The sequence below is a fragment of the Variovorax paradoxus genome, from assembly GCF_022009635.1.
GTDB lineage: Bacteria > Pseudomonadota > Gammaproteobacteria > Burkholderiales > Burkholderiaceae_C > Variovorax.
In genome coordinates, this window is sequence record NZ_CP091716.1 from 220,276 (window position 1) to 275,651 (window position 55,376).

The 55,376-nt window shown below is 68.5% G+C and carries 56 protein-coding genes and 1 tRNA gene (2 of these 57 only partly in view); 24 read left to right on the forward strand and 33 right to left on the reverse strand.

The window, feature by feature from the left end; translation table 11 throughout:
• The 10 genes from L3V85_RS01155 to L3V85_RS01200 all read right to left on the reverse strand — a co-directional run.
• Window positions 1-410 carry the start of a helix-turn-helix domain-containing protein gene (locus L3V85_RS01155; RefSeq protein WP_237677609.1) on the reverse strand. The gene continues 469 nt to the left of window position 1, outside the view, so only the first 410 of its 879 coding nucleotides appear in the window; the start codon lies at window positions 408-410; the stop codon falls past the left edge of the window.
• Window positions 411-441: 31 nt separating this feature from the next.
• Window positions 442-1,143, reverse strand: a complete 702-nt coding sequence (locus tag L3V85_RS01160; protein WP_237677610.1) for an ABC transporter ATP-binding protein — start codon at window positions 1,141-1,143, stop codon at window positions 442-444.
• Window positions 1,143-1,892, reverse strand: a complete 750-nt coding sequence (locus L3V85_RS01165) for an ABC transporter ATP-binding protein (RefSeq protein ID WP_237677611.1) — start codon at window positions 1,890-1,892, stop codon at window positions 1,143-1,145. The genes L3V85_RS01160 and L3V85_RS01165 overlap by 1 nt, the downstream gene beginning before the upstream one ends.
• Window positions 1,893-2,019: 127 nt before the next feature.
• Window positions 2,020-2,970, reverse strand: coding sequence for a branched-chain amino acid ABC transporter permease (locus tag L3V85_RS01170; protein ID WP_237677612.1), 951 nt, complete (start codon window positions 2,968-2,970; stop codon window positions 2,020-2,022).
• Complete coding sequence (locus L3V85_RS01175) at window positions 2,967-3,839, reverse strand: branched-chain amino acid ABC transporter permease (protein WP_126020622.1); 873 nt, start codon at window positions 3,837-3,839, stop codon at window positions 2,967-2,969. Before L3V85_RS01175 ends, L3V85_RS01170 begins: the two co-directional genes overlap by 4 nt.
• Before the next feature lie 150 nt (window positions 3,840-3,989).
• Window positions 3,990-5,162 (reverse strand): ABC transporter substrate-binding protein, encoded by a 1,173-nt coding sequence (locus tag L3V85_RS01180; protein ID WP_237677613.1) that lies wholly within the window; start codon window positions 5,160-5,162, stop codon window positions 3,990-3,992.
• Window positions 5,159-5,968: an alpha/beta fold hydrolase gene (locus tag L3V85_RS01185; protein WP_237677614.1), complete on the reverse strand. Its 810-nt coding sequence runs from the start codon at window positions 5,966-5,968 to the stop codon at window positions 5,159-5,161. Before L3V85_RS01185 ends, L3V85_RS01180 begins: the two co-directional genes overlap by 4 nt.
• A 142-nt stretch (window positions 5,969-6,110) precedes the next feature.
• A complete protein-coding gene (locus L3V85_RS01190) occupies window positions 6,111-7,658 on the reverse strand; it encodes a benzoate-CoA ligase family protein (protein WP_237677615.1) in 1,548 nt (515 codons plus the stop codon).
• Between the two features lie 30 nt (window positions 7,659-7,688).
• Window positions 7,689-9,239: a 3,4-dehydroadipyl-CoA semialdehyde dehydrogenase gene (locus L3V85_RS01195; protein ID WP_237677616.1), complete on the reverse strand. Its 1,551-nt coding sequence runs from the start codon at window positions 9,237-9,239 to the stop codon at window positions 7,689-7,691.
• A 124-nt stretch (window positions 9,240-9,363) separates the two neighbouring features.
• The gene (locus L3V85_RS01200) at window positions 9,364-9,855 is read right to left on the reverse strand and encodes a DUF4863 family protein (RefSeq protein WP_237677617.1); all 492 of its coding nucleotides are present in this window, start codon (window positions 9,853-9,855) and stop codon (window positions 9,364-9,366) included.
• A 163-nt stretch (window positions 9,856-10,018) separates the two neighbouring features.
• Here L3V85_RS01200 and L3V85_RS01205 point away from each other — a divergent pair, with 163 nt between their 5' ends.
• From L3V85_RS01205 to L3V85_RS01225, 5 genes are all read left to right on the forward strand, one after another.
• Window positions 10,019-10,963 carry a helix-turn-helix transcriptional regulator gene (locus L3V85_RS01205; protein WP_237677618.1) on the forward strand — a complete coding sequence of 315 codons (945 nt, stop codon included), beginning with the start codon at window positions 10,019-10,021 and terminating at the stop codon, window positions 10,961-10,963.
• Window positions 10,964-11,114: 151 nt separating this feature from the next.
• Window positions 11,115-12,791, forward strand: coding sequence for a 2,3-epoxybenzoyl-CoA dihydrolase (gene boxC / locus L3V85_RS01210; RefSeq protein WP_237677619.1), 1,677 nt, complete (start codon window positions 11,115-11,117; stop codon window positions 12,789-12,791).
• Between the two features lie 33 nt (window positions 12,792-12,824).
• Window positions 12,825-14,252 (forward strand): benzoyl-CoA 2,3-epoxidase subunit BoxB, encoded by a 1,428-nt coding sequence (gene boxB / locus L3V85_RS01215; RefSeq protein ID WP_237677620.1) that lies wholly within the window; start codon window positions 12,825-12,827, stop codon window positions 14,250-14,252.
• A 132-nt stretch (window positions 14,253-14,384) separates the two neighbouring features.
• Window positions 14,385-15,671, forward strand: coding sequence for a benzoyl-CoA 2,3-epoxidase subunit BoxA (gene boxA / locus L3V85_RS01220; RefSeq protein ID WP_237677621.1), 1,287 nt, complete (start codon window positions 14,385-14,387; stop codon window positions 15,669-15,671).
• Between the two features lie 10 nt (window positions 15,672-15,681).
• The gene (locus L3V85_RS01225; RefSeq protein WP_237677622.1) at window positions 15,682-16,125 is read left to right on the forward strand and encodes a MaoC family dehydratase; all 444 of its coding nucleotides are present in this window, start codon (window positions 15,682-15,684) and stop codon (window positions 16,123-16,125) included.
• Between the two features lie 72 nt (window positions 16,126-16,197).
• On the opposite strand, the gene L3V85_RS01230 is transcribed toward L3V85_RS01225, so the two are convergent.
• From L3V85_RS01230 to L3V85_RS01245, 4 genes are all read right to left on the reverse strand, one after another.
• Complete coding sequence (locus tag L3V85_RS01230) at window positions 16,198-16,629, reverse strand: adhesin (protein WP_237677623.1); 432 nt, start codon at window positions 16,627-16,629, stop codon at window positions 16,198-16,200.
• Window positions 16,630-16,813: 184 nt separating this feature from the next.
• Window positions 16,814-17,848, reverse strand: coding sequence for an alpha/beta hydrolase family protein (locus L3V85_RS01235; protein WP_237677624.1), 1,035 nt, complete (start codon window positions 17,846-17,848; stop codon window positions 16,814-16,816).
• Between the two features lie 113 nt (window positions 17,849-17,961).
• Window positions 17,962-19,089: a helix-turn-helix domain-containing protein gene (locus L3V85_RS01240; RefSeq protein WP_237677625.1), complete on the reverse strand. Its 1,128-nt coding sequence runs from the start codon at window positions 19,087-19,089 to the stop codon at window positions 17,962-17,964.
• Window positions 19,090-19,140: 51 nt separating this feature from the next.
• The gene (locus L3V85_RS01245) at window positions 19,141-20,094 is read right to left on the reverse strand and encodes a reverse transcriptase family protein (protein ID WP_237677626.1); all 954 of its coding nucleotides are present in this window, start codon (window positions 20,092-20,094) and stop codon (window positions 19,141-19,143) included.
• Window positions 20,095-20,741: 647 nt separating this feature from the next.
• Between L3V85_RS01245 and L3V85_RS01250 the strand changes: the two genes are divergently transcribed.
• The 3 genes from L3V85_RS01250 (at window position 20,742) to L3V85_RS01260 (ending at window position 22,234) form a co-directional block, all read left to right on the forward strand.
• Window positions 20,742-21,203, forward strand: coding sequence for an RrF2 family transcriptional regulator (locus L3V85_RS01250; protein ID WP_237677627.1), 462 nt, complete (start codon window positions 20,742-20,744; stop codon window positions 21,201-21,203).
• Window positions 21,193-22,095 carry an NAD(P)/FAD-dependent oxidoreductase gene (locus tag L3V85_RS01255; protein ID WP_237677628.1) on the forward strand — a complete coding sequence of 301 codons (903 nt, stop codon included), beginning with the start codon at window positions 21,193-21,195 and terminating at the stop codon, window positions 22,093-22,095. The genes L3V85_RS01250 and L3V85_RS01255 overlap by 11 nt, the downstream gene beginning before the upstream one ends.
• A gap of 63 nt (window positions 22,096-22,158) precedes the next feature.
• Window positions 22,159-22,234, forward strand: a tRNA-Gly gene (locus L3V85_RS01260).
• 73 nt (window positions 22,235-22,307) lie between these two features.
• Here L3V85_RS01260 and fahA read toward each other — a convergent pair.
• From fahA to L3V85_RS01295, 7 genes are read right to left on the reverse strand one after another with little or no spacing between them, the layout of a single operon-like run.
• Window positions 22,308-23,633 carry a fumarylacetoacetase gene (gene fahA / locus L3V85_RS01265; RefSeq protein ID WP_237677629.1) on the reverse strand — a complete coding sequence of 442 codons (1,326 nt, stop codon included), beginning with the start codon at window positions 23,631-23,633 and terminating at the stop codon, window positions 22,308-22,310.
• A 10-nt stretch (window positions 23,634-23,643) separates the two neighbouring features.
• The gene (locus L3V85_RS01270) at window positions 23,644-24,450 is read right to left on the reverse strand and encodes a cyclase family protein (RefSeq protein WP_237677630.1); all 807 of its coding nucleotides are present in this window, start codon (window positions 24,448-24,450) and stop codon (window positions 23,644-23,646) included.
• Between the two features lie 41 nt (window positions 24,451-24,491).
• Window positions 24,492-25,271 carry an ABC transporter permease gene (locus L3V85_RS01275; protein WP_237677631.1) on the reverse strand — a complete coding sequence of 260 codons (780 nt, stop codon included), beginning with the start codon at window positions 25,269-25,271 and terminating at the stop codon, window positions 24,492-24,494.
• Window positions 25,268-26,038: an ABC transporter permease gene (locus L3V85_RS01280; RefSeq protein WP_237677632.1), complete on the reverse strand. Its 771-nt coding sequence runs from the start codon at window positions 26,036-26,038 to the stop codon at window positions 25,268-25,270. The genes L3V85_RS01275 and L3V85_RS01280 overlap by 4 nt, the downstream gene beginning before the upstream one ends.
• Window positions 26,031-26,888 carry an ABC transporter ATP-binding protein gene (locus L3V85_RS01285; RefSeq protein ID WP_414080178.1) on the reverse strand — a complete coding sequence of 286 codons (858 nt, stop codon included), beginning with the start codon at window positions 26,886-26,888 and terminating at the stop codon, window positions 26,031-26,033. Before L3V85_RS01285 ends, L3V85_RS01280 begins: the two co-directional genes overlap by 8 nt.
• Complete coding sequence (locus L3V85_RS01290; protein WP_237677634.1) at window positions 26,885-27,844, reverse strand: ABC transporter substrate-binding protein; 960 nt, start codon at window positions 27,842-27,844, stop codon at window positions 26,885-26,887. The genes L3V85_RS01285 and L3V85_RS01290 overlap by 4 nt, the downstream gene beginning before the upstream one ends.
• The gene (locus tag L3V85_RS01295) at window positions 27,841-28,593 is read right to left on the reverse strand and encodes a TetR/AcrR family transcriptional regulator (RefSeq protein WP_237677635.1); all 753 of its coding nucleotides are present in this window, start codon (window positions 28,591-28,593) and stop codon (window positions 27,841-27,843) included. The genes L3V85_RS01290 and L3V85_RS01295 overlap by 4 nt, the downstream gene beginning before the upstream one ends.
• A gap of 100 nt (window positions 28,594-28,693) precedes the next feature.
• Between L3V85_RS01295 and L3V85_RS01300 the strand changes: the two genes are divergently transcribed.
• Complete coding sequence (locus L3V85_RS01300) at window positions 28,694-30,697, forward strand: acetoacetate--CoA ligase (protein WP_237677636.1); 2,004 nt, start codon at window positions 28,694-28,696, stop codon at window positions 30,695-30,697.
• 121 nt (window positions 30,698-30,818) lie between these two features.
• A complete protein-coding gene (locus tag L3V85_RS01305; RefSeq protein ID WP_237677637.1) occupies window positions 30,819-31,151 on the forward strand; it encodes a YbaY family lipoprotein in 333 nt (110 codons plus the stop codon).
• Window positions 31,152-31,159: 8 nt separating this feature from the next.
• Here the strand turns inward: L3V85_RS01305 and L3V85_RS01310 are convergent, their stop codons facing one another.
• Window positions 31,160-33,094 (reverse strand): adenylate/guanylate cyclase domain-containing protein, encoded by a 1,935-nt coding sequence (locus L3V85_RS01310; RefSeq protein ID WP_237677638.1) that lies wholly within the window; start codon window positions 33,092-33,094, stop codon window positions 31,160-31,162.
• A 213-nt stretch (window positions 33,095-33,307) separates the two neighbouring features.
• Window positions 33,308-34,018: a 2OG-Fe(II) oxygenase gene (locus L3V85_RS01315; protein WP_237677639.1), complete on the reverse strand. Its 711-nt coding sequence runs from the start codon at window positions 34,016-34,018 to the stop codon at window positions 33,308-33,310.
• 104 nt (window positions 34,019-34,122) lie between these two features.
• On the opposite strand from L3V85_RS01315, the gene L3V85_RS01320 reads away from it, so the two are divergent.
• The 4 genes from L3V85_RS01320 to L3V85_RS01335 are packed head-to-tail and all read left to right on the forward strand — an operon-like array spanning window position 34,123 to window position 36,605.
• Window positions 34,123-34,470, forward strand: coding sequence for a hypothetical protein (locus L3V85_RS01320; RefSeq protein WP_237677640.1), 348 nt, complete (start codon window positions 34,123-34,125; stop codon window positions 34,468-34,470).
• On the forward strand, window positions 34,467-35,282 hold the full coding sequence (locus L3V85_RS01325; RefSeq protein WP_237677641.1) for a zeta toxin family protein: 816 nt from the start codon (window positions 34,467-34,469) through the stop codon (window positions 35,280-35,282). The genes L3V85_RS01320 and L3V85_RS01325 overlap by 4 nt, the downstream gene beginning before the upstream one ends.
• Window positions 35,279-35,788: a GFA family protein gene (locus L3V85_RS01330; protein WP_237677642.1), complete on the forward strand. Its 510-nt coding sequence runs from the start codon at window positions 35,279-35,281 to the stop codon at window positions 35,786-35,788. Before L3V85_RS01325 ends, L3V85_RS01330 begins: the two co-directional genes overlap by 4 nt.
• 4 nt (window positions 35,789-35,792) lie before the next feature.
• A complete protein-coding gene (locus L3V85_RS01335; RefSeq protein ID WP_237677643.1) occupies window positions 35,793-36,605 on the forward strand; it encodes a 2-keto-4-pentenoate hydratase in 813 nt (270 codons plus the stop codon).
• A 16-nt stretch (window positions 36,606-36,621) separates the two neighbouring features.
• On the opposite strand, the gene L3V85_RS01340 is transcribed toward L3V85_RS01335, so the two are convergent.
• Window positions 36,622-37,542 (reverse strand): AraC family transcriptional regulator, encoded by a 921-nt coding sequence (locus L3V85_RS01340; protein ID WP_237677644.1) that lies wholly within the window; start codon window positions 37,540-37,542, stop codon window positions 36,622-36,624.
• A 7-nt stretch (window positions 37,543-37,549) separates the two neighbouring features.
• Window positions 37,550-38,452: a LysR substrate-binding domain-containing protein gene (locus L3V85_RS01345; RefSeq protein ID WP_081267332.1), complete on the reverse strand. Its 903-nt coding sequence runs from the start codon at window positions 38,450-38,452 to the stop codon at window positions 37,550-37,552.
• A gap of 186 nt (window positions 38,453-38,638) precedes the next feature.
• Here L3V85_RS01345 and L3V85_RS01350 point away from each other — a divergent pair, with 186 nt between their 5' ends.
• The 4 genes from L3V85_RS01350 to L3V85_RS01365 all read left to right on the forward strand — a co-directional run bounded on the left by L3V85_RS01350 (window position 38,639) and on the right by L3V85_RS01365 (window position 42,245).
• Window positions 38,639-39,838 carry an acyl-CoA dehydrogenase gene (locus L3V85_RS01350; protein WP_237677645.1) on the forward strand — a complete coding sequence of 400 codons (1,200 nt, stop codon included), beginning with the start codon at window positions 38,639-38,641 and terminating at the stop codon, window positions 39,836-39,838.
• A 115-nt stretch (window positions 39,839-39,953) separates the two neighbouring features.
• Complete coding sequence (locus L3V85_RS01355) at window positions 39,954-41,198, forward strand: CaiB/BaiF CoA transferase family protein (protein ID WP_237677646.1); 1,245 nt, start codon at window positions 39,954-39,956, stop codon at window positions 41,196-41,198.
• A 13-nt stretch (window positions 41,199-41,211) separates the two neighbouring features.
• Window positions 41,212-41,643 (forward strand): VOC family protein, encoded by a 432-nt coding sequence (locus tag L3V85_RS01360; RefSeq protein WP_237677647.1) that lies wholly within the window; start codon window positions 41,212-41,214, stop codon window positions 41,641-41,643.
• A 188-nt stretch (window positions 41,644-41,831) separates the two neighbouring features.
• A complete protein-coding gene (locus tag L3V85_RS01365; RefSeq protein WP_237677648.1) occupies window positions 41,832-42,245 on the forward strand; it encodes an organic hydroperoxide resistance protein in 414 nt (137 codons plus the stop codon).
• Between the two features lies 1 nt (window position 42,246).
• On the opposite strand, the gene L3V85_RS01370 is transcribed toward L3V85_RS01365, so the two are convergent.
• Window positions 42,247-42,705 carry a CopD family protein gene (locus L3V85_RS01370; RefSeq protein ID WP_237677649.1) on the reverse strand — a complete coding sequence of 153 codons (459 nt, stop codon included), beginning with the start codon at window positions 42,703-42,705 and terminating at the stop codon, window positions 42,247-42,249.
• A 67-nt stretch (window positions 42,706-42,772) separates the two neighbouring features.
• Entirely contained in the window at window positions 42,773-43,741 is a 969-nt protein-coding gene (locus tag L3V85_RS01375) for a LysR family transcriptional regulator (protein WP_237677650.1), read from the reverse strand.
• 127 nt (window positions 43,742-43,868) lie between these two features.
• On the opposite strand from L3V85_RS01375, the gene L3V85_RS01380 reads away from it, so the two are divergent.
• The 6 genes from L3V85_RS01380 (at window position 43,869) to L3V85_RS01405 (ending at window position 49,887) form a co-directional block, all read left to right on the forward strand.
• Window positions 43,869-45,212, forward strand: coding sequence for a DUF3100 domain-containing protein (locus tag L3V85_RS01380; protein WP_237677651.1), 1,344 nt, complete (start codon window positions 43,869-43,871; stop codon window positions 45,210-45,212).
• 149 nt (window positions 45,213-45,361) lie between these two features.
• Window positions 45,362-46,531, forward strand: coding sequence for a M20 aminoacylase family protein (locus L3V85_RS01385; RefSeq protein ID WP_237677652.1), 1,170 nt, complete (start codon window positions 45,362-45,364; stop codon window positions 46,529-46,531).
• Window positions 46,532-46,535: 4 nt separating this feature from the next.
• A complete protein-coding gene (locus L3V85_RS01390) occupies window positions 46,536-47,921 on the forward strand; it encodes an L-serine ammonia-lyase (protein ID WP_237680472.1) in 1,386 nt (461 codons plus the stop codon).
• A 60-nt stretch (window positions 47,922-47,981) separates the two neighbouring features.
• Entirely contained in the window at window positions 47,982-48,812 is an 831-nt protein-coding gene (locus L3V85_RS01395; RefSeq protein ID WP_237677653.1) for an isocitrate lyase/PEP mutase family protein, read from the forward strand.
• 5 nt (window positions 48,813-48,817) lie between these two features.
• On the forward strand, window positions 48,818-49,396 hold the full coding sequence (locus L3V85_RS01400) for a uracil-DNA glycosylase family protein (protein ID WP_237677654.1): 579 nt from the start codon (window positions 48,818-48,820) through the stop codon (window positions 49,394-49,396).
• Between the two features lie 86 nt (window positions 49,397-49,482).
• Entirely contained in the window at window positions 49,483-49,887 is a 405-nt protein-coding gene (locus L3V85_RS01405; protein ID WP_237677655.1) for a RidA family protein, read from the forward strand.
• Window positions 49,888-49,893: 6 nt separating this feature from the next.
• Here the strand turns inward: L3V85_RS01405 and L3V85_RS01410 are convergent, their stop codons facing one another.
• From L3V85_RS01410 to L3V85_RS01435, 6 genes are all read right to left on the reverse strand, one after another.
• A complete protein-coding gene (locus tag L3V85_RS01410; RefSeq protein ID WP_237677656.1) occupies window positions 49,894-51,543 on the reverse strand; it encodes an amidohydrolase in 1,650 nt (549 codons plus the stop codon).
• A gap of 113 nt (window positions 51,544-51,656) precedes the next feature.
• A complete protein-coding gene (locus tag L3V85_RS01415) occupies window positions 51,657-52,646 on the reverse strand; it encodes a Bug family tripartite tricarboxylate transporter substrate binding protein (protein ID WP_237677657.1) in 990 nt (329 codons plus the stop codon).
• Between the two features lie 64 nt (window positions 52,647-52,710).
• Window positions 52,711-53,070, reverse strand: coding sequence for a cupin domain-containing protein (locus L3V85_RS01420; RefSeq protein ID WP_237677658.1), 360 nt, complete (start codon window positions 53,068-53,070; stop codon window positions 52,711-52,713).
• Between the two features lie 24 nt (window positions 53,071-53,094).
• Window positions 53,095-54,102, reverse strand: a complete 1,008-nt coding sequence (locus tag L3V85_RS01425; RefSeq protein WP_237677659.1) for a quinone oxidoreductase family protein — start codon at window positions 54,100-54,102, stop codon at window positions 53,095-53,097.
• 48 nt (window positions 54,103-54,150) lie between these two features.
• Window positions 54,151-55,041 (reverse strand): 3-keto-5-aminohexanoate cleavage protein, encoded by an 891-nt coding sequence (locus L3V85_RS01430; protein WP_237677660.1) that lies wholly within the window; start codon window positions 55,039-55,041, stop codon window positions 54,151-54,153.
• Window positions 55,038-55,376: the 3' portion of an SDR family NAD(P)-dependent oxidoreductase gene (locus L3V85_RS01435; protein ID WP_237677661.1), read on the reverse strand. It continues 426 nt past the right edge of the window; 339 of the gene's 765 nt are visible here — the last part of the coding sequence; its start codon lies off the right edge, out of view; its stop codon occupies window positions 55,038-55,040. The genes L3V85_RS01430 and L3V85_RS01435 overlap by 4 nt, the downstream gene beginning before the upstream one ends.

The window sequence follows — 55,376 nt, forward strand, 5'->3', positions numbered from 1 at the left end:
GCGTCGGTGGTCGACAGGTGGGTCTGCAGGTGCAGCGCGCCGTCGCTCTCGGGCATGAGGCTGCGCAGTGCCTCGGGGCGGATCTCCACCGCGATCATTTCCTCGACGTGGCCGCTCCAGCAGGCGCGATCTACCTCGTAGCCCTGCTCGAAGATGAACATGCCACCCGCATGCGCCTCGAAGGGCAGCACGCGCCGGCCGCGCGTCATCGCGCCCTTCACATGGCCGCGCACGCACAGGCCGATCAGCGGGTGCGGGTTGTAGCAGGGCGGGTTCTCGCCGTCGCCCGTCATCGCGCGCACCTCGAGCGCGAAGCCCTGCCACGGCGTGGCCTGTGCGTCGATCAGCATCCGGGCCTCGTTGCGCAGGGGCCTGCCCGCGGCGTCGATGAGGCTGATCTCGCGGGGCACGGCGCTTGCGCCTTCGTGGGATGCGGCGTGCCTAGACGCCCAGCAGTTCTTCCAGCGCCTGCGGCTCGCCCAGCAGGTCGGCCGACGCTCCGTGCCGCACGATCTGCCCCTTCTCCATCACCACCGCCAGGTCGGTGTGCGCAAGCACCTTGCGGTAGTCGCGGTCGACGATCAGCGTGGCGATGCCGGTCGCGCGGATCTCGCCGATCACGCGCCAGATCTCGGCCACGATCAGCGGCGCCAGGCCTTCGGTGGCCTCGTCGAGGATCAGCAGGCGCGGGTTGGTCATGAGCGCGCGGCCGATGGACAGCATCTGCTGCTCGCCGCCCGACAGCTGCTGGCCGCCGTGCGACAGCCGCTCGGACAGGCGCGGAAACGTCGCCATGACGCGGTCGAAGGTCCATTCGCGCCGGCCGTCGATGCCGGCGCGCTCGCTCATCACGAGGTTCTCGCGCACCGACAGGTTGGGGAAGATGCCGCGCCCTTCGGGCACGTAGCCGATGCCCAGGCGTGCCATCTTCTCGGGCGGCAGGCCGGTGACGGTGCGGCCGTCGACCTGCACTTCGCCGGAGGCGGGGCGCACGTAGCCCATCATCGTGCGGATCAGCGTGGTCTTGCCCATGCCGTTGCGCCCGAGCAGGCCGACCGAAGTGGCCGCCGGAATGCCGGCATGCACGCCGCGCAGGATGTGGCTGTTGCCGTAGTAGGTGTTGAGGTCGCGGACGATCAGCATCAGTGTTGTTCCTCGCCCAGGTAGGCGGTGCGCACTTCGGGGTTCTCGCGGATCTCCTTGGGGTTGCCCGTGGCGATGACCGTGCCGTTCACCATCACCGTGATGCGGTCGGCAATGCGGAACACCGCGTCCATGTCGTGCTCCACCAGCAGGATGGCGTGCGTGGCCTTCAGCCGCGCGAGCAGGGTGAGCATGCGGTCGGTCTCTTCGGCGCCCATGCCGGCGAGCGGCTCGTCCAGCAGCAGCACGCGCGGGTTGGTGGCCAGGCACATGGCCACTTCGAGCTGCCGCTGCGCGCCGTGGCTCATGGTGCCGGCGATGCGCAGCGCTTCGTCCGCGAGGCCCGCGGCTTCGAGCGCGGCGTCGGCCGCGGCGTTGCTCGTGGCGCAGTGCTGCGACGACTGCCAGATGGCCCACGGCCTGGCGTTCGCCGCCTGCGCGGCAAGGCGGCAGTTCTCGCGCACGCTGAACTCCGGGAAGATGGTCGTGCGCTGGTAGCTGCGGCCCACGCCGTCGCGCGCGCGCTTCGACTGCGCGCGGCCGGTGATGTCCACGCCGTTGAGGCTGATGCGCCCTTCGGAGGCCGCGATCTCGCCCGAGAGCATGTTGATGAGCGTCGACTTGCCCGCGCCGTTGGTGCCGATCACGGCATGGACCTCGCCGATGTGCAGGTCGAGCGTGACGGCGTTGACGGCGGTGAGGCCGCCGAAGCGGCGCGTGAGTTTTTCGACGGAGAGCAGTGCATTCATGATCTTGCTCCTTCCCCTTCCGGGGGAAGGTCGGGATGGGGGCATGCGGTCTTTGATGCTGCGCGGCGTTGGAGGCCGCGTGCCCCCACCCCGGCCCTTCCCCGGGAGGGGAGGGAGAAACGCGGGGTCATGCGGCCCCCTTCGGCGATAGGCGCTGCACCAGGCCGATCAGGCCCTTCGGCAGCAGCGCCACGAACACGATGATCGTCAGCCCCAGCGTCAGCTGCCAGTGGTCGGCCAGCGGACCCATCACGGCATGCGTCGAGAAGATCTCCTTGAGCAGCGTGAACGCGATGGCGCCGATCACCGCGCCGCGCAGGTGGCCGAGGCCGCCGAGAATCACCATCAGCAGCACTTCGCCCGAGTTGTGCCATGCCATCAGCTCGGGGTTGACCACGCCGTCGCGCGAAGCCAGCAGGAAGCCCGCGAGTCCGGCCAGCGCACCCGCCAGCACGAAGGCCGCGAGCTTGTAGCCGTACACCGAGAACCCGGCCGCGCGCATGCGCTGCTCGTTCACGCGGATGCCCGCCAGTGCCGCGCCGAAGCGCGAGCGGCGAATCAGCGCCAGCAGCCCGTAGGTGAACACCAGCGACGCCAGCACCACGTAGAACAGCACCGTGCGGTTCTCCAGGTCGAGCGCGCCGAGGGCAGGCCGCACGTACATGTAGATGCCGTCGCTGCCGCCGCCCACCTTGGTGTCGTGGAACACGAAGAAGGCCATCTGCGCGAAGGCCAGCGTCACCATGATGAAGTACACGCCGCGCGTTCGCAGGCTCAGCGCGCCGACGAAGAGGGCGTACAGCGCCGCCGCGCCCATGGCCAGCGGCAGCAGCAGCGCGAAGTTGCCGCCTTCGCTGCCCGAGGCCAGCACGGTGACGTACGCGCCGATGCCGTAGAACGCCGCGTGGCCCAGGCTCACCAGGCCGGTCATGCCGACCAGCAGCTCCAGGCTCAGCGCGAAGATCGACAGGATCATGATCTTCACGACGAAGTCCGACATGTAGTTGCCCATCAGCGGACCGGCCACGCCGATGGCGACGGCGCAGATCACGGGCACGAGGAACGCGCTCTTCTTCATGGCCGCCTCCCCATCAGCCCCTCGGGCTTCCAGATCAGCACGATGGCCATCAGCAGGTAGATGCCGATGCCGCTCAGGTCCGCGAAGAAAACCTTGCCGAAGGTGTCGACGAAGCCCACCAGCAGCGAGGCCACCAGCGCCCCGGTGATGGAGCCGATGCCGCCGATCACCACCAGCACGAAGCAGATGATGAGCACGCTCGCGCCCATGTTCGGATACACCGAGGACATCGGCGCGGCGATCATGCCGGCCAGCGCCGCGAGCGCCACGCCGGCGGCGAACACGATGCGGTAGAGCCGCTTCACGTCGATGCCCAGGCCGCGCACCATGTCGCGATTGCTCGCGCCGGCGCGGATCATCATGCCCAGCCGCGTGCGGTTGACCACCCAGTACAGGCCCACCGCCAGCACGATGCAGGCGGCCGAGGCGAAGAGGCGGTACCACGGATAGCTCATGACGCTGCCCAGCGCGAAGCTGCCGTCGAGCCATGCGGGCACCTTCACGCCGTGCACGTCGTTGCCCACGAGGATGGAGCGCAGCTCCTCGAACACCAGGATCAGGCCGTAGGTCATCAGCACCTGCTGCAGGTGGTCGCGCTGGTAGAGGTAGCTGAAGAAGGCCCATTCGAGCAGGTAGCCGAAGACGGCCGCCAGCACCACGCCGGCCACCAGCATCAGCAGGAACTGGTCACCGAACAGCGGCGCGAGCGAGAACGCCATGTACGCGCCGATCATGTAGAAGCTGCCGTGGGCGAGGTTGATGACGCCCATGATCCCGAAGATCAGCGTCAGCCCCGAGGCCACGAGAAAGAGCAGCAGCCCGTACTGAACGGAGTTCAGGCACTGGACCAAGAAAGTTCCGAAATCCACGTTGGAGGTTCTCTCAGGGCGGAATCGTTGAGGAAGGATGCAGTGCGCGAGACACCGCGGAACCGGCTTTGCCGGGCCGCAGGTGTCGCCCCCTGCAAGGGGGAAGGCGTAGCGACACGAAGTGCGCGAAGCCTGGGGGTGTGCCCTGGCTTACATCCTGCAGCCGCGGGCCGGATCTGCGAGACCCTTGATCGCGGTGCTCACCAGCTTGTTTTCCTTGCCGTCCACCTTGCGCAGGTAGATGTCCTGCACCGGGTTGTGCGACTTGCTCACGGTGAACGCGCCGCGCGGGCTGTCGATCTTCGCCTTCTCGACCGCGGCCGCGAACTCGGCCTTCTTCGAGATGTCGCCCTTGGTGGCGTTCAGGCCCACGCCTAGCATCTGCGCGGCGTCGTAGCCTTGCACCGCGTACACGTCGGGCTGCAACTTGAAGGACTTGGCGTAGGCGGTGCGGAAGGCGTTGTCGCGCGGGGTGTTGAGGCCGTCGGCATAGTGCAGCGTGGTCAGCATGCCTTGCGCCGACTCGCCCTGCGCGTCGAGCGTGCCGTCGGTCAGGAAGCCGGGGCCGTACAGCGGAATGGTCTTGTTCAGGCCCGCGGCCTGGTAGTCCTTGACGAACTTCACGGCGCCGCCGCCCGCGAAGAAGGCATACACCGCATCGGGCTTGGCCGCCGCGATCTCGGTCAGCAGCGCTTGGAACTCCACGTTGGGGAAGGGCAGGGTGAGCTGCTTGTCGACCTTGCCGCCGTTCTTCTCGAAGCCTTCCTTGAAGCCGTTGACCGACTCGTCGCCGGCCGCGTACTTCCAGGTGATGGTCATGGCCTTCTTCTTGCCCTGCTGCTTGGCGGCCACTTCGCCCATGGCGTAGGCCGGCTGCCAGTTGCTGAACGAGCTGCGGAAGATGTTGGGCGCGCACATCGGGCCGGTGACGGCGTCGGCGCCGGCGTTCGGCACGATCAGCACGGTGCCGCTTTCCTTCGCGGCCTTGGCCATGGCCATTGCCACGCCGGAGTGCACCGTGCCGACGATCACGTCGACGTTGTCGCGCTTGATGAGCTTGTTGACGTTGTCGGTGGCCTTGGCGGGGTCGGACTCGTCGTCCACCTTGAAGTATTCGATCTCACGGCCGGCGAGCTTGCCGCCCTGCTCGTCAACGTAGAGCTTGAAGCCGTTCTCGATGGCCACGCCCAGCGCGGTGTAGGTGCCGCTGTAGGGCAGCATCAGGCCGACCTTGAGTTTGCCCGTGCCCTGGGCGCCGGCGGCCGAAGCCAGGGCGGCAAAGGCGATGGCGGTGAGTGCCAGCCGTGCTGTGCGAATGGTCATGGTGTTTGTCTCCTGTTTTTGGTGATGAAAGAAGCGGTGGCGACGATGACACGATCGGGCTGATCGCGATGCGGGGAATGCCCGCATTCAGGGATTTCGAGCAGCTCGCAAACACCACCGGCACGTGCCGCGATGCCGCGGATCTGCGCCAGCGTGCCGTATTCGTCGTCGATGCCCTGCACGGCGAACACAGGGCAGCGGATGGCGTTCAGCTCGGCCTCGATGTTCCAGTCGCGAAACGGCGGATGCAGCCAGATGCGGTTCCAGCCCCAGAAGGCGGAGTCGGCGCTGTCGTGGTAGCGGCCGAGCTTCTTGGGCAGATCGGTGCCCAGGTAGGCGGTGCGGGCGATCTCGATGTTCGCGACGGTGATGTCTTCCACGAAGATGTGCGGCGCGAGCACCACGAGGCCCTCGACCTTGTCGGGAAAGCGCGATGCGTACAGCAGCGAGATGGAGCCGCCGTCGCTGTGGCCGAAGAGCCAGGGCTTTTCGTCGTCGAGCTTCAATGCCGCGAAGAGCGCGGGCAGCACCTCGTGCGCCTGGCGGTGCATGAAGTCGACGTCCCAGATTTCGTCATCGGCGCGCGGCGTGGAGCGGCCGTAGCCCGGGCGCGAGAACACGAGGCCGCGGGCATTCGCGGCTTCGCAGACTTGCGCGGGAAAGTCCTTCCACATGGCGACGGAGCCGAGGCCTTCGTGGAGGAAGACGATCAGCGGGCCGTCGGTGCGCTCGGGGGCGATCCACTGGCATTCGATCTGCACGGTGCGGCCGCGCCAGTCGATGGTGGCGAACTGGGTGGTGCTCATCGCATTGCTCCTTCCCCTTCCGGGGGAAGGCTGGGATGGGGGCTCGCGGCGCAGGCAGAGGCGGGGCTTTTGCGAAGGCTGCTTGCCCCCACCCCAGCCCTCCCCCGGGAGGGGAGGGAGCAAGACAGAAACAGCGCGCCCGTCATGCCTGCTTTTCCTTCTCACGCAACCTGAACCGCTGGATCTTCCCCGTCGCCGTCTTCGGCAGCTCGCTCACGAACTCCAGGAAGCGCGGGTACTTGTAGGGCGCCAGCCGTTCCTTCACGAAGGCCTTCAGCTCTTCCTCGCTGGCCGCGGCGCCGTCCTTCAGCACCACGAAGGCCTTGGTCTTCGTCAGGCCCTCGGTGTCTTCCTTGCCGATGACGGCGGCCTCGAGCACCGAGGGGTGCTGCATCAGCGTGGCCTCGACCTCGAAGGGCGACACGTAGATGCCGCTGACCTTCAGCATGTCGTCGCTGCGGCCGGCATACGTGAAGTAGCCGTCGGCGTCGCGCGTGTATTTGTCGCCGCTCTTGGTCCAGCCGCCCTGGAAGGTCTCGCGCGACTTCTCGCGGTTGGTCCAGTACATCAGCGCGGAGCTGGGGCCGCGGATGTAGAGGTCGCCCACCTCGCCGTCGGGCACCGGGCGGCCATCTTCGCCGCGCAGCTCGACCTCGTAGCCGTCCACCGGCTTGCCGGTGGTGCCGTAGCGGATGTCGCCGGGCCGGTTGGAGATGAAGATGTGCAGCATCTCCGTGGAGCCGATGCCGTCGATGATCTCGCAGCCGAACTGCGCCTTGAAGCGCTGCGCGATCTCGCCCGGCAGCGCCTCGCCGGCCGAGGAGCACATGCGCAGCGCCACTGCTTCGCGCGCGGGCAGCTTCGGCGAGGCGAGCATGCCCGCGAAGCCCGTGGGCGCGCCGAAGAACACGGTGGGCTTGTGCTCCATCCATCGGCGGAAGGTGGCGTCTGGCGTGGGGCGCTCGGCCATCAGCACCACGGTCGCGCCCACGGAGAGCGGGAAGGTCAGCGCATTGCCCAGGCCGTAGGCGAAGTACATCTTGGCGGCCGAGAAGCACACGTCGTCCTCGGTGAGCGCGAGCACCGGCTTGCCGTACAGCTCGGCCGTCCACCACAGGTTGGCGTGCGTGTGCACGGTGCCCTTGGGCTTGCCGGTCGAGCCGGACGAATACAGCCAGAAGCCCGGGTCGTCGGACGTGGTGTTCACCGGCGATGCCAGGGGCTCGGCGGCGGCGATGGCGGCGTCGAATTCCCGAGCGCCGTCCGGCAGCGGGCCGGCGGGCTGCGACACGAACATCGCCTGCACTTCGTGTCCGCCGCGTGCCATGGCTTCCTGCAGCGTCGGCAGCAGCGCGCCCGACACCAGCACCGCCTGCGCGCGGCTGTGGTCGAGCATGTAGGCGTAGTCGTCGGGCGTGAGCAGCGTGTTGACGGCAACCGGCACGATGCCGGCATACAGGCAGCCGAGGAAGCTCACCGGCCAGTCGTTGCCGTCGAGCATCAGCAGCAGCACGCGTTCCTCGCGCCGGATGCCGGCCGCCTTCAGCGCGGCGGCCAGCCGGCGCGCGCGCTCCTCGAGCTGGCCGTAGCTCAGCGTGCCGCGGTCGTCGATGTAGGCGGTGCGCGCGGCGCGGCCGCGGTTGAGTGCGAACAGATGCTCGGCGAAGTTGAATCGTGCGGGCGGGGTCATGTCTTGTCTCCTTCGGCCGGGGGTGTTGTTCTAGAGGCCGAGCGCGGCGATGACGCCGGGGCTGGCCTGCACCGCGCTGCGGCGGTGATAGAAGTCGAGCGCGCGCAGCCCGCCCAGTTCGGCGCCGCCGCCCGCGCGGCCGGGGCCGCCGTGCTGCGACATCGGCATCACGTTGCCGTGGCCGGTGTGGGCTTGCGCCACTTCGGGGCTGATGACGTGCACGCGGCCGTGGCTGGGCGCGACCGACACGGCGGCCTGCGCCAGGGCCGTGTCGTCGCTGCCATATAGGGATGTGACCAGCGAACCCTGGCCGCGATGCGCCAGCGCGATGCCGTGCGCAAGGTCGCGATAAGGCAGCAGCGTGGCGACAGGGCCGAACACTTCCACGTCATGCACGCGCTGCGCCGCGTCGGCGTCGCGCGCGCCGAGCAGCACGGGGCCGATGCAGGCGGCCACGGCCGGGTCGGCATCGACCAGGGGCTTGTCGCGGCCGTCGTGCAGCACTGTGGTCTGCGCGGCCAGCGCGTCCAGCCCTTCGCGCACCGCGTTCAGCTGCGCGCGGCTCACCAGCGAACCCATGCGCACGCTCTCGTTGCGCGGATTGCCGACGGTCACGCCCGCGAGCTTGGCGCCGATGGCCTCGGCGGCCGCGTCGTAGAGCTCAGCGGGAACCAGGATGCGGCGGATGGCGGTGCACTTCTGGCCCGACTTGACCGTCATCTCGCGCACCACTTCGCGCACCAGCAGGTTGAAGGCTTCGCTGCCGGGCGCGGCGCCGGGCAGCAGCAGGGCGCTGTTGAGGCTGTCGGCCTCGATGTTCACGCGCACCGAGCGCTCGGCCACCGCGGGGTGCGAGCGGATCACCGCCGCCGTCTCGGCCGAACCGGTGAAAGAGGCCACGTCGAAGGGCTGCAGCGCATCCATCAGGCCAGCCGAGCTGCCGCATACGACGGAAAGCGCGCCGGCGGGCAGCACGCCCGCGTCGATCACATCGCGCACCATGCGCTGCGTGAGCCAGGCGGTGGCCGTGGCGGGCTTCACGATCACCGGCACGCCCGACAACAGCGCGGGCGCCGCCTTTTCCCACAGCCCCCACGAGGGGAAGTTGAAGGCGTTGATGAACAGCGCCACGCCATGCGTCGGCACCTGCAGGTGCTGCGACTGGAACACGGGCTCCTTGCCGAGCTTGACCGCGTCGCCGTCGCGCAGCGCGCGCACGTCGCCGAGGGCGTCGCCCCATTTGGCGTACTGGCCGAGGGTGAAGATCGCGCCGTCGATGTCCACGGCCGAGTCGTTCTTCACCGTGCCGGAGTTGGCGGTGGCGATCTCGTAATAGGCATCGCGGTTGGCCTGCAGCACCTTCACGATCGCGGCCAGCAGGCCCGCGCGCTGGCGGTAGGTGAGGGCGCGCAGCGCGTTGCCGCCCTGTTCGCGCGCGAAGGCAAAGGCGGCGGGCAGGTCGAGGCCGGTGGCGTCGACGCGCGCGAGTTCGGTGCCGAGCACCGGGTCGAACAGCGGCGTGCCGGTGCCCGAGCCGTTTTGCCAGCGGCCGGCGACGTAGTTGGAAAGAAGCTCGGTCATTCGATGGGTCTCAACGTGGGCAGATTCGGGGAACACCGCGGAACCGGCTTTGCCGGGCCGCTGGTGTTGCCCCCGGCGAGGGGGTTGGCGGCCACACGAAGTGGGCAAGCCTGGGGGGAGTACTTCATACGGTGAACTTGATCTGCCCTTCGGGCAGGAGATACAGGACGAGCGCGCGGCCCTGGGCCACGGTCGGGCGGTGTGCGGTGCCCGGGCCGTAGACGCACCAGCCGGCGGGCCGGCCGTCGAAGGTGGCGGGGTGGTTGTCCAGCGGCATGATCAGGTCGATTTCGCCGTTGGGGTGCGTGTGGTGCGGGCCGGCGATGTCCTGCATGTCGACCACGTCGACCGAGAAGCGGTGCAGCGCGTCTTCGGCCTTGAAGACGCGGCCGTACCTGATGCCGCCGCCTTCGCGTTCGCAGAGCCAGCCTTCGGCGACACCGTCGATGCAGGCCTGGCGCAGCGCCTCGAAGCTGGCGCTGCCCGCGCCGTGGGTGGCGTTGAGCCACTGGTCGAGCGCGCTGTCGAGCGGCTTGCCGGCGATCTCGGCGGTCAGGCCGGCAATCAGCTGGTGAAATGCTTCCTTGCCGGTGGCGGGTGTGTTGCGGTCGGACATCGTGAGGCCTCGAACTTATGAACTACCTTGCAGGAATGCTGCGTGTGCAGTATCTTGCTTGTGGCCGAACAATAAGCATCGAGACAATGAGTGTCAAGCAATATAGTGCATCTATGGTGTTTACCCTGAGCGCGCACAATCCCGGCGAAGAACGAGGAATTGCATGAACGAGCATGTAGACGCGGTGCTGGCCACCGCGCCCGAAAGCGCCGCCGGCGGTAACGGCGCCGCGCCCGCCGGGGAGGTCAAGAATCCGCTGCTGGTGGCGTTGGGCGATCGCGTGCGCAACCTGCGCGCGCAGCGCGGCCTCACGCGCAAGGCGGTGGCGCTGTCGGCCGAGGTGTCGGAGCGGCACCTGGCCAATCTCGAATACGGCATCGGCAACGCGTCGATCCTGGTGCTGCAGCAGGTGGCCGGGGCGCTGCACTGCTCGCTGGCCGAGCTGGTGGGCGACGTCACGACCAGTTCTCCCGAATGGCTGCTGATCCGCGAGCTGCTCGAGCACCGCAGCGAGGCCGACCTGCGCCGAGTGCGCGTGGCGCTCGGCGAACTGCTGGGTACCGCCTCGGTCGACCCGGCGCGGCACCGGCGCATCGCGCTGGTGGGCCTGCGCGGCGCGGGCAAGTCGACGCTGGGGCAGATGCTGGCCGAAGACCTGGAGATTCCGTTCATCGAGCTGAGCCGCGAGATCGAGAAGCTGGCGGGTTGCAGCGTGCGCGAGATCCACGACCTGTACGGCACCAACGCCTACCGCCGCTACGAGCGCCGCGCGCTGGAAGAGGCGGTGCAGATCTACAGCGAGGTGGTGATCGCCACGCCCGGCGGCATCGTCTCCGACCCGGCCACCTTCAACGAGCTGCTCGCGCACTGCACCACGGTGTGGCTGCAGGCCGCGCCCGAGGAGCACATGGGCCGCGTGGCCGCGCAGGGCGACACCCGTCCGATGGCCGCCAGCAAAGAGGCGATGGAAGACCTGCGCCGCATCCTGAACGGCCGCGCCGCTTTCTATTCGAAGGCCGACCTGTCGGTGGACACCAGCGGAAGGACGCTTTCGCAGAGCTTCCAGGCGCTGCGGGCTGCGACCCGCCAGTCCATGGGCCTGGCCTAGGCGCCTGGCGGGCTTCTGAAATCTGAAAAAAAGTGCAGCAGGCATTGACTTGCCTGTTCGTATGCAGCATGATGCATGTCATCGGAGCAGTAAAGTGCATTATCTTTCCTGTTCACGGTGTTCCGAACACTGCCCCACAGGAGACTTCCGCATGACCGACACCACCACGCTCCAGGCGCCCCCGCGCGTCGACTACCGCACTGAACCCGGCCAGTACCGCCACTGGTCGCTGAGCTTCGACGGCGCCATCGCGCGCCTCGTGCTCGACATCGCGGAAGACGCCGGCATCCGCCCCGGCTACAAGCTCAAGCTCAACAGCTACGACCTGGGCGTGGACATCGAACTGAACGACGCGCTCAACCGCGTGCGCTTCGAGCACCCCGAAGTGCGCAGCGTCATCGTCACCAGCGGCAAAGACCGCATCTTCTGCTCGGGCGCCAACATCTTCATGCTGGGTGTCTCCAGCCACGCCTGGAAGGTCAACTTCTGCAAGTTCACCAACGAGACGCGCAACGGCATCGAAGACTCTTCGAAGCACTCGGGCCTGAAGTTCCTCGCGGCCGTGAACGGCGCCTGCGCGGGCGGCGGCTACGAACTGGCGCTGGCCTGCGACGAGATCCTGCTGGTGGACGACCGCTCCTCCGCCGTGTCGCTGCCCGAAGTGCCGCTCCTGGGCGTGCTGCCCGGCACCGGCGGCCTGACCCGCGTGACCGACAAGCGCCATGTGCGCCATGACCTCGCCGACATCTTCTGCACCAGCGTCGAAGGCGTGCGCGGCCAGCGCGCGGTCGACTGGCGCCTGGTCGACGCCGTGGCCAAGCCCGCGCAGTTCGCAGCCGCGGTGCAGGACCGCGCTTCGCAGCTCGCGGCCGGCAGCGACCGCCCGGCCGGCGGCAAGGGCGTGGCCCTGACCCGCCTGGAGCGCACCGACAGCGCCGATGGCATCGCCTACTCGCACGTCAACGTGCAGATCGACCGCAGCAAGCGCACCGCCACCATCACGGTGAAGGCGCCCACCGGCACGCAACCGGCCGACGTGGCAGCCATCGAAGCGGCGGGCGCCGCCTGGTGGCCGCTGGCGATGTGCCGCGAACTCGACGACGCCATCCTCAACCTGCGCACCAACGAACTCGACATCGGCACCTGGCTGCTCAAGACCGAGGGCGACGCCGCCGCCGTGCTCGCATCCGACGCCGTGATGTTCGCCAACAAAGACCACTGGCTGGTGCGCGAAACCGTCGGCGCGCTGCGCCGCACGCTGGCGCGTCTGGACGTTTCGTCGCGCAGCCTGTTCGCGCTGGTCGAGGCCGGTTCGTGCTTCGCCGGCACGCTGGCCGAACTGGCTTTTGCCGCCGACCGCACCTACATGCTCGCGCTGCCCGACGACGCCGAGCGCGCGCCCAAGCTCACGCTGGACGAATTCAACTTCGGCTTCTTCCCGATGGTGAACGACCAGAGCCGCCTGCAGCGCCGCTTCTATGAAGAAGCCGCGCCGCTCGAAGCCGCCCGCGCCGCCGCCGGCAAGCCGCTGGACGCCGACGAGGCGCTGAAGCTGGGCCTGGTGACCGCCGCGCCCGACGACATCGACTGGGACGACGAGATCCGCATCGCCATCGAGGAGCGCGCCGCCATGTCGCCCGATGCGCTCACCGGCCTGGAAGCCAACCTGCGCTTCGCGAGCAAGGAAAACATGGCCACCCGCATCTTCGGCCGGCTCACCGCCTGGCAGAACTGGATCTTCAACCGCCCCAACGCCGTCGGCGAGAAGGGCGCGCTGAAGGTCTACGGCACCGGCCAGAAGGCCGGCTTCGACATGAACCGCGTCTGATAGCGCAGCCCCGCAAGAACCCAAGGAACAACGATGAGCACGATCAACTACAGCGAGAAGATCCCCAACAACGTCAACCTCGGCGAAGACCGCACGCTGCAGCGCGCGCTCGAAGGCTGGCAGCCCAACTTCATCAACTGGTGGGACGACGTGGGCCCCGAAGGCTCGACCAACCACGAGGTGTACCTGCGCACGGCCGTGAGCGTCGACCCGCAGGGCTGGGCCCAGTTCGGCCACGTGAAGATGCGCGACTACCGCTGGGGCATCTTCCTGAACCCGGGCGACGCCAACCGCGAGATCCACTTCGGCGACCACAAGGGCGAGAAGGCCTGGCAGGACGTGCCCGGCGAGCACCGCGCCAACCTGCGCCGCATCATCGTGACGCAGGGCGACACCGAGCCGGCGTCGGTCGAGCAGCAGCGCCACCTGGGTCTCACGGCGCCCAGCATGTACGACCTGCGCAACCTGTTCCAGATCAACGTGGAAGAAGGCCGCCACCTGTGGGCCATGGTGTACCTGCTGCAGAAGCACTTCGGCCGCGACGGCCGCGAGGAAGCCGACGCACTGCTGCAGCGCACCTCGGGCGACGACAACAACCCGCGCATCCTGGGCGCCTTCAACGAGAAGACGCCCGACTGGCTCGCGTTCTTCATGTTCACGTACTTCACCGACCGCGACGGCAAGTTCCAGCTGGCCGCGCTGGCCGAGAGCGCGTTCGACCCGCTCGCGCGCACCACGAAGTTCATGCTGACCGAAGAGGCGCACCACATGTTCGTGGGCGAGAGCGGCGTGTCGCGCGTCATCGCGCGCACCGCGCAGGTCATGAACGAGCTGAAGACCGACGACGCGCAGAAGGTGCGCGCGGCCGGCGCCATCGACCTGGGCACCATCCAGCGCTACCTGAATTTCCACTACAGCGTGACCATCGACCTGTTCGGCGCCGACCAGTCGAGCAACGCCGCCATCTTCTACAGCTCGGGCCTGAAGGGCCGCTACGAGGAAGGCAAGCGCGAGGACGACCACGTGCTCAAAGGCCAGACCTACAAGGTGCTGGAAGTCAAGGACGGCCAGCTCGTCGAGAAGGACGTGCCGATGCTCAACGCGCTGAACGAAGTGCTGCGCGACGACTTCATCAAGGACTCGGTGGCCGGCGTGAACCGCTGGAACAAGGTGCTCGAGAAGGCCGGCATCCCGACGCGCCTGAGCGTGCCGCACAAGGCCTTCAACCGCCAGATCGGCGCGCTCGCGGGCATCAAGATGTCGCCCGACGGCCGCGTGGTGAACGAGATGGAATGGGCCGCCAAGCGCGACGAGTGGCTGCCGAGTTCCGAAGACTTCGCTTTCGTGGCATCGTTGATGGGCCGCGTGGTGGAGCCGGGCAAGTTCGCCGGCTGGATTTCGCCGCCGGTGATGGGCATCAACCGGCAGCCGGTGGATTTCGAGTACGTCCGCTTCGGTTGATTGAGGTATTTCGGTATTGCTCCTTCCCCTTCCGGGGGAAGGCTGGGATGGGGGCCAGCAGCGTGACCACGACAAGCGCCGCAAGCCCCCACCCAACCCTCCCCCGAAAGGGGAGGGCTCTAGGAGAACAACATGGACATGGCCGTTGAAGCCGGAGTCATCAAGCAGCACCTGATCGACCCCGAGATCTGCATCCGCTGCAACACCTGCGAGGCCATCTGCCCCGTGAACGCGATCACGCACGACGACAACAACTACGTCGTGCGGGCCGACACCTGCAACGGCTGCATGGCCTGCATCTCGCCGTGCCCGACGGGTTCCATCGACAACTGGCGCACCATGCCGCTGGTGCGCGCGTATTCGATCGAGGAGCAGTTCACCTGGGAGTCGCTGCCCGACGAGCTTTCTCCCGAAGAGCTCGAAGCCGCCGGCGTCTCCGCCGATGCGGCCGGCGACCCCGCCGCCGCCTTGCCCGCGCAGACGCAGGCCCAGGCGGCCGTCGAGTCGGTCGAGCCGGTCTTCAATTCGGCGCAGTACGGCGCCAGCGTGCCGCCGTGGTCGGCCGCGCATGCGTACACCAACCTGTTTCCGCCGAAGACGCCGACCACCGCCACCGTGGTGGGCAACTTCAACTGCACCGAAGCGGGCTTCGACAGCGAGACCCACCACATCGTGCTGGACTTCGGCGTGGTGCCGTTCCCGGTGCTCGAAGGCCAGTCGATCGGCATCGTGCCGCCGGGCGTCGACGCCATCGGCAAGCGCCACCATGCGCGCCAGTACTCGGTGGCCAGCCCGCGCAACGGCGAGCGGCCCGGCTACAACAACGTGTCGCTCACGGTGAAGCGCGTGACCGAGGACCATGAAGGCGAGCCGGTGCGCGGCGTGTGCTCCAACTACGTATGCGACCTCAAGGTGGGCGACACAGTGCAGGTGGTGGGCCCCTTCGGCTCGTCGTTCCTGATGCCGAACCACCCCAAGTCGCACATCGTCATGATCTGCACCGGCACCGGCAGCGCGCCGATGCGCGCCATGACCGAATGGCGCCGCCGCCTGCGCAAGAGCGGCAAGTTCGAGGGCGGCAAGCTGATGCTGTTCTTCGGCGCGCGCACCCAGCAGGAGCTGCCGTACTTCGGCCCGCTGCAGTCGCTGCCCAAGGACTTCATCGACATCAACCTCGCGTTCTCGCGCACGCCGGGAACCCCCAAGCGCTACGTGCAGGACCTGATGCGCGAGCGCGCCGCCGACCTGGCCGCGCTGCTGAAGGACGGTGCCAGCCACTTCTACGTGTGCGGCCTCAAGAGCATGGAAGAAGGCGTGGTGCTCGCACTGCGCGACGTGGCGAAGGACGCGGGGCTCGACTGGGACACCGTCGGCGCCGCCCTGAAGCGCGAAGGCCGGCTGCACCTCGAAACGTACTAAGCTGCGGCGGATGCAGTTCGCCGACTTCCATGCGGGCCAGGTCATCGAGGCCGGGCCCTATGTGCTCACCGAGGCCGAACTCGTGCAGTTCGCGCGGGCCTACGACCCGCAGTGGTTCCACACCGATGCCGAAGCCGCCGCGGAAAGCCCTTTCGGCGGCCTGATCGCGAGCGGCTGGCATACCTGCTCCATCGCGATGCGGCTGGTGGTCGACGCGGTGCTCGCGGGCTCGGAGTCTTTCGCCTCTCCGGGGCTCGAGCATGTGCGCTGGCCCAACCCCGTGCGGCCGGGCGACGCGCTGCGGCTGGTGGCCGACGTGATCGAGGTGCGCCGCTCCGAGAAGCGGCCCACGCTCGGCATCCTGCGATGGCGCTGGCGGCTCTTCAACCAGCGCGAGATGCTGGTGCTCGACGTGGAAGTCACCAGCCTGTTCAAGCTGAAACCCGTCGACTGAGCTTTGCTCCCGGGCCAATGGAAAAAGCCCCGCCGCACACTCGCGTGCGGCGGGGCTTTTGGTTGGCTCGGCTTACTTCTGGAGATCGACCGCGCCCGAACCCTGGGCCTTGCCGTTCGCCTTCACGCCCGCCGCGGGCGCCTTCACCGCACTGCCGGCCGAGCCGACCGCGCCGGTCGCGCCATTGAGCGTGCTGCCCACGGTGTTGGTCACGCCGCCCACCGCATGCGTGGCACCGCCGACAGCGCCCGTCGCGCCGCCCAGCACGCCGCCGACGGCATTGCCCGCGCCGCCCGCCGTGCCTCCCGCATTGGCATTGGCTCCTGCATTGGCGCCTGCCGCGGCACCGGCGTTGGCGCCGCGTGCGCCGGAGCCGGATGCGTTCACGTCGGCATTGACGCCCACGCCGACCCCGACGCCTTGCGCCTGGGCTGCCCCGCCGATGGCCAGAAGGCCTGCGAGCATTGCGCCGATGAAGATGCGGTTGTGTCGTTGTTGCTTCATGTGTGACGGTTCCTTTCGTAGCTTGGTCACGAATCAAGGACCGACCGGGGTTCGATCGATCCGGGTGCAACCATGGCCGGGCCGCCATCTGTCGCCATGTGCGCCGCTGTCGCCCACGCTTGTGGGATACGGCTGTCAGCGGAATCGGGGGCTCGAACGTTTGCCCCATGCCCCTTTCAAGTGATCAAGGCAGCAGATGCGCGCTGAAGAAAGCCGTTGTCTTGCGATTCACTTCGGGCAGCACGCCGGCGCGGTCGAAGCCCGGCGGATCGTTGAGCATGTCGCCGATCAGGCCTGTGAGGCCTGGAGGGGGCGGTGACAGCAGTGCGCCGTGCCCGCCCGTGGGCATGTCGGCGATCAGTTCGCAGCGCGGCAGGCAGGCCGCGAGCACGCGGTCGCTGTGAAAGCGCGGGATCAGCCAGCGGTCCTGGCGGGCGGTGATGAGGCCCAGCGCCACGCGCGGATGGGACAGCGTGGCCATGTCGAAATCCGCCGCGCTCGGCACCCCCGCCACGATGGCGGCGATGCGCGGGTCGTGATCTTCGCGCGGCGTGGCGTCGCCGAAGCGATGGCGGATCACCAGGAGCGCTCCCCATTTCTTGATGCTGTCCAAAGGGCCGCCGGTCAGCCGGGTGATCAGGCCGACGCAGGACTGAAAATCTTCCACCAGGTCGGCTTCGCAATGCTGCTTGAACGCGGCCGGCGACCAAAGCCCGCCCGCCAGGCTGAGCGCGGTGTGGCCACCGGCGGACATCCCGTACATGCCGACCTTGTCGAGCTTCAGCAAAGGCGCGAAGCGCGGGTCGCGGCCCACCGCGTCGATGGCGCGCGACACTTCCCCGGGCCGCATCGTCCAGCTGTCGGGGCCGGGGTTGCTGTCGTCCTTGTAGTTGTCGGCCTTGTGCTCGGGCATGGCGACGATGAAGCCCGCATCGACCAGACTGTGCGCCAGGTCGGTGTGGACCCACGGCGCGCCGCCCGAGCCGTGCGAAACCACGACCAGCCGACCATTGCCGCGCACCGGCGCGCCCTGCGCCGCCAGGTCGAGCGTGAAGCGCCCGCGCCGGGTCGGCTGCGGCGGATCGCCGGACGGGTAGAACACCGTGACCGGGCCGTCGCCGGCCGCGGCGGGCAGCTCCGCCAAGCCCATCGAGGCTTGTGCCAGTCCGCAGAAAAACGCCAGCAGCGCTGGCCAGAAAATGAAAACGAGACGTCGCATCGAACCGGACTCCAGGTGATTGCAGGGGCCCATGCCCCGCCGGACCGGACGATGCCGGGGCGCCGCTGCCGCGTCTTGCCGAAAGCCGCAAGCGCGGTTTTCGGCCATGGATTTCAGGAATCGGCCAGCTTCTGCTTGCGGAATTCGGTGGGCGTGAGACCGGTCGCGGCCTTGAATGCGCGGTTGAACGGGCCGATCGACTGGAAGCCCGCGGTCAGGGCGATGGTCAGCACAGGCAGTTCGCGCTTCGAGGAATCGGCCAGCGCCGCCATCGCCTCGGCCAGCCGGAAGCCGTTGACGAAGGCGTTGAAGTTGCGGTGGCCGAGCCGCTGGTTGATGAGGCGGCGCAGGCGGTATTCCGGCGCCGAGAGCAGCGAGGCGAGGGTGGCGATGCTGAGGTCTTCGCGGCGGTAGGCATGTTCGACGGCCATCGCGTGCTGCAGGGATTGGGCGAGGCGGTCTTCGGCGGAATCGGGTGCGAGTTCGGGTTCGGCGGGTTCCTCGACCGGAAGCGGCGAGGCCGGCCTGTCCGGCATCACGGCCGGGATCACTGCCGGCGCTCGCGCGACCGGGAACAGGTCCGACCTCGTCAGGCGCAGCATCCGCCATGCCACTACCGCGACGATCAGCAGCATGATCACCACGTCCGCCGTCGCCGACGAATCCGAGAGCTGCCCGCGCGGCGACGCGAGCCGCACAGCGAGCATCCCGACGCTGTAGCCGACGCCCGCGACCACGATGAACATGCGCAACCGCCGCCGCCCTTCCACTAGGTCGGCCCGCCATCGGGTCGCCGCCGCCAGCGCGGCCAGCACCGCGAACACCAGCGGCACCGCGCGTTGCAGGCCCGTCGTCACCGGCGCGAGCACCGACGCGCTGCCCGCCACCACCGCGCAGTTGAGCGCCGCCAACGCCGCCGCCGCGAGCCATGCCGCGACATGCAATGGCCGCAATTCGAAGTCGTCGTCGAACAGCGCCTGCGCGAACACCCAGAACAGCACCGCGTTGCCCACCGACACCGCCACGAAGGGCGACTGCCAAAGCCGCGGCACGCTCGCCTCGAACATCGGCGTCGAGCCGATGACCTGCACGCACAGCCCCAGCGCGAGCAGCACGCCCACGCGCGCGACCGGCAGGCGCGGACGGTCACGGCCGAAGACCAGCGCGAGCACGAGCAGCAGGGCCAGCAGCACGCCGCGCAGGGCGGCGTCGAGCAGGGGTGTTGTGGGAACGGGGGGCACGATCGGCAGACGGCGAGCGCAATGAGCGTCGACGATAGCAGGAAGACATGGCTATACGCCTTGCGGGCCATCTATGTGATCTGTAGACGCCGTGAGTTTCATTGAGGCTCTTAATGCTCGTAGCTGCCTTACTTGCAGTTGAAATCTGTCTTCCACTTGTGCATAGGCGGCAGCTTTGCTAAGCAAAGTCTCGGCGACCTTCAAAGTGGTGCACGCGCTTGGCTTCTTCAAGGTTCGTATGGCATCCCATAACTCTCGATCGCGATAAGGTGGCACAGCTATTCGGTCACCGATGATCTGTACACCTGTCACTAGCTTCGGGTTGTTTGGCGCATACAGGCGAGCCCTGTGATATTCGAAGCCGTGACGGTGGACGATTTTCTTCACCTCCCATAGAAAGCCGGCCGTTGCTCGCGTCCCCGACCACGTTAGATCGTCAACGTAATAAGTATCCTTGATGCTGTATTCGAGGGCGCGGGCGTGAAGCTCATCAAACATCGGTTTGGCCGAGAAGAACGCGAGAAGTTGACTCACGCGACTGCCAATGGCGAGATGGCCGCGTGCGGTGCAAAGCTTTGCGAGAAGGCTTGCAACATCGGGACTGCATCTCATGACATCTTGGAAGAATCTGTAAACGCGTGCAGAAGAAACCGCCGCATAAAACTTCTTGATATCGAGCTTGATCAGCCAAACAGCTCCGGCGTGGACTTGCGCATTCGTGATGTAAGAACGCTGCTTGCGCCCTGAGTGCAGATAGTCTGGCTTTTCGATCCGATCCAGCAACTGATAGATCCTGCGTTGGACGTTCTCCAGCGCTGGTTTGGGCACTTCCAAGGATCGCTCCTTGTTGGCATGCATCGTTTTCTTGGAGCGATAGTTGTCAGTCCGATTGGCCAATGCTTGCAATCGAGACAAATCCCAAAAAAGCAGCTTTGCCAGCTTGCGCTTGCTCTCAAGTTTGTAGAGCGGGCTCTGGTCCAGTTGATAGCCTTTTGCCGTAGACATGTCCACCTGACCTGTACAGAGAGCGCGACGCGCTAACACAGCCAAGCACCGCATGGTTTGTTGTCCATGCGTCGAGTGCACGGATCAGAGGTCATCCGTAGCAAACTCCCGATATCAAGAAGCGCACAGATGAGTCTGATTACCCAAATGACGCATTGAACTATCGGGAAGCTCATACGCTTCCGTGATGCCCGCTGGCGACTTGGGCGCCTATGCTTTTTCTTTGCCACTTCATGGCTCCTTTCTCAAAGCGGACCTCGCGACATGCGAGGCCTCTCGTCAGCCCTGAGAAAGTGGGAGAGCGCCAGCAGTTTTTACCTCTGGGCCGCCAGTGTCGCTTCAGACTCGTATGAAGCGTGCTGCCTAGGCACGACAAGCTCACAAGGCTGGCTCTTCTTGAAAGAGAGATCCAAGTAAGCGCGGCGTGCCCAGCAGATGTCAGAAATCTTTCGATTTCCACGAGCCACGTTTCCATGACTCCGTTTTTGACTTAACACCCTTTAGCCCAAGCGATTGGAAATCTACATGTACTTGGTGCGCCATACAAGAGGGATTTCCGTAGCAGATCGCCATCCAAAGCCCCGCTTCTTCAAAGGTCTGGAAGATCGTTTTCGGACGTTTTTTGTTTATGCAACTAATAATGTTGCATGAAACGAGACAGCAAGCTTTCAGGCGTTCTCCACGTGCTGCTGCACATGGCCGAGATGGAGGGGCCGGTCACCTCCGAGTTGCTCGCGGTCGCGATGCATACCAACCCGGTCGTCATCCGTCGCCTCATGGCGGGCCTTCGGCAGGCGGGGTTCGTGAGTTCGGCCAAGGGCCACGGCGGCGGATGGGTGCTGTCGTGCTCGCTCTCGGCGGTCACGCTGGGCGACGTGCACAACGCCGTCGGTGCCCCCGCGCTGCTGGCCATGGGCAACCGCACCGAAAGCCCGGGCTGCATCGTCGAGCAGGCGGTGAATGCCGCGCTCGACGGCGTGTGCGAGGAGGCCGAGGCGCTGCTGCTCAGACGTTTCAACAGCATCACGCTGGCCGATCTTTCCAGGGACTTTCACCGCCGCATGACGGGCGGCGGCTTCACTTCAAAGGACATTGAACATGCGCTATGACGTTCTGGTGGTGGGCGGCAGCTTTGCCGGCCTTTCCGCCGCGATGCAACTGGCCCGCGCACGCCGAAAGGTGTGCGTGGTCGACGCGGGCGCGCCGCGCAACCGCTTTGCCGCGGCGTCGCACGGCTTCTTCGGGCAGGACGGCACGCCGCCGCTGAAGATGGTCGCCGACGCGCGCGACAAACTGCTCGCATATCCGACGGTCGTCTTCGTCAAGGCCGGCGTGACGGCGGCGAACGCCGATGACGAAGGTGGTTTCACGGTGTCGCTGGACAACGGCGAACAGCTCTCGACCCGCAAGCTGCTGCTGTCGTACGGCGTGCAGGACGGCCTGCCGGACATTCGCGGCATCGGTGAGCGTTGGGGCAAGAGCGTGCTGCACTGTCCTTACTGCCACGGCTACGAGTTCGGCGATCGCCAGTTGGGTTTGCTCTTTCACGCGGGCGGTCCGCCGGACCACGCATTGCTGATCGCCGAGTGGGGCCCGACCACGCTCTTCCTGAACGGCGGCAGAGGGCCCGATGCGGAGGTTCGCGCCAGGCTGCAAGCGCGCGGCGTGACCGTCGAGCCGGGACGCATCGTTGCCCTGGAAGGCGCGGCGACGGACCTGGCCGGCGTGCGCCTGGAGGACGGCAGGCTCGTGCCGGTCGAGGCGCTGTTCGTGGCGCCGCACACGCGGCCCGCCAGCCCGCTGGCCGAACATCTCGGCTGCGCCTTCGACGACGGCCCGATGGGCCAGGTGCTGCGCGTCGATGCCATGAAGATGTCGACGGTGCCCGGCGTCTACGCGGCGGGCGATCTTGCGATGGCGTTTTCCAATGCCACGCTGGCGTCGGCGGACGGGTTGATGGCCGGCGTGTCGATCCACCGGTCGCTGGTCTTCGGGGTCTGAAAGAACTTTTTTCACGGATTCGGCAAAACCCGTCAAAAAGCACCCTATAATCTGAGGCTCGACGCGGGAATAGCTCAGTTGGTAGAGCGCAACCTTGCCAAGGTTGAGGTCGAGAGTTCGAGACTCTTTTCCCGCTCCAAATCGTAGAGAAAAGGCCACCCAATCGGGTGGCCTTTTTTTCGTTGGGCGATTCGATTCGACGACGGCCTGTCTCAGCTCCTGGCCGCCAGCACCGTCCCCCGACTCTCCCCGAACCCGATGCGCGCATGCCCTGGCTTCTCGCACCAGCCGCGCAGCAGTACCGCGTCGCCGTCCTCGAGAAAACCGCGCTGCTCGCCGTTGGCCAGCGTCACCGGGTTTTGCGCGGCGCGTGTCAGCTCGATGATCGCGCCGGCCTCGCCTTCGCCCGGCCCCGAGATCGTGCCGCTGCCGAACAGGTCGCCCGGGTTCAGGCTGCAGCCGCCCATGGTGTGATGCGTCACCATCTGCGCCACGCTCCAGTACTGATGCTTGAAGCTGGTGGACGACAGGCGCGACGGCCCGGTCTTCTCCTTGCGGGCCTTCTCGCTTTCGAGCCAGACCTCCAGCCGGATGTCGAGCGCGCCGCTTTCGCGATTGGCCGCGTTCTCCAGGTAGGCCAGCGGCTGGGGCTCGTTCGCCGGTCGCGTCCACGCTTGCCGATAAGGCGCGAGCGCCTCCATCGTCACGATCCACGGCGAGATCGTGGTCGCGAAATTTTTCGCGAGGAACGGCCCGAGCGGCGCCATCTCCCAGAACTGGATGTCGCGCGCCGACCAGTCGTTGAGCAGGCAGATGCCGAAGATGTGTTCCTCCGCGCGCTCCAGCGCAATGGGCTCGCCCTGCGCGTTGCCCGTGCCGATCCACACGCCCAGTTCCAGCTCGTAGTCGAGCCGCGCGCAGGCCTGGTAGGTGGGCGCCTTCGCGCCGGGCGCCATCGCCTGGCCCATCGGCCGGTGGAAGCGCTGGCCGCTCACGCCGATGGTCGACACGCGACCGTGGTACGCCGTCGGGATCCAGCGGAAGTTGGGCGTCACGTCGCCATCGGGATTCATCAGCCGGCTGATGTTCAGCGCGTGATCGATGGAGGTGTAGAAGTCGGTGTAGTCGCCGATGCGCGCTGGCACGGTGTATTCGGCGTCGGCCTGCGGCACGAGGCATTCGCGCACCGCCTGCACCGTGGCGACGGGCGCGTCGTTCTTCAGCAGGTCGAAGAGCGCATGGCGCAGCGCCTTCCATGGGTTGGCGCCGAGCGCGAAGAAATCATTCAGCGCGGGCTGCGCGGCCGCGCGTGCCGCCTGCAGCGCAAGGCCCTCGAGTTGCTCGCGCGCGGCCAGCGCCGCGAGGTCCAGCACCTGGTCGCCGATGGCGACGCCGCCGCGAAAGCTCTCGTCGCTCCCCGCGCGACGGAACACCGCATGCGGCAGGTTCTGGATCGGGAAATCGCCGCCCGCCGCATTGGCCGATTCGACCCAGCTGCGTGCATGAACGTCGTGCGTGTGGTTGAGTGCAATGCTCATGGACGGAACCTCACACCGAGGCCATCAACGCGTCGTCGAAGATCGCGACCGCGCGCGTCCAACCGGCGGATGCACCGCGAATCTTGTGTGGGAAGCAGCTGATGAAAAAGCCGGTGGGCGGCAGCGCCTCCAGGTTGTGCAGCTTCTCGATGTGGCAATAGCCGATGTCGCGCCCGGCCTTGTGGCCTTCCCAGATCAGCGATGCGTCGTGCGTCTCGCCGTACTTCTTGGCGGTGTGCACGAAGGGCGCGTCCCAGCTCCATGCGTCGGTGCCCGTGAGGCGCACGCCGCGCTCCAGCAGATACATGGTCGCTTCATAGCCCATGCCTGCGCCGGCCGACACATAGTCGGGGTTGCCATAGCGCGAACCGGCGCGCGTGTTGACAACCACGATCTCCAGCGGGCTCAGCGTGTGGTCGATGCGCTTCAGCTCGGCCTCGACGTCGGCGGCCGTGACCACGTAGCCGTCGGCGAAATGGCGAAAGTCGAGCTTCACGCCCGGCTGGAAGCACCATTCGAGCGGCACGTCGTGGATCGCAATGGCGGGCTTCTTTTCTCCCAGCGCCTTGTCCATCGTCGAGTGGAAGTGATAGGGCGCATCGAGGTGCGTGCCGTTGTGCGTGGACAGCTGCACCAGCTCCACCGCCCAGCCCTCGCCGTCGGGCAGGTCTTCCTTCTTGAGGCCCGGGAAGAAGGGCTCGATCTGCTCGTAGGTCTGCTCGTGCGTGAAGTACTGGATCTTGGGCGCGAAGGCCGGCGGGTCGGACAGCACGTCGTTCTCCAGGAAGATCGACAAATCGACGAATTTGCGTGGCATGGGAACTCCTTGTGGGGTGTTGGTGTTGGAAGAAGAAGGAATCAGGGGTGCTGCCAGCGCAGCAGGCGCTGCTCGGCGAAGGCCAGCAGCGCATTGCTCGCGAAGCCGATGAGGCCGAGCAGCACGATGCCGGCGAACAGGTCGCTCGCGCGGAAAGCGCGCGCCGCCAGCAAGATGGCCTGGCCCAGGCCGCTTTGCGAGGCGATCATTTCGCCCACCACCGCGACGATCAGCGCAATGGTCAGCGCCAGGCGCATGCCGGCCAGGATGTCGGGCATCGCATTGGGCAGGCCCATCTTCCAGATGTACGCCGCGCGCGACATCTGCAGGCAGCGCGCCACTTCCGACAGCCGCGGCTCCACGGCCGCGAAGCCGTGCACCGTGGCCAGCAGCACCGGCCACATCGCGCCGAAGGCGACCACGAAGAGCACCATGCCGGGGTTCAGCCCGAAGATCGAAATGGCCAGCGGCAGCAGCGCCGAAGCGGGCAGGGGGCGGATGAACTCTAGCGTCGGCTGCACCCAGGCGCGCACCGAGGGCGACACGCCGATGGCCGCGCCCAGCAGCACGCCGAACAGCGAAGCGAGCAGCCAGCCTTCGATCATCCGGCCCACCGTGGCCTGCGTGAAGCCGAGCAGTTCGCCGTTGCCACCGGTGCCCGAGAGATTCAGCCCTTCGAGCAGGCTCGCGAAGGTAGCTTGCGGCGTGGGCAGGAACACGCGGCTGACCCAGCCCGCATTGCTGGCCACCCACCACAGCGCCACCAGCGCGAGCAGCACGCCCAGCGAGCCGAGCCGGTCCAGGTACGGGCGGGCCTTCATGGCTGCACCCCCATGCGCCGCGCCACCATGCGCTGCAACAGCAGCATGCCCGCGTTGACCGCGAAGCCCACCACGCCGATCCAGCCCAGCCAGGCGAGCATCAGCGCGGGGTCGAAGCTCTGCTGCGCGATCATCATCGCGTAACCCATGCCGTTGGGGTTGGCCGCGATCTCCACCGTCACCGCCACCACCAGCGCCACAGCCACGCCCAGCCGCAGCGCGACGAACAGGCGCGGCACGATGGCCGGCAACACGATCTTGAAGGCCCGCTCGCGCGCCGACAGACCCAGCACGCGGCTCACCTCCAGCAGCCGGGGCTCGACCTGCTGCACTGCCGCCTGCACCAGCACCAGCAGAGGCCAGAAGGTGGCGAAGGCGACGATGGCCAGTTCCATGCGCACGCCGAAGCCGAAGCCCAGCATCGCCAGCGGAATCAGCGCGACCGATGGCACCGGGCGCAGCACCTCGATGGACATCGACCCGAGCTGCGCCGCGCGGCGCGAAAGCCCGAGCACCAGGCCCAGTGCGATGCCGAGCACGGCACCAAGCAGCAGGCCCAGCGCGGCGGTGCCCAGCGTGAAGCCGGTGGCCTGCCAGAGCGAGCCGTCCATCGCCGCGCCCACGAAGGCCCTGGCCGCCGCGCTCGGCGGCGCGAGCGAGTCGCTGCCCAAGGCCGACGCGCGGCGTGCGTACCACTCGAAGGCGCCTATCAGCACCAGCGGCACCACCCACGGCCGTGCCCAGCGCAGGAGGCGGTTCTCAATCATGGCCCTGCTCGATGAAAGCGAACAGCTCACGCCGCAACCGCAGGTACTCCGGATGCTCCTTGGTCGTGAGCTGGTCGCGCGGGCGCGGGATCTTCACGTCGATCATCCGCGCGAGGCTGGGACGGCCCGGGCCGGGGTTGGCCTGCAGCGCGATCACGCGGTCTCCGAGGTAGATCGCCTCTTCCAGGTCGTGCGTGACGAACAGCACCGTAAGCCCGTCGTCGCGCACCAGCCGTGCCAGCTCGTCCTGCAGGCTCTGGCGCGTGAGCGCGTCCAGCGCGCCGAAGGGCTCGTCCATCATCATCAGCTCGGGCTTCTGCGCCAGGCAGCGGGCGATCTGCGCGCGCTGCTGCATGCCGCCCGACAGCTGCACCGGAAACTTGTGCGCATGCTTCGCGAGGCCGACCTTGCCGAGCACATCGGCGATGCGCGGCGCGCGCTGGGCCACCGGCACGCCCGCGGCTTCCAGCGCCAGGCTCACGTTGCCCTCCACCGTGCGCCAGGGCAGCAGCGCGCGGCCGTAGTCCTGGAACACGAAAGCCACTTCGCGCGAGGGCTCGGTCATCTTCACGCCGTTGCGCCGCACTTCGCCAGCGCTGGCCATTACGAGCCCGCTGGCCGCGCGCAGCAGCGTGGTCTTTCCGCAGCCGCTGGGGCCGACGATGCAGACGAACTCGCCGCGCGCCACGTCGAACGATGTGGGCGAGAGAATCTCGCGCCCACCCAGGCGGATGGTCACGCCGTCGAAGCGCAGGAAAGGGGTGGCTTGCATCGTGGGGCTGGCTGGCGAATGGAAGGCGGCGGCCTGAAGCGCGGCGCGCGCGGTGACGGGGGCTGGCGCGGAGATCACTTGGCCACCAGCTTCGCCACGTCGATGTTCGTCTTGAGCATGTCCTGCTCCTTCATGAGCCCGGTCCAGTAGGCGAGTTGCTTCTCGGTCACCACCGGGCCGGGCGGCGAGACCTGCACCTTGGCCAGCACCTCGGGCGGCAGCTTGATGTACTTGCCGATGGCCGCGCGCACCTTGGCGTCGTTCTTCGGCTGCTGCATGAACGCCGCCGCTTCCACCAGCGCCTCGCGGAAGGCGCGCGCCGCCGTCGGGTTCTTCGCCACCCAGTCGCGCTTGGCCGCGTGCACGATGGTCTGGTTGTTCTCGGGCAGGAAGGTCGAGTAATACGAAGCCACGTAGCCCGCGCCGCTTTCGGTGATGCGGCTCATGAATGGGTCGGCCGACACCACCGCGTCGACGGAGCCGCCGCGCAGCAGGTCGGCATGCTGCGGGAATGCGGCCTCCACGAAGTTGACCTTGCGGTAGTCCACGCCGCTGTCCTTCAGCCAGGCACGGAAGGTCACGTGCAGGAAGGCGCCCAGGCCGGGCACGCCGATCTTCTTGCCCACGCAGTCCTGGGCGCTCTTGATGCCCGAGCCCGCGCGCGCCACCAGGCCGAAGCCGGTGATGGTCTTGGACGTGAGCCCGCCCCCGGCCACCAGCACCAGGTCGAGCCCGCCGTCCACCGCCTGCAGGAACACCGAGGGCGTGGGACCGCCGATCTGCAGCGAGTCCGACTGCAGCGCGGCCGGGATCGTCGAGTTCAGCGGAATGAACTTGAGTTCGACATCGAGATTGCGCTTCTTGAAGTAGCCCTCCTCGGCGGCCACGAAGGCCGAGGCGAAGTCGGTCACGGCCGTGTAGCCGAACACGATCTTCGGGTTGGACTGCGCGAACGCCGGCAGCGCCGCGGCGGCCGATGCGGCAGCGATCGCCGACAGCAGGGTGCGCCGTTTCATCGGGGTCTTCGTCATCATGTCTTCTGTCTCCGTGGGGTGGTTTTCGTGGATGGATTCCTGGCCGCCTTCGGCCGGGGCAGCGCGGCGCGCAGTCCGCCGACGATGAAGTTCACGAGCATCGGCGCCACGGCCGGGTCGGCGCGCTTGTTCTCGCCGCGCGAGAGCCGTTCGATGCGGCTGTCGTTCAGGTGGTGCAGCAGCGAGCCCAGCGCGAACTGGTAGCCCCAGGCGACCTGGCTGCGCGTGGCGTGCGGCAGCGCGATGTGCAGCGCGTCGATGTAGGCCTCAGCCAGCGGGTCGAAGTAGCCGCGCAGCACGCGGTCGGCTTCCTCGGTCGCGTGGTAGAGCTCGCGCGCCACCAGCAGCGCGTAGTACTCGCCCTCGGCGCTCGCGCGCAGCGCCAGCACGGGCGCGGTGAAGGCTTCGATGATGCGGGGCAGGGTGCGCACGTCCTCGGGGTCGAGGGTCAGGGCGGCCAGGCCGGCCAGCCGTTCCTCGATGGTGTGGCCCCAGTGCTCGAAGATGGCGTGAAACAGCTCGTGCTTCTGGCCGTAGTAGTAGCCCACCAGCGCCAGCGGCACGCCGGCCTCCTCGGCGATCTGGCGGATCGTCACCACGTGGTAGCCGTGCCGCGCAAAAAGTTTCTCGGCCGCCAGCAGGATGGCGTGCTTGCGGTCGGGGCGGACAGTCTCGGCGGCGACTGCTGCGGAGGCAGGTGCAGCGGCGCGCAGGGCGCCGCGCTTGGTGGTCGGTGTGCGGGTGCTCATCGGGGCGTATTGAACGCTTGTACAAAAAACTTGAACACGCGTACAAACCCTGAGGTCAACCCGGATTGAGCACGGTCGTTCGCGGCGCTACGCTCTCGGTATGTCCGCCCCCAACATTCCCCAGATCCGCCTCTACCAGAACTGGCTGCGCGAGAAGCACGGCCTTTCCTTCGACAGCTACGACGCGCTGTGGCGCTGGTCGACCACCGAGCTCGACGCCTTCTGGCGCAGCATCTGGGACTACGCCGCCATTCAGTCGCCCACGCCGCTCGCGTCCGGCGCCACCGTGCTGGCCGAACGGCGCATGCCCGGCGCGCAGTGGTTTCCCGGCGCCCAGGTCAACTACGCGCGCGAGGTGCTGCGCCACGTCGACGCGGCTCATGCCGCCGGCATGCCCGCGATCGTGAGCGACAACGAACGCGGCGACGTGCGCGAGATGTCCTGGCCCGAAATGCGCCGCCAGGTCGCGTCGGTCGCGCTCACGCTCAGGGCGCTGGGCGTGCGCCGCGGCGACCGTGTCGCGGCCTACATGCCCAACGTGCCCGAAACCATGGTCGCGTTCCTGGCGTGCTCCAGCATCGGCGCGGTCTGGAGCGTGTGCGCGCCCGACATGGGCACCGCCGCCGTGGCCGACCGCTTCCGGCAGATCGAGCCCAAGGTGCTGATCGCGGTGGACGGCGTGCACTACGGCGGCAAGCCGCTCGACCGCAGCGCGGTGCTGCAGGAGCTGCGCGGCCAGCTGCCCAGCGTGAAGAAGCTGGTGCTGGTGAAGTCGCCGTTCGCGGCCAACGCGGTGCCGCACGACATCGACTGGTCGCGTGCCATCGGCCGCTACGACGACGAGGTGAACGCCTTCGAACCCGAATGGCTGCCCTTCGACCATCCGATCTGGATCGTCTACTCCAGCGGCACCACAGGCCTGCCCAAGCCCATCGTGCACGGGCAGGGCGGCATCATCCTCACCATGCACGCCTGCGGCCTGCACAACGACGTGGGCGCGAGCTACGGCGCCAACAACCTGGGCGAGCGCTACCACTGGTACAGCTCCACCGGCTGGGTCATGTGGAACTCGCAGCTCTCGGGCATGGCCTTCGGCGCCACCATCTGCATCTACGACGGCAACCCGGCCGGCAGCAAGGAAAAGCCCGACTGGAGCGTACTGTGGCGCTTCGTCGCGCGGCACAAGGTCACCTTCTTCGGCGCAGGCGCGGCCTACTTCACCAACTGCATGAAGGCCGGCCTCGTCGCCAGGGACTGCGGCGACCTGTCGGCCGTGCGCGCGCTCGGCAGCACCGGCTCGCCGCTGCCCGAGGAAGTGCAGCGCTGGGGCTCGCGGCAGATTCTCGACGCGGGTTCGAGCGAGGTGTGGTGGTGCAACATCTCCGGCGGCACCGACTTCTGCGGCGCCTTCGTCGGCGGCAACCGCGACCTGCCCGAAGTGCCCGGCCAGATGCAGTGCCGCGAACTCGGCCACGCCGTGGAGGCCTGGAACGACGACGGCCAGCCCGTCATCGGCGAGGTTGGCGAGCTGGTGTGCACCCAGCCCATTCCGTCGATGCCGCTGTACTTCTGGGGCGACGAAGGCAACGCGCGCTACCTGTCGAGCTACTTCGACACTTACCCGGGCGTCTGGCGCCACGGCGACTGGATCAGGATCGGCACCGACGGCGGCTGCATCATCTACGGCCGCAGCGACGCCACCATCAACCGCCAGGGCCTGCGCATGGGCACCAGCGAGATCTACAGCGCGGTCGAAGGCCTGCCCGAGGTGCTCGACTCGATGGTGGTCGACCTCGAATACCTGGGCCGCGACAGCTACATGCCGCTGTTCGTGGTGCTGCGCCCGGGCGTGGCGCTCGACGACGGCATGCGCGCGCGGCTGAACAACGCCATCAAGACCTCGCTGTCGCCGCGCTTCGTGCCCAACGACATCTTCCAGGTGCCGGAGATCCCGCGCACGCTCTCGGGCAAGAAGCAGGAACTGCCGATCAAGAAGCTGCTGCTGGGGCAGCCGCTGGAGAAGGTGGTCAACCGCGAGGCGATGGCAAACCCCGGAAGCCTCGAGTGGTATGTGGCCTTCGCCGCGGAGCGTGCCTCCGCATAATGGGCGGATGAAAAGACGTACCAGCCTCCTCATGTTTTCCGCCGTGGCAGGCGCTTCTTTGCTGGGTGCCTGCGCGGCGCCTTCGTCGTCCGGACCCGCTGCCGGAGCCTCTCAGCTGCGGGTGACCGGCACCGTTGCCTACCGCGAGCGCATCGCGCTCGACCCCGCGGCCGAGGTCGTGGTGCAGCTGCTCGACGTGTCGCGCATGGATGCGCCCTCGACCGTGCTGGCCGAGCAGCGCTTCAAGGCCGACGGCAGGCAGCCGCCGTTCGCCTACGAGCTGAAGGCGGATGCGGCCCGCATCGATCCGCGCATGCGCTATGCCGTGTCGGCGCGCATCTCGCGCGGCGAGCAGCTGCTGTTCATCAACGACACGCAGTACTCGGTGCTCACGCAGGGCAACGGCACCAGCGCCAACCTGGTGCTGGTGCGCGTCACCCAGTCGCCGCGCTGAGGCGGGCGCTAAGAAGTCATCAGTTCGTAGAGCACCAGCGGCGTCTGGCGGCCGCGCAGCTCCACGAGTTCTTCGATGCGGCGCGCATGCAGCCGGCCCTGCAGGCCCGCGAACGTCACCTCCGACATCAGCACCTGCGTGCCCAGCTGCTTGTTGATGCCCTCGATGCGGCTCGCCACGTTGATCACGTCGCCGAACGCGGTGTACGACAGCCGGTCGTTCGAGCCCAGCACCCCCGCGATCACCATGCCCGTGTGAATGCCCACGCGCGTGCGGAATTCGGGCAGGCCCTGTTCTTCCCACCGGCGGTTGAGCTCGTCCATTTCCACATGCAGCTCGAGGGCCGCCAGGCAGGCCTTGTACTCCGCGTCCGGCAGGTCGGCGGGCGCACCCCACAGCACCATGATGCCGTCGCCGATGAACTTGTCGACCATGCCGCCGTGCCGCGCGAACACCGCCGTCGCGAGGTTGAAGTATTCGGTCAGCATGCCCACCAGCACGTCGGTGTCGAGCGACTCCGAGATCGAGGTGAAGCCCTCCACGTCGGTGAACGTCACCGTCACCCGGCGCGGCGAACCGCTGGGCGCGAGCGCATGGCCGTCGGCGACCAGCTGGTTGATGACGTCCACCGGCACGAATTTGCTGAAGGCCTTGAGGCTGCGCGCCGAGTCGTCCAGCGCCTGGTCCAGGTGCTGGATCTCGAGCACGCGGCTGGGCTCGCGCGGCAGGTTGTCGAGCTCCAGCAGGCCGATGCGCCGCGCGATGTGCGAGAGGTTTTCCACCGGCGAGGTCACCAGCTTCGACAGCTTGAGCGACATGAACAGCGCGAACGCCAGGAAGGCAAGCGCCAGCAGCACGCCCAGCAGCACCGCATGCCGCAGCTCGCCCAGCAGGATGTCTTCGGGCACCCAGCTCACCAGCTGCCAGCCCGTGCTGTGGATGAACGAGGTCTGCACCAAGTAGTTGTGCCCCTCGTAGGTGAAGGAAAACGCGGTGTCATGGTGGCTGCCCGCGGTGCCGTCGGCCAGCATGCGGGCGTGCAGCGCGCCGAGCGCGCCCGATGGAGCCTCCAGCTTGTGCAGCACGCCCGGGTGGTCGCTGCGCGCGAGCACATGGAAGTCGGCGCTCAGCAGGGCGCTGTCGCCATAGCCGCCGCTGCTGCTGAACTGCTGCACGAATCCTGAAAGGCGCCCCAGCGACACATCGCCCGCCACCACCAGCGCCTGCGTGCTGCCCGCGGCATCGCGGCGCCTGGCCGGCAGCGCGTAGGTCACGCCCAGTTCCTGCGCGGCGGCGAAGACATAGGGCTGCGTCCAGATCGGCCCCTGCGCCTTGCGGGCCTGCAGATACCAGCTGCGCCGCGTCGGGTCGTAGCTGCTGCGAAGGGTCTCCACGCGCTGCGTGGCGTAGCGGTCTTGCGCATCGGCCTCGGCCACGGGCGGCGGCTTGTAGTGCCAGGTCTCGGTGGTGAACGCCGGTCCGCGCTCGATGTGCCGCATGGCGGGCGTGGGGTAGCGCAGCGCCATCAGCATCTGGCCGGCTTCATTCGCCACGTAGATGCTGTCGAGCTCGGGCGATTGCGCCAGCAGCGTCCACAGAAGCTCCGAGGTTCTCTCGGACTGCTCGCCCGCGGGCCGCAGGCTGGGGGCGCTGCCCACCGCGCCGATCACCGACTCGGCCTTCTGCAGGAAGGCCTGCACCTTGTCTTCGGTGCGGTCGTGATTGGCCTTGTGCGCGGATATGCCGATCCGCGACACCAGCCGCTGCGACCCCCAATAGCCAAGCGACACCAGCAGCAGCGACTGCGTGAGCGCCACCGCGCTGACGATGGTGCCCACATCTACCCTGAAGTGCCGCGAGCGCCTGGGGGGCGGCGCCGTGGCGGCGGATTCGAAAGGCGGCTTTCCCGCCACATCCGGATTCCCGGACGAGTTCTTGTTCATACAGCTCCCTGACGACCACTCGAACACACCCGCGCCGCGAAGGCGCGGATCGGCATCCGGCGGGCCCGCGGCCCCGATCGTTGGTGTCGGGGATCCTGGCGGGTGCCGGATGCGGTGGGGATTTTCGCTGCTCTTGGCTGTCGTTGTGCTTGCGTCGGCCAAGAAGAACGGTCGTGCGGGAAAGCCCTGTGGCGCGGCGCCGGGCCGCCGTGTTCAGCGCGCGTCGTGGAAGATGATGCCCAGCGTATGCCGCCGTCCCGAGCGCAGCCGGCTCACGCCGTGGCGCATCGTCACGCGGTAGCTGCCGCGCGTGCCCGACACCGGCCGCTGGTTGACCGCGAAGATCACCGCCTCGCCCCGTGCGAGCGAGACGACTTCGGCGCGCGACTGCATGCGCGGGCGCTGCTCGGTCAGCACGAACTCGCCGCCGGTGAAGTCTTCGCCCGGCTGGCTCAGCAGCACCGTGAGCTGCAGCGGAAACTGCAGGTCGCCGTAGAGGTCCTGGTGCAGGCAGTTGTAGTCGCCTTCCTGGTAGCGCAGCAGCAGCGGGGTGGGGCGCAGCTGGCCCGCAGCGTGGCAGCGCGCGAGGTAGTCGGCGTGCTCCGGCGGGTAGTCGGCGGGCTGGCCCATCGCGGCGGCCCAGGCATTGGCCAGCGGCGCGAGGCGCTCGTACAGGGCGCCGCGCCATGCGGCCAGCTTGTTCGGCAGCGGGTTCGCGAAGTACTGGTACTCGCCCTGGCCGAAGCCGTGGCGCTGCATCACGACGCGGCTGCGGAAGTGCGCGGGCTGGTCGTACATGGCCGAAAGCGCGGCGCACTCCTTCGGCGTGAAGAGCACGCCGGTGGTGGCGCAGCCGCGGGCGGCGAGTTCGGTTTCGATGCGGGGCCAGTCGAGTGCTTCGACGAGGGATGCGGGCGTTGTCATGCCTTGAGTGTCCGGTCTCGGCGGCCGCGCCGCTCGCCGTTTTCGGACGCGGGTTTTCGCCCGGCAGGCAACGAGCCTCCCGTGTTTTGAGCGATCATCCGTCCATGGCAAGAGAAAAAACCACCGCTCGCGAGAACCCGTCGGGGCAGCTGGTGCAAGGCCGTTCGGTGGCGACGCTGGGGCGCGGCATGGCGCTGGTGAAGGTCGGCAGGGCCCCGCGACCGGTCGTGCGTCCCGAAGACAACACCACGGTGCTGCTGAAGAAGGCGGCCCGAGCGCTCGCCAAGCCGGGCATCGACCGGTCCGTCGTTTTTCGGGGCCCCAACGCGGCCAAGGTATTCGCCTACTACGCCTACCCGCAAGACCCGACCAAGGTCGTTCGCGAAGCCGCCGACGGCACCAAGGTGATCGGCCGGCTGGTCGACGGCAGGTTCCGCGCGAGCAAGGCGTGAGCCTGCGTCCGCCGAGCCTCGAGAAGCTCCTGGAGCAGACGCAGGGGCCGCGCCCGGTGGCGTTCGTTCTCGCGGGCCACAACGGCTCCGGCAAGTCCACGCTCTGGTACTCGCGGCTGGCCGCGTCGCTGCGGCTGCCGCTCATCAATGCCGACCGGATGATGATGTCCATCCTGCCGGACGCCGACCCCCGGACGGGCCACATCCCCCTCTGGGCCCAGCAGCTGCGCGACGACGACCTGAAGTGGCAGGTGCTGTCCCAGGAAGGCGTGCGCGCGTTCAAGAGCCTGGTGATGGACCAGCGCATGCCCTTCGCCTTCGAGACGGTCTTCTCCCACTGGAAGCCGCTGCCGGGTGGCGGCCACGAGTCGAAGGCGGACGACATCCGCGCGATGCAGCAGGCGGGCTACTTCGTCGTGCTGCTCTTCGTCGGCCTGGTGTCGGTGGACATGTCCGTCTTTCGCGTGAGCACCCGCAAGCAGCAGGGCGGCCACGACGTGGACCGCAAGAAACTGGTCGAGCGCTTTCCCCGCACGCAGGCCGCGGTCGGCCACGCGGCGCAGATCGCGAACATGACGCTCATGTTCGACAACAGCCGCTCGGAGAAAGACGCCTTCGCGCTGGTGCGGGCGCAGGCGAAGAAGTCGGTTCTCTTCGACGCGCGCGATCCCCAGTTCAAGGTCGATCCTCAACTCCGGGCCGTGTGCGATCCGTGGCTCGAGAAAGTGGCGGGGCCGTTCAAGCCGCAACGCGGCTCGCCGCCGAAGCAGAAAATCACACCGCAACAACCACCGGGCCGGAGCACCCCATGAGCACCACCTCGAATCCATCTCCCGATCAAGCCGGCGACGGCTGGCAACTCCCCTGGACCGGCGGCTGCCGCTGCGGCCAGGTGCGCCTGCGCATCAGCGCGCCGCCGCTGCTGTCGATGGCCTGCCATTGCACCGGCTGCCAGGCCATGAGCGCGAGCGCCTTCTCGCTCTCGCTCGCCATTCCCGCGCAGGGCTTCGAGGTCGTGTCGGGCGAACCCGTCGTCGGCGGTCTGCACGGCGCCGAGTCGCATCACTTCTTCTGCCCGCACTGCAAGAGCTGGATGTTCACCCGCACCGAAGGCCTCGACTACTTCGTCAACCTCCGGCCGTCGATGCTCGACCGCCACGCATGGGTCGAGCCCTTCGTCGAAACCTGGACCGACGAGAAGCTGCCCTGGGCCACCACGCCCGCGAAACACAGCTTCGGCGCCTTGCCCGCGATGGATGCCTTTCCGGCGCTGATAGAGGCCTACGCCAGGGAAGGCGCGCGGCCCGCGAAGGGTTGATGCCATGACGCCGCAAGCCGTCCTCGAGCACTACGACCGGGGGCTGCCGTGGCCGGCCGATCGCCCGCTCCCGATTGCCGCGAACGTCGACGCGGCCTACCAGCAGGCGCTGGCCCTGCGCGCGCTGCGCATCGCGCGGGGCGAGCGCCCGGTCGGCTACAAGATCGGCTTCACCAACCGCACCATCTGGCCCCGCTACGAGGTCTATGCGCCCATCTGGGGCACCGTGTGGCACACGACGCTCACACGAATCAGCAGCAGCGGCAGCAGCAGCGCCGCCGAACTGAGCCTGGACAAGCTCTGCCAGCCGCGCCTGGAGCCGGAGATCGTGTTCGGCATGGCCGCGACACCGCCGCAAGGCGCCACGCTGGAAGAGCTCTTTCGCTGCATCGCATGGCTCGCGCCGGGTTTCGAGATCGTGCAGTCGCACCTGCCCGGCTGGAAGTTCAGCGCCGCCGACACCGTGGCCGATGGCGCGCTGCATGCGCGCCTGCTGGTCGGCAATGAGACATCGGTCGGCCGCTTCGCCACCAGTGCGCAGGCGCTGGACGAGTTGCTCGGCCGCACGCGCGTGAGGCTCTACCGCGGCGATGCGCTCGTCGAGGAAGGCAAGGGCGTCAACGTGCTCGACGGCCCGCTGCATGCCTTGCACCACTTCAACCAGGAACTGCAGCGCTGCCCCGGCGCACCGGCGCTGATGCCCGGCGACGTGGTCACCACCGGCACCTGGACCGACGCCTGGCCGCTGGAGCCCGGCCAGTCCTGGCGCGCCGAGTTCGACGCGCCTTTCGACTCGCTCGGCATCGCGCTGCGCTAGCGGCGGTTTACGCCATTCAGAGCGGCGCGATCGGGATGCAGATGTTGCATTCGAAGGCGCCGGTCTTCTCGTCGAACGCGCCGCCCGGCGGGTAGTGCTCGAACGCGGGCCGGTTGTCGAACTGGAAGCCGCTGGCCGGCAGCCAGTCGCGCAGCAGGCGCGTCCAGGCGGCGTTGATCTCCGGCGGCAGGCCGTGGAACCTCATCGACGCGTAGCGCCCGCCGGGCAGCACCGTCTTCTGGAAGCCGCCGTCGGGCACGAAGCCTTCCGGCACTTCCACCCCAGCGTCGTAGCGCGAATGCTCCGGCGCGGTGATGCTCGGGTCGTCGTGGCTGATGCCGTAGCGCGCATGCGGCCACAGGTTGTGCACGGTGATCCAGGGGGCCACCTGCGTGTTCCAGAAGGCGCCCACCGGCGCGCCGAACGGGCCCACGTAACGCAGGTAGGCGATGGTGACGGGCGGGCGGGTGATGAGATCGACGTGCATGGGCGTTGCCTCCGTTGGCGCGGTGTCGCGCGATGAAGGAACATTCTTCGTGAAGCCGTGCAAGGCGGTCTGATCAGGATTGCTCTGTGTGTCTGTCGGCGCCCAGCGGTGCGCCGCGCGCCATGCCGTCGGCGAACTGCCGAAGTGCGCGCGGAAGGCCCGCGAGAACGCCTCGCCCGAGCCGAAGCCCACCGACAGCGCGGCGTCGAGCACCGACACGCGCGGCTGCGTCGCCAGCCGCAGCGCCGCCACCTCCACCCGGCGCCTGCGGATGTAGTCGCCCAGCGTCTCGCCGGCCCATGCCGCGAACAGCCGGTGGAAGTGATACGCCGAGAAGTGCGCCACGTCGGCCAGCGCCGCCAACTCGAGCGGCTCGTCGAGGTGGTCGTCGATGTGCGTCAGCACCTTGTGCATGCGCCATTCGTATTCGCAGCGGTGATCGCGCGGCATGTCCGCCTCAGCCTTGCCGCGCCTGCCCGAGCAGCCAGTCGCTGAAGAACTTCAGCAGCGGCCGCTGGTCGGCGCGCTCCGGCGTGACGAGGTAGTAGTTGCGCTCGCCGGACAGCGGCCGCGCGCATGCCACCACCAGCTCGCCGCGCGCCAGTTCGTCGGCCACCAGCATCGTCGGCATCAGCGCCACGCCGAGGCCGTGCGAGGCGGCGGCCGCGAGGATGGAGAACAGCTCGTAGCGCGGTCCGCCGCGCGCGTTGGGCGCGTCGATCTGCTGCGCGTCGAACCACTGGCGCCAGCCGTCGGGCCGGGTGCTCTGCTGCAGCAGCGGCATCTTCGCGATGGCGGCCGGCGTCACGGCCTTGCCGCGCGGCAGCAGGGCGGGGCTGCACACCGGCACCACGTCCTCGTGCATCAGCAGCAGCGCATGCGTGCCGGCCCAGTTCTCGACCTGCGCGGGCGTGCCGGCATAGAGCGCGGCGTCGAACTCCGCGTCGGCGAAGAGGAAAGGGCGGGTGCGTGTCTCGATGTGCACCACCACGTCGGGCTGCAGCGCCGCGAAGCCCTTCAGGCGCGGCATGAGCCAGCGGGTGGCGAAGGTGGGCACGGCCGCCAGCGAGAGGGAGCCGCCTTCGCCCTGGTGGGCCATCGCGTCGAGCGTGTCGCGCTCCATGGCCTCGAGGCGCTTGGCGGTCTGGCGTGCATAGGCCGCCCCGCTGGCCGTGAGCGCCACGCCATGCCGCGTGCGGCGGAACAGCGCCACGCCCAGGAAGGCTTCGAGCGTGCCGATCTGGCGCGACACCGCGCTCTGGGTGAGGGCCAGTTCCTGCGCGGCGCGCGTGTAGCTCTCGTGGCGCGCTGCCGCGTCGAAGCACACCAGGGTCTGCAGGGGCGGTATCTTGCGGCGCATGTATGCCTGGAAAGTATGAATGGAACGCAGCGCCCGCCAATGGAGAAGCTGCCGGAACATCTTGCAAGACATTCTACGAACGCATATCTGGGTGAGGAATCCTCGTTTGCGTCATGGCTCCCCGGTGGCTAGGATCGACCGATCCCCCTCTTTTTGTTTTCTTCCCCCTTCTCCGGAGACAGCCACATGGCCGCCAAAGCGCAATTCCACTGGGACGACCCCCTTCTTCTCGACCAGCAACTGACCGACGAAGAACGCATGATCCGCGACGCGGCCAACGCCTACTGCCAGGAGCGCCTGGCGCCCCGCGTCACCGAAGGCTTCCGCACCGGCGAGACCGACCCGGCCATCTTCCGCGAGATGGGCGCGCTCGGCCTGCTCGGCCCGACCATCCCCGAGCAGTACGGCGGCCCCGGCCTCAACTACGTGGCCTACGGCCTGATCGCCCGCGAAGTCGAGCGCGTCGACTCCGGCTACCGCTCGATGGCCAGCGTGCAGAGCTCGCTGGTGATGGTGCCCATCTTCGAATTCGGCACCGAGGCGCAGAAGCAGAAGTTCCTGCCCAAGCTCGCCACCGGCGAATGGATCGGCTGCTTCGGCCTGACCGAGCCCGACCACGGCTCCGACCCCGGCAGCATGGCCACGCGCGCCAAGAAGGTGCCGGGCGGCTACTCGCTCAGCGGCTCGAAGATGTGGATCAGCAACTCGCCCATCGCCGACGTGTTCGTCGTGTGGGCCAAGGAAGTCAGCGAAAGCGGCACGGTCGGCCCCATTCGCGGCTTCGTGCTCGAAAAGGGCATGAAGGGCCTCTCGGCCCCCGCCATCCACGGCAAGGTCGGCCTGCGTGCCAGCATCACCGGCGAGATCGTGATGGACGGCGTGTTCTGCCCCGAGGAAAACGCCTTCCCCGAAGTGCAGGGCCTCAAGGGCCCCTTCACCTGCCTGAACAGCGCCCGCTACGGCATCTCCTGGGGCGCCCTGGGCGCCGCCGAAGACTGCTGGCACCGCGCCCGCCAGTACACGCTGGACCGCAAGCAGTTCGGCCGCCCGCTGGCCGCCAACCAGCTCATCCAGAAGAAGCTGGCCGACATGCAGACCGAGATCACGCTGGGCCTGCAAGGCAGCCTGCGCCTGGGCCGCATGAAGGACGAAGGCATCGCCGCGGTGGAAATCACCTCGATCATGAAGCGCAACAACTGCGGCAAGTCGCTGGACATCGCCCGCATGGCGCGCGACATGATGGGCGGCAACGGCATCAGCGACGAATTCGGCGTGGCCCGCCACCTGGTGAACCTGGAAGTGGTCAACACCTACGAAGGCACGCACGACATCCACGCGCTCATCCTGGGCCGCGCCATCACCGGCATCGCCGCGTTTTCGAACTAACCCCCAGTCTTACTCACTTCGTGTACACGCCAACCCCCTTCCAGGGGGCGACGCCAGCGGCCCGGCAAAGCCGGTTCCGCGGCATCTCTCGAACAGCGAGACAACACCGACTCAGATGACGATGAACAAACCGGCCGCAGCACTCGACGGCATCAAGGTCCTGGATCTGTCCCGCGTGCTCGCGGGCCCGTGGTGCACGCAGATCCTGGCGGACCTGGGCGCCGACGTCGTCAAGATCGAGCGCCCCGGCGTCGGCGACGACACGCGCACCTGGGGGCCGCCCTTCATCAAGGACGCCGACGGCAACGACACCGACCAGGCCAGCTACTTCACCGCCTGCAACCGCAACAAGCGCTCGGTCACGGTCGACATGGCCACGCCCGAGGGGCAGGCGCTGCTCAGGCAGATGGCGGCGCAGGCCGACATCGTGGTGGAGAACTTCAAGACCGGCGGCCTCAAGCAATACGGCCTCGACCAGGAAAGCCTGCGCGCGGCCAACCCGCGCCTCATCTACTGCAGCGTCACCGGCTTCGGCCACGACGGACCCTACGCGGAGCGCGCCGGCTACGACCTGATGATCCAGGCCATGACCGGCATGATGAGCATCACCGGCCGTCCCGACGACGTGCCCGGCGGCGGCCCGCTGCGCGTGGGCGTGGCGCTGACCGACCTGTTCACCGGCGTCTACGCCAGCACCGCCATCCTGGCCGCGCTGCAGGTGCGCGACCGCACCGGCGAAGGCCAGCACATCGACATGGCGCTGCTCGACGTGGGCATGGCCATCCTCGCCAACCAGGCGAGCGCCTTCCTCAACACCGGCAAGGCGCCCGGGCGCCAGGGCAACACGCACCCGAGCCTCGCGCCATACCAGGACTTCCCGACGCAGGACGGCGCGATGCTGCTGGCCATCGGCAACAACGGCCAGTTCGCGCGCTTCTGCGAAGCCGGCGGCCACCCCGAGTGGGCGAGCGACGCGCGCTTTGCCACCAACACCCTTCGCGTGAAGCACCGCGGCGTGCTCATTCCGATGATGGAAGAACTCACGCGCACCCGCACCACGGCCGCGTGGGTCACGCTGCTCGAGGACAAGGCCGTGCCCTGCGGCCCGATCAACGACATCGCGCAGGCCTTCGACGACGCGCAGGTGCAGGCGCGCGGCCTCAAGGTGACGCTGCCGCGCGACGCGGGCGACGGCATTGCCAGCATCGCCGGCGTGGCGAGCCCGCTGCGCCTGTCGGCCACGCCGCCGGTGCTGCGCCACGCGCCGCCCGCGCTGGGCCAGCACACGCGCGAGGTGCTTGCCGAGATGGGCATCGACGACGCCCGCTTCGACGCCCTGCGATCCGCCGGCGTGGTCTGAAGAGGCGTCAGGCATGACGAGCCCGATGCGCCCACCGTTCTCGGTGCTGCGCATCGACCATGTCGTGCTGCGCGTGAAAGACATGGAGCGCGCCGTCGCGTTCTATCGCGAGGTGCTGGGCTGCACCGTCGAGAAGCGCCGCGACGACCTGGGGCTCGTGCACATGCGCGCCGGCGCGAGCCTGATCGACCTCGTCTCGCCCGACGGCCCGCTGGGGCGGCAGGGCGGGGCGCTGCCGGGTGCCGAGGGCCGCAACCTCGATCACCTCTGCCTGCGCATCGAGCCCTTCGACGAAGCCGGCATCCGCGCGCTGATGGCGCGGCACGGCGTCGCCATCCACGGCGAGGTGCACCACAACTTCGGCGCCGAGGGCAACGGCCCGTCGATCTACTTCAGCGACCCCGACGGCAACACCGTCGAACTCAAGGGGCCCGCGGCAGCCTAGCCGCTTTCTTCCTGCCTTCTCTTCTTGCGGATTTGTACGCCACTGTGTCCGGCGGCGCGGTGCATACACGCGCATGCAAATCCCCCGCCTGCTCGACACATCGCGGATACAGCCCGCCGATGTAATTCATGCACCGCCAGCGGGGCGAACGACACACAAGTTCATCACTTCCATCGCAAGGAACCATCATGTCCGACAAGCAAGTCCTCTACACCGGCAAGACCCACACCACCGGCGGCCGCCTGGGCGCATCGCGCAGCAGCGACGGCCATCTCGACATCCAGCTCTCGCCGCCCGGCGGCAACGGCACGGGCACCAACCCCGAGCAACTGTTCGCGGCAGGCTGGTCGGCCTGCTTCATCGGCGCGATGGGCAAGGCCGCCGGCAACCTGAAGGTCAAGCTGCCGGCCGACCTGTCGGTGGACGCCGAAGTCGACCTCGTGCTGGAGGAGGGCCAGTACTTCCTGCAGGCGCGGCTGAACGTGAGCCTGCCGGGCCTGGACCGCGACACCGCGCAAGCGGTGGTCGAGGCCGCGCACCAGACCTGCCCTTACTCCAAGCTCACGCGCGGCAACATCGAGGTCGAACTCAATCTGGTCTGAGTCAGCCCGCGCGCCCGATGGTCGCCACCGCGAACACCGCCACGCCCAGCGCAAGATTCAGCATCACCAGCTTGCGCACGGTGTTCAGCCGCGCGGCGGCCACGGGCCAGGCGCTTTCTTCCACCGCGCGCCGCAGCGCCCGGAACACCGAGGCGCGGATGTAGACGTAGATCGCGGCCATCACGATCGCGATGCTCATCATGGCCTCGATGCGCCAGTGCAGGCCGCGAAAGCCGCCTGCCGCCATGATCATTCCCACGCCGCTCACGAACAGCAGCGTGACCGACGCATCCACCCCCACGAAGAAGCGCCGCAGCGTCGCGGCCATCATGCGCAGGCGCAGCGGCGGCTCCAGCGTGGCGACGGCCGAGGGGCGCACCGCGAAGTGCATGGTCGCCATGCCGCCGACCCAGAAGGCGGCGCACAGCAGATGAATGAAGAGTGCGATGACGTAGGACATGGGGCCCGATCAGAACACCGAAGCGGCCATGCGCGCAATGCGGCAGACCAACCCCCTTGGGGCCTGTTCAGGCTGCGGTGCTTCTGGCCCGCGCGGCCGTGCGCTTCTCCTTGCCGGGCGTGTCGTCGGCATAGCGCCGCATGTCGGCCACCACCCGGCGCAGCAGCTCGGCCGCGGCCGGCGACAGCATGCGCCCGTGGCGCGACACGATGTGCGAGCGCCCCTGCGACAGCAGCGGGTTCTTCATCGGCAGCTCCACCAGGTCGGGGTTGTTGGCGTTGGGCGTGAGCGAAATGCGCGTGCCCAGCGTGTAGCCCAGCCCGGCCGACACGAAATGGCCGAGCGCGCTGAACGACGTGGTGGTCAGCAGCGCGGGCAGCCGCACGCCCTCGCTGACCTCCGCGGCCTCGATGTGCTGGCGCACGCCGAAGTGGCGGTGCAGCGTGGCGCCGGGGTAGGGCAGCAGGTCGGCCAGCTTCAGCGGCCTGCCCAGCTGCGCGAGCGGGTGCGAGCGCAGCACCATCGCCTGGATGGGCTGCGGATGCGACTGGTGCGAGGTGAGCCGGTCGTCCTTGGGCGGCTGGAACAGCATGCCGATGTGGGCGCGCTCCTCGACCACGCGGCGCACGATCTCGTCGGTGCTGGCCACGTCGAGCTCGATGGTGATCTTCGGGTGCGTGGTCATGAAGTCGCGCAGGCTGTGGCGCATGAGCCAGTCGACGTACCCCTCGCCCGCCACCACGTCGATGTGCCCGCGCTCGATCTTGCGGATGCTGTCCATCTGCGCCATGAGGTGCTGCTTCTGGCTGTTCTGGCGCCGCACGTAGCCGGCCAGCATCTCGCCCGCGTCGGTGGCCACCACGCCGCGTCCGTGGCGCTCCAGCAGGGGCACGCCGCACTCCTGTTCGAGGATGCCGATGGCGCGGCTGACGGCCGAGGGGTCCATGTCCAGCACGTCGGCGGCGCCGCGCACCGAGCCGCTGTCGAGCACCTGCATGAAGTAGCGCACGCGGCGCGTGTCGAGCTTGTCGTCCATGGCCCGGTCTCCTGAAAATCGTGGCGAGTGTTGCATTCGATGCATCGAATATCCTTATTTACGGTCATTGATGCAATAGAGCCGGACGCGGAAACTCCCCGGCATTCCGCCAGAAGAAGCCCCACCCATGACCTCCGCCGCCTCCGCACCCCTCTCCGCTGCCGCGCCCTGCGGCGCCTCCGGAAAACTCAAGCTCGCGCTCGTCACGCTGGCCATCGTGGCCGGGGCCGAGCTCATCGGGCCGGTGCAGTTCAGCGTCGGCCCCGGCAAGGTGGCGCTGCTGCCGATGCTGTGGGCGCTGCTGATCGCGGCCGTGTGGGGCGTCGCGCAGCGCCGCCTGCCGGGCGCGGTGCGCGTGGCCACCGCCGAGCAGTCGCTGGCCGGCGGCCTGCTGAACGCGGGGCTGCTGCTGTTCGTGGTGAAGCTGGGCCTGACGGTGGGCGCCGCGCTGCCGCAGGTCAAGCAGGCCGGCTGGGCGCTGCTGTTCCAGGAGTTCGGCCATGCGCTCGGCACCCTGGCGTTGGGCCTGCCGCTGGCGCTGCTGCTGGGCATCAAGCGCGAGGCCGTGGGCGCGACCTTTTCTGTGGGCCGCGAGGGCAACCTCGTGATCATCGGAGAGAAGTACGGCATGGCCTCGCCCGAAGGCCGCGGCGTGCTGGCCGAGTACATCACCGGCACCGTGCTGGGCGCGCTCTTCATCGCGGTGCTGGCGGGCTTCGTGGCCAGCCTGCACATCTTCGATCCGCGTTCGCTGGCCATGGGCGCCGGCGTGGGCTCGGGCAGCCTGATGGCCGCCGCGCTGGGCGCCATCGCCGCGCAGCAGCCGGCCGAGATGCTGCCGCAGCTCACCGCCATCGCCGCCGCGTCGAACCTGCTGACCACCGTGGCCGGCTTCTACTTCACGCTGTTCCTGTCGCTGCCCCTTTGCTCGTGGCTCTACGGCAAGCTGGAGCCGGTGCTGGGCCGCTTCTCGAAGCGCGGCGCGCAGGACGCGGCGGGCACGGGCGCCGTGTCGCAAGTCAGCTTGGCGCACGGCGGTGCCATGTCGCTGCGCGACACGCTGGTCGCCTGGGCCGTGGTGGGCGGCGGCGTGCTCATCGGCAATTCGCTGACCTACAAGGTGCCGCTGCTGGTGTCGCTCGAAGGCATGGCCGCGGTGGTGGTCATCGCGCTGGTGGTCGAGGGCATCAAGCGCCTGGTGCCGCGCCTGCCGATGGTGCTGATGCTGTCGGTGGTGGCCACCCTGGCGGGCATTCCGGGGCTGTTCCCGTTCTCGGACGCGCTCATCGCCATCACCGGCAAGCTCAACTTCCTGGCCTTCACCACGCCGGTGCTGGCGCTGGCCGGCTTCTCGGTCGCCAAGGACCTGCCGGTGTTCCGCCAGCTGGGCTGGCGCATCGTGGTGGTGTCGCTCACCGCCACGGCCGGCACCTTCCTAGGCGCGACCCTGATCGCCGAATTCTTCCACTGACGAAAAAGGCTCGCCCCCAGGCTGCGCGCACTTCGTGTCGCGCACGCCTTCCCCCTACCGGGGGCAACACCTGCGGCCCGGCAAAGCCGGTTCCGCGGTATTTCCCGAAAAGTCCTTCCAGTCCCCACTCATCAACCGAGATCATTCCCATGTACCGCGACCCCGAAATCGCCGAAGACACCCGCGCCCGCATGCTGAGCTGGCGCCGCGACATCCACGCCAACCCCGAGACCGCCTTCGAGGAGCACCGCACCGCCAACGTCGTCGCCAACGCGCTGATGCTGATGGGCCTGCCGGTGCACCGCGGCCTGGCCGGCACCGGCGTGGTCGGCACGCTGAAGAACGGCGAAGGCCCGAGCATCGCGCTGCGCGCCGACCTGGACGCGCTCAACATGCAGGAGCTGGGCACGCAGGCGCATGCCTCCAAGTGCGTCGGCAAGATGCACGCCTGCGGCCATGACGGCCACACGGCCATGCTGCTGGGCGCGGCCGAGCACCTGTCGCGCCACAAGCCCTTCAAGGGCACGGTGCACTTCGTGTTCCAGCCCGCCGAGGAGAACGAAGGTGGCGGCCGCGTGATGGTGGAAGAGGGCCTGTTCGACCAGTTCCCTGCCGACGCCGTCTACGGCATGCACAACTTCCCGGCTCTGCCGCGCGGCCAGTTCGCGATCCGCAAGGGCACGATGACGGCTTTTCTCGACACCTTCGAGATCGTCGTCACCGGCAAGGGCAGCCACGGCGCCATGCCCGAGACCGGCATCGACTCGGTGGTGGTCTCGGCCCAGCTCGTCAACGCGCTGCAGACCATCGTGAGCCGCCGCACCGGCGCGACCGACTCGGCCGTGGTCAGCGTCACGCAGATCCACGGCGGCGATACCTGGAACGTGATTCCCGAAACGGTGGTGCTGCGCGGCACCGTGCGCACGCTCGATGCCGCCATCCAGGACAAGACCCAGGCCGCCATGCAGCAGATCTGCGACGGCGTGGCCGCCACGCACGGCGCGAAGGTGGCGCTCGACTACCGCCGCGGCTACCCCGGCGTGGTCAACACGCCCGCCGAGACCGATGCCGCCGTGGCCGCCGCCGCCAGCCTGGTCGACCGCGCGCAGGTCAAGACCGACATTCCGCCGGCCATGGGTTCGGAAGACTTCGCCTTCATGCTGCAGAAGCGCCCGGGCGCCTACATCGGCATCGGCGCGGGCGAGGGCCCGAACGACCCGAACGTGCACAACCCGTACTACGACTTCAACGACAACATCCTTCCCCTGGGCGCGGCCTACTGGGTGGCGCTGGTCAAGCAGCAACTCCCTGCCGCATGATGCGCTGATGCTCTCCGCCTTCGACATCTTCAAGATCGGTATCGGGCCTTCGAGCTCCCACACCGTGGGGCCGATGCGCGCGGCGCTCATGTTCGCTCGCTCGCTCGAGGCACGGGGCGCGCTGGCGCAGGTGGCGCGCCTGCATGCCGACCTGTTCGGCTCGCTCGGCGCCACGGGCCACGGCCATGCCACCGACCAGGGCGTGATCCTCGGCCTCTTCGGCGACGCACCCGACACGGTACGGCCGGAGACCGTGCAGCCCCGGCTGGAGGCGCTGCGCCGCACCGGGCAGCTCGACCTGCTGGGCCGCAAGTCCATCGCCTTCGACCGCGTGCGCGACATCGCCTTCCGCGGCGAGGAGTCGCTGCCCGAGCATCCCAACGCCATGCGCTTCACCGCGTTCTCGGCCGAAGGCGCCGTGCTGGCCGAGGGCACGTATTTTTCGGTCGGCGGCGGCTTCGTCGTCGAGGGCGGGCAGGCCGTGGCCGAGACGGTGGCCGCCGCGGCCGCCGTGCCGCATCCTTTCACGACCGGTGACGAGCTGATGGCGCAGTGCCAGGTCACCGGCCTCTCGGTGGCCGAGCTGGTCATGCGCAACGAGTGCATGTGGCGGCCCGAGGCCGAGGTGCGCGCCGGCCTGCTGCGCATCTGGGGCGTGATGCAACAGTGCGTGCAGCGCGGCTTCGGCATCGACAACCCGCTGGCCGCGCAATCGTTGCCCGGCCCGCTGCGCATGCGCCGCCGCGCGCCAGAGTTGAACCGCGAGCTGCTGGCGCAGGCCGGCGCCGCCGATCCGCTCGCGGTGATGGACTGGGTCAACGCCTTCGCGATGGCGGTGAACGAAGAGAACGCCGCTGGCGGCCGTGTCGTCACCGCGCCCACCAACGGCGCGGCCGGCGTGGTGCCGGCCGTGATGCACTACTACCAGCGCTTCGTGCCGCGGGCGGGCGACGACGGCATCGTCGACTTCCTGCTCACCGCCGCGGCCATCGGCATGCTCTACAAGGCCAACGCCTCCATCTCCGGTGCCGAGGTCGGCTGCCAGGGCGAGGTGGGCGTGGCCTGCTCGATGGCGGCGGGCGCGCTGGCGGCGGTGCTCGGCGCCACGCCCGCGCAGGTCGAGAACGCGGCCGAGATCGGCATGGAACACAACCTGGGCCTGACCTGCGATCCGGTCGGCGGCATGGTGCAGATTCCCTGCGTGGAGCGCAACGCGATGGGCGCCGTGAAGGCCATCAACGCGGCGCGCATGGCGCTGCGCGGCGACGGCAGCCACTACGTGTCGCTCGACGCGGTGATCCGCACCATGAAGCAGACCGGCGAGGACATGAAGTCCACCTACAAGGAGACTTCGCTGGGGGGGCTTGCGGTCAACGTGGTGGAGTGCTGACGGAGGCTGCGTCAGAATGACCGGCTCACTGTTGTATCCAACACAGAAAGCCGAGGCCACATGACCCGCTCCGTCGCCGAAAAGCGCGCCGACTTCCGCGCCCTCCACGAAAAAGGCTGCTTCGTCATTCCGAACCCCTGGGACACGGGCAGCGCGCGCTACCTCGAAGGCCTGGGCTTCAAGGCGCTGGCCACCACCAGCTCCGGCTTCGCATGGTCGCAAGGCTATGCCGATGGCGCCTTGTCGCGCGAATACATCCTCGCGCACCTGCGCGAACTGGTGGCCGCCACCGACCTGCCCGTGAACGCCGACTTCGAAAACGGTTTTGCCGCCGATGCCCCGGGCGTGGCCGAGAGCGTGCGACTGGCCATCGAGACCGGCGTGGCCGGCCTGTCGATCGAGGACTCGACGGGCAACGCCGCCGACCCGCTTTTCCCCGTCGACGTGGCGGTCGAGCGCATGCGCGCCGCGCGCAAGGCCATCGATGCCTCGGGCGCCGACGTGCTGCTGATCGGCCGCGCCGAGAACTTCTTCGCCGGCCGGCCCGACCTGGACGACGCCATCGCGCGGCTCAAGGCCTATTCGAACGCGGGCGCCGACTGCCTTTACGCGCCGGGCATCAAGACCCGCGAGCAGATCGCGGCGGTGGTCGCGGCCGTGGCGCCCAAGCCGGTCAACCTGCTGGTCGGCGGCAGCAGCGAACTGAGCATGGTGGACATCGCCGAACTCGGCGTGCGCCGCGTCAGCGTGGGCGGCGGCATGGCCCGCGCGGCCTGGGGCGGCTTCATGCGCGCGGCGCGCACGCTCGCCGACGAAGGCCGCTTCGACGGCTTCGCGGACGCCGCGCCGGGCAGCGAACTCAACGCCTTCTTCCGCCCGTTCGCAGGCTGAGCACGGTGGATGCGCTGCTCGCCGAGGTGCGTGCCTGCCGCGCATGCGCGGTGCACCTGCCGCTCGGGCCGCGTCCCGTGGTGCAGGCCAGCGCGGGCGCGCGGCTGCTGCTGGTCGGGCAGGCGCCCAGCCTCACGGTGCACAAGACAGGCGTGCCGTGGGACGACAGGAGCGGCGAACAGCTGCGCCGCTGGCTCGGCGTGGACCGTGCCGTCTTCTACGACCCCGCGCGCATCGCGCTCATGCCGATGGGCTACTGCTACCCGGGCCGCGGCAAGAGCGGCGACCTGCCGCCGCGCCGCGAGTGCGCCGCGCTGTGGCACGACAAGCTGCTGGCGCAGATGCCGCGCATCGAACTCACGCTGCTCATAGGCCAGTACGCGCAGCGCCACTTCCTCGGCAAGGCCGCGCGCGCCAACGTGACCGAGACGGTCGAGGCCTTCGCGGACTACGCGCCGCGCTTCATTCCGCTGCCGCATCCGTCGCCGCGCAACACCGGCTGGTTCAAGCACCACCCGTGGTTCGAGAGCGACGTGCTGCCCGTGCTGCGAGAGCGGGTGCGCCTGGCGCTCGGCGCCGCCTGACGCGCGCCATACTTCGTCGCGCAACGAAGCGAGGCTGCGCCTTCGCGGACATCATCCGGGCTTTGCTGCAACAGAAAGCCCGTCTCATGAAACGCGAAGTCATCCGTGTCGAACCGATCTCGACCTGGCTGGACAACTGGAAAGCGCCGGTCTCGGTCGTCACGCGGCACGGCGACACGGTGTATGTGTCGGGCCTGCCGCCCTTCGATCCGGCCACCGGGCAGGTGGTGCTCGACGCCTCGCTCGAGCGGCAGGCCGAACTGGTGCTCGAGCAGCTCAGGCTGTGCCTCGAAGCCGCGGGTTCCTCGCTGGACCGGGTGCTCAAGTGCAACGTGTACTGCACCTCGGTCGAGAAGTTCGCGGCGGTCAACGCCATCTATGCGCGCTACTTTCCGAACGACCCGCCCGCGCGCATCTTCGTCTGCGTGCCGGCGTGGCCGGGGCGCTTCGACATCGAGATCGACTGCATCGCCGCCGTTCGCGAGGCCTGAGCGAGGTCAGCGCGCCGACGCCACCGGCGTTGCGGCTGCATCGAAGGGCCGCGCCGCATACACCACGCGCCCGCCCACCACTGTCATCAGCGACGTGGTCTTGCCGATGCGCTCCAGCGGCACGCTGAGGACGTCCTGGTCGAGCACCGCGAAGTCCGCGAGCTTGCCGACCTCCAGCGTGCCGCGCCGGTTCTCGTCGAAGCTGAACCACGCGCTGCCCGCCGTATAGAGGCGCAGCGCCTCCTCGCGCGAGGGCGTCTCGTCGGGGCCGCGCATCGCCTTGCCGCTCACCGTCTTGCCGTCGAGCATCCATTGCAGTGCCACGAAGGGGTTGTACGAGGCCACGCGATGCGCGTCGGTGCCCGCGCCCACGTGCACGCCGGCGCGCAGCGCGGTGCCTATGGGCGGCATGCGCCGTGCCGCGTCGCCGCGCACGGCGAGCGCGCGGTCGCCCTGGAAGTACATCGCGTCCTGCATGGTCCAGCCGATGCCCAGCGCCTTCATGCGCGCGAGCGTCTCGGGCGAGGCGTCGTCCAGGTGCGCGATCGACCAGCGCAGGTCCTTGATCGGTACCTCGGCGTTCAGCTTCTCGTACAGCCCGAGCAGATGGTCGACCGAGCCGTTCTCCTGCCAGTGGATGGTGACGGCCAGCTTGCGCTGCGCCGCCCACTTGACGAGTTCGTAGAACTTCGCCTTCGCCGCTTCGTCGGGGAAGTTGTTGTTGTACATCGCGAGCGTCACGCGTTCGCCCAGTCCGTTGAACTTGAGCATGTCGTCGCCGAAGCCCATCGGCAGCATCTGCGTGAGGTCGCGGAACTCCTGCAGCTCGGCGCCGGGCTTCTGCGCGAACACGCTGTAGGCCACGCGCAGCGTCAGCGCCTTCTCGCGCCACAGCTCGAAGAGCGCCGCGTACTGCGAGGGCGCGATGCTGAAGCCGCCCGGGTCCACCAGGCCGGTGATGCCGAGCCGGTTCAGCTCGGTGAAGAAGGCGCGCGTGCCGGCCACGTTGTCTTCGTAGGTCGGCTTGGGCAGCTTGTCGAACAGCGCCGAGATGCCGACGATGTCGCCGCTCATCCAGCCCGGCGCGCCGTCGGGCGACGGCTTCATGCCCGCGGGCAGCGCGCCGGCGGGAACGGCCAGCGCCTCGAGCGCCTTGGGCGTCATTACCACCGCTTCGTAGAAGAGCTGCACGTACACCGGGTTGTTCGGCGCGGCTTCCTGCAGTTCGGCCAGCGTGGGGCGGCGGCGCTCGGCGAACTGCTGCTCGGTCCAGCCGCCGGCCACGATCAGCCAGCCGCCGGGGCGCGCGTTGGCGGCGGCGGTGCGGATGCGCGCCATCGCCTCGGCGATGCTGCCGGCGCCGATCCAGTTGACTTCCGTCGAGTAGCTGAGCGCGGCGCGCACCGCGTGCATGTGCGAGTCGATCAGGCCGGGGATGACGGTGCGCCCGCCCGCGTCCACGGTGCGCGTGGCGGGGCCCGACAGCGCGCGCACCTGCGCGGCGTTGCCGACGGCCACGATGCGCCCGTCGCGCACGGCAATGGCCTGCGCCATGGTGCCGGCCGCATCGAGCGTGGCGATCTTCGCGTTGGTGACGACGAGGTCCGCCGGTTGCGCCTGTGCGGCAAGGGTCAGGGCGAAGAGGCTGGCAAGCACCAGCGCCTTGCCAGGGACACCGCGGAACCGGCTTTGCCGGGCCACAGGTGTCGCCCCCTGCAAGGGGGTTGGCGTAGCGACACGAAGTGCGCGAAGACTGGGGGTGAGCTTCATCAGTCGACCTTGATGCTGGCGGCTTTCACGACCTGCTGGGCCTTGCCGGTTTCTTCGACGATGAACTTGTTGAACTGCGCCGACGGCATCGTGAACGGTTCGGCGCCCAGCTTCTCCAGCCGCTCCTTCAGTTCGGGCGACACCATGATCTTCGCGACCTCGGCCTGCAGCCGGTCGACCACCGGCTGCGGGGTCTTCGCGGGCGCGAACAGTCCCACCCAGAACAGGTACTCCGAGCCCGGCACGCCGGCCTCCACCGTCGTCGGCGCGTCGGGCAATGCCGACGAGCGCTTGCCGGTGCCCACGGCCAGCGCCTGCAGCTTGCCGGTCTTGATGAGCGGCAGCGCCGACACCATCGGCGCGAAGAACCAGTCCACGCGCCCGGCCATCACCTCGGTCATGGCCTCCGGCGTGCCGCGGAAGGGCACATGCTGCGCGTCGATGCCCGCCGCGAGGCGGAACACCTCGGCGTTCATGTGCGTGGCCGAGCCGTTGCCGGCGGAGCCGTAGTTGAAGCCGCCCGGCTTGGCCTTGACCTTGGCCACCAGGTCCTTCACGTCGGTGAAGTGCGAGGGCGCCGTCACCAGCACGTTGGGCAGGCTGGCCATCGGCGTGATGCCGGTGAAGTCTTTCAGCGTGTCGTACGACAGGCCCTTGTAGATCCACGGGTTCACCAGGTGGCCGGCCGAATGCACCAGCAGCGTGTAGCCGTCGGCCGGCGACTTGGCCGTGATGGCCGCGCCCAGCGTGCCGCCGGCGCCGGGCTTGTTGTCCACGATCACGCTGGTGCCCAGGGCGGGCCCGAGCTTCTCGGCCACGAGCCGCGCGACGATGTCGGTGCCGCTGCCCGCCGTGAACGGCACGACCAGCCTGACCGGCTGCGTGCCGGGCCACGGGCCCTGCGCGTGGGCGCCGCCGAGCGCGCAGGCCGCGAGAGTCGCCGCCACGGCCAGCGCGCGCCGGCGGCTCCAGTTGAGTGTCTTCTTCATGCGTCTTGTCTCCGTTGATTTATTTGGTTGAGCGATGAATGACCGGGAAGAGAGAAGGCGGCGGCTACGGCGGCGGTGCGTTGGTGGGCATCACCAGCGCGACCAGCACCGGCCGGTTCGTGCGGTTCTCCAGCTGGCGCTTTTCGCCGGGCGCGAAGCGGCAGCTGTCGTACTGCTCGAGCACGTCTTCCTGGTGCGCGCCGTCGATCTCGCCGACCACATGGAGCTGGCCTTCGAGCACGAGATAGAGCTTCTCCATCGGCGAGCCGTCCAGGCCGGTGTGGCCGCCGGGCAGGATCTGGCTCATGCCCATCCACATCTGCGTGGAGGGGCCGGCTTCCTTGCCTTGCAGGCGCAGGCAGCGCATGTCGAAATGGTTGGGCGCCTCGTAGTGCGGCGCCTCGCTGAAACGGGTCACGTGCATGGGATGTGCTCCAGGGTGGGTTCTTCAGGGCCGCAGCACGACGCGGTCGGTGCTGCCCGAGAGCACCAGCCGGTAGGCGTCCATGGCCTCGTCGAGCGTGAAGTGGCGCGCCACGGGAAAGGGCTTCAGCGTGCCGCGCTCGAAGCCGTCGCGCATGGCGTCGAGCTGCGCGGTGCTGGCAATGCAGTCCATCGCCAGCGAGTCGATGCCCACGAAGGTGTGCATGCCCCGGTAGAACGCGAAGATGTCGAAGGGCACCGCGCGGTCGTGCGTGGCGATGAAGATCTGCGTCGCGCCCTTGGCCATGGCCTTGTTGGCGGCCTCGAAGTAGGCGCTGCCGACGGTGTTGTAGACGATGTGCGCGCCGCGCCCGTCGGTAAGCTCACGCACTCGCGCGGCGACGTCGGTGTGGTGGCGCGCGTCGATCACGTCCACGGGCCCGTTCGCGAAGCCCGCGTAGGGCCCGGCGTGCCGCTGCACCGCGATCACGCGCGCGCCGGCCTGTGAGGCCAGTTGCACTGCCGCCTGCCCGACCTTGCCGTTGGCGCCGAGCACCAGCACGGTCTGCCCGGCCTGGGGCATGCCGCTGCGCCGAAAGCCTTCGTACGCGGTGACGAAGGGCACGCCCACCGCGCCGGCCTCGTCCATCGAAATGCCCCGGGGCTTGGCGCGCAGCGCCTGTTCGGGCAGCACCAGATAGCGCCCGTGCGATCCGTCGCGCGTGATGCCGACGTCGCCGCCGGAGCCGTAGACCTCGCGCCCGATCCATTCGGCGGGCCCGCTCACCACGGTGCCCGCGAAGTCGCGCCCGGGGGTGCGGGGCCACACGGCCTGCGGCATGATGCCCAGCGTCGCCTTGACGTCGCTGGGGTTCACCGCGGCGGCGGCGACACGCACGACGGCATGGCCCGCGGGCGGCGCGGGTTCGGCCTGCGGCGCGGCATGGAGCTGCAGCGCGTCGAGGCTGGCGGCTTTCTCGCTCACGCGCAATGCGCGGGAGGTGTGGGTCGTGTGCATGGCAGCGACGTTCATCTCTGGTTTCCTGCTTGCTGTGTTCTGGGGGCTCGTCGGTGGGGTGCGCTAGCTGCGGGCATCCGGAAGACCCAGCATCGCGCGCGCCTCGCGCGGGTTGGCCACTTCGCCTCCAAGGCTCACGAGGATGTCGCGCGCCTTCGCCACCAGTTGCGCGTTGCTCTCGGCGAGCACGCCCTTCTCGAGGTAGATGTTGTCTTCCATCCCCACGCGCACATGGCCGCCCAGCAGCCAGGCCTGAGCGACGATCGGGAACTCCATGCGGCCGATGCCGAAGGCGCTCCAGAAGGCGCCGCGCGGCAGCATGTTGCGCGCGTAGAGCAGCGTCTCGGGCGTCGGCGCGAAGCCGTACTTCACGCCGAGCACGAAGGTCCACATGGCGGGGCCATCGAGCGTGCCGTCCGCGATCAGGTCCAGCGCCAGGTTGATGTCGCCCGAATCGAAGATCTCCAGTTCCGGCTTCACGCCCGCCTCGCGCATCACCTTCGCCATGCGGCGCACGTTCTTCGGCGTGTTGATGACCACGTCGGGGCCGGAGTTCATGGTGTTCAGGTCGAGCGAACACACATCGGGCCTGATGAGCGCGATGTGCTCCACGCGCTTCTCGGGCGGCAGCAGCGTGGTGCCGGGCGCGGCGACCTTCGGGTCGTCCTCGCTCGGAATGAAGCGCCCGCCGGGGCCGGTCGTGAGGTTGACGATCAGCTCGCGGTTCTCGCGGCGGATGCGGTCCACCACCTCGCGGTACAGCTCCACCTCCATCGACGGCTTGCCGGTTTCCGGATGGCGCACATGAATGTGCACCTGCGCCGCGCCGGCCTCGGCGGCGGCCAGGCATTCGTCGGCGATCTGCACCGGCGTGATCGGCAGGTGCGGCGTCTGCTCCGGCTTCACGAGGTTGCCCGTGACGGCGCAGGTGATGAGTGTCTTGGCGGCGCTCACAGGTGGCGCCCTCCGTCGACCACGATGCGCGTGCCGGTGACGAAGCGCATGGTGGTGGCCAGCGCCTCGACCGTGGCGGCCACGTCGTCGGGCTTGCCGATGCGGCCCAGCGGCGTGGTGCTGGCCATCTTGCTGGCGAACTCCGCGCCGCGCCCCGGCACGAAGCCCGATTCCACCGCGCCCGGCGACACCGACACCACCCGCACCGCGGGCGCCAGCGCCTTGGCCAGCGCGTCGCCGACCACGTCGAGCCCGGCCTTGGCCGCCACGTAGGCCAGGTTGCTGCCCACGCCCGTGAAGCCCGCGATCGACGAGATGTTGGCCACGAGCCCGTC

Bases quoted from the DNA above. Each gene is read 5' to 3' on its own strand.
- L3V85_RS01320 (WP_237677640.1), top strand. From the start codon at position 34,123: ATGGCAAGAGAAAAAACCACCGCTCGCGAGAACCCGTCGGGGCAGCTG.
- L3V85_RS01200 (WP_237677617.1), bottom strand. From the start codon at position 9,855: ATGTCCGACCGCAACACACCCGCCACCGGCAAGGAAGCATTTCACCAG.
- L3V85_RS01425 (WP_237677659.1), bottom strand. From the start codon at position 54,102: ATGAACGTCGCTGCCATGCACACGACCCACACCTCCCGCGCATTGCGC.
- L3V85_RS01385 (WP_237677652.1), top strand. From the start codon at position 45,362: ATGTACCGCGACCCCGAAATCGCCGAAGACACCCGCGCCCGCATGCTG.
- L3V85_RS01340 (WP_237677644.1), bottom strand. From the start codon at position 37,542: ATGCCGCGCGATCACCGCTGCGAATACGAATGGCGCATGCACAAGGTG.
- L3V85_RS01405 (WP_237677655.1), top strand. From the start codon at position 49,483: ATGAAACGCGAAGTCATCCGTGTCGAACCGATCTCGACCTGGCTGGAC.
- L3V85_RS01185 (WP_237677614.1), bottom strand. From the start codon at position 5,968: ATGAGCACCACCCAGTTCGCCACCATCGACTGGCGCGGCCGCACCGTG.
- L3V85_RS01280 (WP_237677632.1), bottom strand. From the start codon at position 26,038: ATGATTGAGAACCGCCTCCTGCGCTGGGCACGGCCGTGGGTGGTGCCG.
- L3V85_RS01295 (WP_237677635.1), bottom strand. From the start codon at position 28,593: ATGAGCACCCGCACACCGACCACCAAGCGCGGCGCCCTGCGCGCCGCT.
- L3V85_RS01335 (WP_237677643.1), top strand. From the start codon at position 35,793: ATGACGCCGCAAGCCGTCCTCGAGCACTACGACCGGGGGCTGCCGTGG.
- L3V85_RS01380 (WP_237677651.1), top strand. From the start codon at position 43,869: ATGACCTCCGCCGCCTCCGCACCCCTCTCCGCTGCCGCGCCCTGCGGC.
- L3V85_RS01315 (WP_237677639.1), bottom strand. From the start codon at position 34,018: ATGACAACGCCCGCATCCCTCGTCGAAGCACTCGACTGGCCCCGCATC.
- L3V85_RS01330 (WP_237677642.1), top strand. From the start codon at position 35,279: ATGAGCACCACCTCGAATCCATCTCCCGATCAAGCCGGCGACGGCTGG.
- L3V85_RS01355 (WP_237677646.1), top strand. From the start codon at position 39,954: ATGACGATGAACAAACCGGCCGCAGCACTCGACGGCATCAAGGTCCTG.
- L3V85_RS01230 (WP_237677623.1), bottom strand. From the start codon at position 16,629: ATGAAGCAACAACGACACAACCGCATCTTCATCGGCGCAATGCTCGCA.
- L3V85_RS01290 (WP_237677634.1), bottom strand. From the start codon at position 27,844: ATGATGACGAAGACCCCGATGAAACGGCGCACCCTGCTGTCGGCGATC.
- L3V85_RS01270 (WP_237677630.1), bottom strand. From the start codon at position 24,450: ATGCCACGCAAATTCGTCGATTTGTCGATCTTCCTGGAGAACGACGTG.
- boxC (WP_237677619.1), top strand. From the start codon at position 11,115: ATGACCGACACCACCACGCTCCAGGCGCCCCCGCGCGTCGACTACCGC.
- L3V85_RS01255 (WP_237677628.1), top strand. From the start codon at position 21,193: ATGCGCTATGACGTTCTGGTGGTGGGCGGCAGCTTTGCCGGCCTTTCC.
- fahA (WP_237677629.1), bottom strand. From the start codon at position 23,633: ATGAGCATTGCACTCAACCACACGCACGACGTTCATGCACGCAGCTGG.
- L3V85_RS01395 (WP_237677653.1), top strand. From the start codon at position 47,982: ATGACCCGCTCCGTCGCCGAAAAGCGCGCCGACTTCCGCGCCCTCCAC.
- L3V85_RS01370 (WP_237677649.1), bottom strand. From the start codon at position 42,705: ATGTCCTACGTCATCGCACTCTTCATTCATCTGCTGTGCGCCGCCTTC.
- L3V85_RS01250 (WP_237677627.1), top strand. From the start codon at position 20,742: ATGAAACGAGACAGCAAGCTTTCAGGCGTTCTCCACGTGCTGCTGCAC.
- L3V85_RS01225 (WP_237677622.1), top strand. From the start codon at position 15,682: ATGCAGTTCGCCGACTTCCATGCGGGCCAGGTCATCGAGGCCGGGCCC.
- L3V85_RS01360 (WP_237677647.1), top strand. From the start codon at position 41,212: ATGACGAGCCCGATGCGCCCACCGTTCTCGGTGCTGCGCATCGACCAT.
- L3V85_RS01310 (WP_237677638.1), bottom strand. From the start codon at position 33,094: ATGAACAAGAACTCGTCCGGGAATCCGGATGTGGCGGGAAAGCCGCCT.
- L3V85_RS01375 (WP_237677650.1), bottom strand. From the start codon at position 43,741: ATGGACGACAAGCTCGACACGCGCCGCGTGCGCTACTTCATGCAGGTG.
- L3V85_RS01190 (WP_237677615.1), bottom strand. From the start codon at position 7,658: ATGACCCCGCCCGCACGATTCAACTTCGCCGAGCATCTGTTCGCACTC.
- L3V85_RS01245 (WP_237677626.1), bottom strand. From the start codon at position 20,094: ATGTCTACGGCAAAAGGCTATCAACTGGACCAGAGCCCGCTCTACAAA.
- L3V85_RS01180 (WP_237677613.1), bottom strand. From the start codon at position 5,162: ATGACCATTCGCACAGCACGGCTGGCACTCACCGCCATCGCCTTTGCC.
- boxB (WP_237677620.1), top strand. From the start codon at position 12,825: ATGAGCACGATCAACTACAGCGAGAAGATCCCCAACAACGTCAACCTC.
- L3V85_RS01205 (WP_237677618.1), top strand. From the start codon at position 10,019: ATGAACGAGCATGTAGACGCGGTGCTGGCCACCGCGCCCGAAAGCGCC.
- L3V85_RS01350 (WP_237677645.1), top strand. From the start codon at position 38,639: ATGGCCGCCAAAGCGCAATTCCACTGGGACGACCCCCTTCTTCTCGAC.
- L3V85_RS01170 (WP_237677612.1), bottom strand. From the start codon at position 2,970: ATGAAGAAGAGCGCGTTCCTCGTGCCCGTGATCTGCGCCGTCGCCATC.
- L3V85_RS01275 (WP_237677631.1), bottom strand. From the start codon at position 25,271: ATGAAGGCCCGCCCGTACCTGGACCGGCTCGGCTCGCTGGGCGTGCTG.
- L3V85_RS01365 (WP_237677648.1), top strand. From the start codon at position 41,832: ATGTCCGACAAGCAAGTCCTCTACACCGGCAAGACCCACACCACCGGC.
- L3V85_RS01420 (WP_237677658.1), bottom strand. From the start codon at position 53,070: ATGCACGTGACCCGTTTCAGCGAGGCGCCGCACTACGAGGCGCCCAAC.
- L3V85_RS01235 (WP_237677624.1), bottom strand. From the start codon at position 17,848: ATGCGACGTCTCGTTTTCATTTTCTGGCCAGCGCTGCTGGCGTTTTTC.
- L3V85_RS01345 (WP_081267332.1), bottom strand. From the start codon at position 38,452: ATGCGCCGCAAGATACCGCCCCTGCAGACCCTGGTGTGCTTCGACGCG.
- L3V85_RS01160 (WP_237677610.1), bottom strand. From the start codon at position 1,143: ATGCTGATCGTCCGCGACCTCAACACCTACTACGGCAACAGCCACATC.
- boxA (WP_237677621.1), top strand. From the start codon at position 14,385: ATGGACATGGCCGTTGAAGCCGGAGTCATCAAGCAGCACCTGATCGAC.
- L3V85_RS01195 (WP_237677616.1), bottom strand. From the start codon at position 9,239: ATGACCGAGCTTCTTTCCAACTACGTCGCCGGCCGCTGGCAAAACGGC.
- L3V85_RS01300 (WP_237677636.1), top strand. From the start codon at position 28,694: ATGTCCGCCCCCAACATTCCCCAGATCCGCCTCTACCAGAACTGGCTG.
- L3V85_RS01165 (WP_237677611.1), bottom strand. From the start codon at position 1,892: ATGAATGCACTGCTCTCCGTCGAAAAACTCACGCGCCGCTTCGGCGGC.
- L3V85_RS01415 (WP_237677657.1), bottom strand. From the start codon at position 52,646: ATGAAGAAGACACTCAACTGGAGCCGCCGGCGCGCGCTGGCCGTGGCG.